The 56,263-nt window shown below is 68.5% G+C and carries 56 protein-coding genes (1 of these 56 only partly in view); 37 read left to right on the forward strand and 19 right to left on the reverse strand.

Annotated features, from left to right (window positions below):
- Positions 1-12 precede the first annotated feature (12 nt).
- From AW274_RS22910 to AW274_RS22920, 4 genes are all read left to right on the forward strand, one after another.
- Positions 13-3,684, forward strand: a complete 3,672-nt coding sequence (locus AW274_RS22910) for a multifunctional oxoglutarate decarboxylase/oxoglutarate dehydrogenase thiamine pyrophosphate-binding subunit/dihydrolipoyllysine-residue succinyltransferase subunit (RefSeq protein ID WP_062436231.1) — start codon at positions 13-15, stop codon at positions 3,682-3,684.
- A 66-nt stretch (positions 3,685-3,750) separates the two neighbouring features.
- The gene (locus tag AW274_RS41430; RefSeq protein WP_170990908.1) at positions 3,751-3,927 is read left to right on the forward strand and encodes a DUF6104 family protein; all 177 of its coding nucleotides are present in this window, start codon (positions 3,751-3,753) and stop codon (positions 3,925-3,927) included.
- A gap of 72 nt (positions 3,928-3,999) precedes the next feature.
- Positions 4,000-4,797: a DUF4097 family beta strand repeat-containing protein gene (locus AW274_RS22915; RefSeq protein WP_062436059.1), complete on the forward strand. Its 798-nt coding sequence runs from the start codon at positions 4,000-4,002 to the stop codon at positions 4,795-4,797.
- Entirely contained in the window at positions 4,794-5,552 is a 759-nt protein-coding gene (locus AW274_RS22920; protein WP_062436061.1) for a PadR family transcriptional regulator, read from the forward strand. The genes AW274_RS22915 and AW274_RS22920 overlap by 4 nt, the downstream gene beginning before the upstream one ends.
- Before the next feature lie 73 nt (positions 5,553-5,625).
- Here AW274_RS22920 and AW274_RS22925 read toward each other — a convergent pair whose 3' ends face one another.
- Positions 5,626-6,588: a zinc-binding dehydrogenase gene (locus AW274_RS22925; protein WP_062436063.1), complete on the reverse strand. Its 963-nt coding sequence runs from the start codon at positions 6,586-6,588 to the stop codon at positions 5,626-5,628.
- Between the two features lie 264 nt (positions 6,589-6,852).
- Between AW274_RS22925 and AW274_RS22930 the strand changes: the two genes are divergently transcribed.
- The 11 genes from AW274_RS22930 (at position 6,853) to AW274_RS22980 (ending at position 22,248) form a co-directional block, all read left to right on the forward strand.
- The gene (locus AW274_RS22930; RefSeq protein ID WP_062436065.1) at positions 6,853-7,962 is read left to right on the forward strand and encodes a trypsin-like serine peptidase; all 1,110 of its coding nucleotides are present in this window, start codon (positions 6,853-6,855) and stop codon (positions 7,960-7,962) included.
- A gap of 224 nt (positions 7,963-8,186) precedes the next feature.
- Positions 8,187-9,302: a trypsin-like serine peptidase gene (locus tag AW274_RS22935; protein ID WP_062436068.1), complete on the forward strand. Its 1,116-nt coding sequence runs from the start codon at positions 8,187-8,189 to the stop codon at positions 9,300-9,302.
- A 90-nt stretch (positions 9,303-9,392) separates the two neighbouring features.
- Positions 9,393-10,586 carry a trypsin-like serine peptidase gene (locus AW274_RS22940; RefSeq protein ID WP_062436070.1) on the forward strand — a complete coding sequence of 398 codons (1,194 nt, stop codon included), beginning with the start codon at positions 9,393-9,395 and terminating at the stop codon, positions 10,584-10,586.
- Between the two features lie 253 nt (positions 10,587-10,839).
- A complete protein-coding gene (locus AW274_RS22945) occupies positions 10,840-12,039 on the forward strand; it encodes a trypsin-like serine peptidase (protein WP_062436072.1) in 1,200 nt (399 codons plus the stop codon).
- 393 nt (positions 12,040-12,432) lie between these two features.
- Positions 12,433-13,686, forward strand: a complete 1,254-nt coding sequence (locus tag AW274_RS41435; RefSeq protein WP_062436074.1) for a trypsin-like serine peptidase — start codon at positions 12,433-12,435, stop codon at positions 13,684-13,686.
- Positions 13,687-14,086: 400 nt separating this feature from the next.
- The gene (locus AW274_RS22955) at positions 14,087-15,265 is read left to right on the forward strand and encodes a trypsin-like serine peptidase (protein WP_062436076.1); all 1,179 of its coding nucleotides are present in this window, start codon (positions 14,087-14,089) and stop codon (positions 15,263-15,265) included.
- Between the two features lie 171 nt (positions 15,266-15,436).
- The gene (locus AW274_RS22960; RefSeq protein ID WP_062436078.1) at positions 15,437-16,669 is read left to right on the forward strand and encodes a trypsin-like serine peptidase; all 1,233 of its coding nucleotides are present in this window, start codon (positions 15,437-15,439) and stop codon (positions 16,667-16,669) included.
- A gap of 342 nt (positions 16,670-17,011) precedes the next feature.
- Positions 17,012-18,217, forward strand: a complete 1,206-nt coding sequence (locus AW274_RS22965; RefSeq protein WP_062436080.1) for a trypsin-like serine peptidase — start codon at positions 17,012-17,014, stop codon at positions 18,215-18,217.
- Between the two features lie 326 nt (positions 18,218-18,543).
- A complete protein-coding gene (locus tag AW274_RS22970; RefSeq protein WP_062436082.1) occupies positions 18,544-19,755 on the forward strand; it encodes a trypsin-like serine peptidase in 1,212 nt (403 codons plus the stop codon).
- A gap of 162 nt (positions 19,756-19,917) precedes the next feature.
- Positions 19,918-21,003 (forward strand): trypsin-like serine peptidase, encoded by a 1,086-nt coding sequence (locus tag AW274_RS22975; RefSeq protein ID WP_062436084.1) that lies wholly within the window; start codon positions 19,918-19,920, stop codon positions 21,001-21,003.
- A 105-nt stretch (positions 21,004-21,108) separates the two neighbouring features.
- Positions 21,109-22,248, forward strand: coding sequence for a trypsin-like serine peptidase (locus tag AW274_RS22980; protein ID WP_062436087.1), 1,140 nt, complete (start codon positions 21,109-21,111; stop codon positions 22,246-22,248).
- Positions 22,249-22,297: 49 nt separating this feature from the next.
- On the opposite strand, the gene AW274_RS22985 is transcribed toward AW274_RS22980, so the two are convergent.
- On the reverse strand, positions 22,298-23,473 hold the full coding sequence (locus tag AW274_RS22985; RefSeq protein ID WP_062436090.1) for an NAD(P)-dependent malic enzyme: 1,176 nt from the start codon (positions 23,471-23,473) through the stop codon (positions 22,298-22,300).
- 268 nt (positions 23,474-23,741) lie between these two features.
- Between AW274_RS22985 and AW274_RS22990 the strand changes: the two genes are divergently transcribed.
- Positions 23,742-24,287: a CGNR zinc finger domain-containing protein gene (locus AW274_RS22990; RefSeq protein ID WP_062436091.1), complete on the forward strand. Its 546-nt coding sequence runs from the start codon at positions 23,742-23,744 to the stop codon at positions 24,285-24,287.
- Here the strand turns inward: AW274_RS22990 and AW274_RS22995 are convergent.
- Positions 24,242-24,556, reverse strand: coding sequence for a S24 family peptidase (locus AW274_RS22995; protein ID WP_062436092.1), 315 nt, complete (start codon positions 24,554-24,556; stop codon positions 24,242-24,244). The genes AW274_RS22990 and AW274_RS22995 overlap by 46 nt on opposite strands.
- A 57-nt stretch (positions 24,557-24,613) precedes the next feature.
- Here AW274_RS22995 and sodN point away from each other — a divergent pair, with 57 nt between their 5' ends.
- The 3 genes from sodN to AW274_RS23010 all read left to right on the forward strand — a co-directional run bounded on the left by sodN (position 24,614) and on the right by AW274_RS23010 (position 26,375).
- Positions 24,614-25,000, forward strand: coding sequence for a superoxide dismutase, Ni (sodN, locus tag AW274_RS23000; RefSeq protein WP_030456454.1), 387 nt, complete (start codon positions 24,614-24,616; stop codon positions 24,998-25,000).
- A 158-nt stretch (positions 25,001-25,158) separates the two neighbouring features.
- Positions 25,159-25,578, forward strand: a complete 420-nt coding sequence (locus AW274_RS23005; RefSeq protein ID WP_030456453.1) for an ATP-binding protein — start codon at positions 25,159-25,161, stop codon at positions 25,576-25,578.
- Between the two features lie 17 nt (positions 25,579-25,595).
- Positions 25,596-26,375, forward strand: a complete 780-nt coding sequence (locus AW274_RS23010; protein WP_083974670.1) for an RNA polymerase sigma factor SigF — start codon at positions 25,596-25,598, stop codon at positions 26,373-26,375.
- A 52-nt stretch (positions 26,376-26,427) separates the two neighbouring features.
- Here the strand turns inward: AW274_RS23010 and AW274_RS23015 are convergent, their stop codons facing one another.
- On the reverse strand, positions 26,428-26,808 hold the full coding sequence (locus AW274_RS23015; protein ID WP_232320256.1) for a hypothetical protein: 381 nt from the start codon (positions 26,806-26,808) through the stop codon (positions 26,428-26,430).
- A gap of 35 nt (positions 26,809-26,843) precedes the next feature.
- Here AW274_RS23015 and AW274_RS23020 point away from each other — a divergent pair, with 35 nt between their 5' ends.
- The gene (locus AW274_RS23020; RefSeq protein WP_062436097.1) at positions 26,844-27,797 is read left to right on the forward strand and encodes a diacylglycerol/lipid kinase family protein; all 954 of its coding nucleotides are present in this window, start codon (positions 26,844-26,846) and stop codon (positions 27,795-27,797) included.
- Between the two features lie 274 nt (positions 27,798-28,071).
- Complete coding sequence (locus AW274_RS23025) at positions 28,072-28,326, forward strand: WhiB family transcriptional regulator (protein ID WP_030456449.1); 255 nt, start codon at positions 28,072-28,074, stop codon at positions 28,324-28,326.
- A gap of 53 nt (positions 28,327-28,379) precedes the next feature.
- Here AW274_RS23025 and AW274_RS23030 read toward each other — a convergent pair whose 3' ends face one another.
- Positions 28,380-29,858, reverse strand: a complete 1,479-nt coding sequence (locus AW274_RS23030; protein ID WP_062436099.1) for a PAS domain-containing sensor histidine kinase — start codon at positions 29,856-29,858, stop codon at positions 28,380-28,382.
- A gap of 67 nt (positions 29,859-29,925) precedes the next feature.
- Here AW274_RS23030 and AW274_RS23035 point away from each other — a divergent pair, with 67 nt between their 5' ends.
- The 5 genes from AW274_RS23035 to AW274_RS23055 all read left to right on the forward strand — a co-directional run bounded on the left by AW274_RS23035 (position 29,926) and on the right by AW274_RS23055 (position 35,231).
- A complete protein-coding gene (locus AW274_RS23035; RefSeq protein WP_062436101.1) occupies positions 29,926-31,077 on the forward strand; it encodes an 8-amino-7-oxononanoate synthase in 1,152 nt (383 codons plus the stop codon).
- The gene (locus tag AW274_RS23040; RefSeq protein ID WP_030456446.1) at positions 31,074-31,799 is read left to right on the forward strand and encodes a GntR family transcriptional regulator; all 726 of its coding nucleotides are present in this window, start codon (positions 31,074-31,076) and stop codon (positions 31,797-31,799) included. The genes AW274_RS23035 and AW274_RS23040 overlap by 4 nt, the downstream gene beginning before the upstream one ends.
- 10 nt (positions 31,800-31,809) lie before the next feature.
- Positions 31,810-32,532, forward strand: coding sequence for a dethiobiotin synthase (bioD, locus tag AW274_RS23045; RefSeq protein WP_062436103.1), 723 nt, complete (start codon positions 31,810-31,812; stop codon positions 32,530-32,532).
- Positions 32,529-33,521 (forward strand): biotin synthase BioB, encoded by a 993-nt coding sequence (gene bioB, locus AW274_RS23050; RefSeq protein WP_062436107.1) that lies wholly within the window; start codon positions 32,529-32,531, stop codon positions 33,519-33,521. The genes bioD and bioB overlap by 4 nt, the downstream gene beginning before the upstream one ends.
- Positions 33,522-33,596: 75 nt before the next feature.
- Positions 33,597-35,231, forward strand: coding sequence for an acetolactate synthase (locus AW274_RS23055; RefSeq protein ID WP_062436109.1), 1,635 nt, complete (start codon positions 33,597-33,599; stop codon positions 35,229-35,231).
- A gap of 38 nt (positions 35,232-35,269) precedes the next feature.
- Here the strand turns inward: AW274_RS23055 and AW274_RS23060 are convergent, their stop codons facing one another.
- Positions 35,270-36,904: a serine/threonine protein kinase gene (locus AW274_RS23060; protein WP_062436113.1), complete on the reverse strand. Its 1,635-nt coding sequence runs from the start codon at positions 36,902-36,904 to the stop codon at positions 35,270-35,272.
- Positions 36,905-37,043: 139 nt separating this feature from the next.
- The gene (bsaP, locus tag AW274_RS43160) at positions 37,044-37,226 is read right to left on the reverse strand and encodes a biotin synthase auxiliary protein BsaP (protein WP_083974672.1); all 183 of its coding nucleotides are present in this window, start codon (positions 37,224-37,226) and stop codon (positions 37,044-37,046) included.
- A 47-nt stretch (positions 37,227-37,273) separates the two neighbouring features.
- Here bsaP and AW274_RS23065 point away from each other — a divergent pair, with 47 nt between their 5' ends.
- A complete protein-coding gene (locus AW274_RS23065; protein ID WP_062436114.1) occupies positions 37,274-37,657 on the forward strand; it encodes a thioesterase family protein in 384 nt (127 codons plus the stop codon).
- Here the strand turns inward: AW274_RS23065 and AW274_RS42115 are convergent.
- The 7 genes from AW274_RS42115 to AW274_RS23100 form a co-directional block, all read right to left on the reverse strand.
- Positions 37,647-37,856 carry a biotin/lipoyl-binding carrier protein gene (locus AW274_RS42115; protein ID WP_232320257.1) on the reverse strand — a complete coding sequence of 70 codons (210 nt, stop codon included), beginning with the start codon at positions 37,854-37,856 and terminating at the stop codon, positions 37,647-37,649. The two genes, AW274_RS23065 and AW274_RS42115, sit on opposite strands and share 11 nt — an antisense overlap.
- A gap of 33 nt (positions 37,857-37,889) precedes the next feature.
- Positions 37,890-39,221 carry an acetyl-CoA carboxylase biotin carboxylase subunit gene (locus tag AW274_RS23075; RefSeq protein WP_062436118.1) on the reverse strand — a complete coding sequence of 444 codons (1,332 nt, stop codon included), beginning with the start codon at positions 39,219-39,221 and terminating at the stop codon, positions 37,890-37,892.
- Between the two features lie 88 nt (positions 39,222-39,309).
- The gene (locus tag AW274_RS23080; protein ID WP_062436120.1) at positions 39,310-40,575 is read right to left on the reverse strand and encodes an HD-GYP domain-containing protein; all 1,266 of its coding nucleotides are present in this window, start codon (positions 40,573-40,575) and stop codon (positions 39,310-39,312) included.
- Positions 40,572-41,915 (reverse strand): HD-GYP domain-containing protein, encoded by a 1,344-nt coding sequence (locus AW274_RS23085; RefSeq protein WP_439648783.1) that lies wholly within the window; start codon positions 41,913-41,915, stop codon positions 40,572-40,574. The genes AW274_RS23080 and AW274_RS23085 overlap by 4 nt, the downstream gene beginning before the upstream one ends.
- Positions 41,916-42,037: 122 nt before the next feature.
- Positions 42,038-42,946 carry an NAD-dependent epimerase/dehydratase family protein gene (locus AW274_RS23090; RefSeq protein ID WP_062436124.1) on the reverse strand — a complete coding sequence of 303 codons (909 nt, stop codon included), beginning with the start codon at positions 42,944-42,946 and terminating at the stop codon, positions 42,038-42,040.
- A gap of 10 nt (positions 42,947-42,956) precedes the next feature.
- Entirely contained in the window at positions 42,957-43,223 is a 267-nt protein-coding gene (gene rsrA / locus AW274_RS23095) for a mycothiol system anti-sigma-R factor (protein WP_062436126.1), read from the reverse strand.
- Positions 43,220-43,756, reverse strand: a complete 537-nt coding sequence (locus AW274_RS23100; protein WP_232320281.1) for a sigma-70 family RNA polymerase sigma factor — start codon at positions 43,754-43,756, stop codon at positions 43,220-43,222. Before AW274_RS23100 ends, rsrA begins: the two co-directional genes overlap by 4 nt.
- 296 nt (positions 43,757-44,052) lie before the next feature.
- On the opposite strand from AW274_RS23100, the gene AW274_RS23105 reads away from it, so the two are divergent.
- Positions 44,053-44,796 (forward strand): methyltransferase domain-containing protein, encoded by a 744-nt coding sequence (locus AW274_RS23105; RefSeq protein WP_062436128.1) that lies wholly within the window; start codon positions 44,053-44,055, stop codon positions 44,794-44,796.
- On the opposite strand, the gene AW274_RS23110 is transcribed toward AW274_RS23105, so the two are convergent.
- Entirely contained in the window at positions 44,793-45,098 is a 306-nt protein-coding gene (locus AW274_RS23110; RefSeq protein WP_062436130.1) for a TraR/DksA family transcriptional regulator, read from the reverse strand. The genes AW274_RS23105 and AW274_RS23110 overlap by 4 nt on opposite strands.
- A gap of 136 nt (positions 45,099-45,234) precedes the next feature.
- A complete protein-coding gene (locus AW274_RS23115) occupies positions 45,235-45,951 on the reverse strand; it encodes an SOS response-associated peptidase (protein ID WP_062436132.1) in 717 nt (238 codons plus the stop codon).
- Positions 45,952-45,983: 32 nt separating this feature from the next.
- Between AW274_RS23115 and aroA the strand changes: the two genes are divergently transcribed.
- Positions 45,984-47,261 (forward strand): 3-phosphoshikimate 1-carboxyvinyltransferase, encoded by a 1,278-nt coding sequence (gene aroA / locus AW274_RS23120; RefSeq protein ID WP_062436134.1) that lies wholly within the window; start codon positions 45,984-45,986, stop codon positions 47,259-47,261.
- Complete coding sequence (gene rsgA, locus AW274_RS23125; RefSeq protein WP_062436232.1) at positions 47,258-48,265, forward strand: ribosome small subunit-dependent GTPase A; 1,008 nt, start codon at positions 47,258-47,260, stop codon at positions 48,263-48,265. Before aroA ends, rsgA begins: the two co-directional genes overlap by 4 nt.
- On the opposite strand, the gene AW274_RS23130 is transcribed toward rsgA, so the two are convergent.
- Complete coding sequence (locus AW274_RS23130; protein WP_232320259.1) at positions 48,262-48,708, reverse strand: DUF4442 domain-containing protein; 447 nt, start codon at positions 48,706-48,708, stop codon at positions 48,262-48,264. The genes rsgA and AW274_RS23130 overlap by 4 nt on opposite strands.
- Positions 48,709-48,790: 82 nt before the next feature.
- Here AW274_RS23130 and hisN point away from each other — a divergent pair, with 82 nt between their 5' ends.
- Positions 48,791-49,570: a histidinol-phosphatase gene (gene hisN, locus AW274_RS23135; protein WP_083974678.1), complete on the forward strand. Its 780-nt coding sequence runs from the start codon at positions 48,791-48,793 to the stop codon at positions 49,568-49,570.
- On the opposite strand, the gene AW274_RS23140 is transcribed toward hisN, so the two are convergent.
- On the reverse strand, positions 49,567-49,842 hold the full coding sequence (locus AW274_RS23140; RefSeq protein ID WP_062436138.1) for a hypothetical protein: 276 nt from the start codon (positions 49,840-49,842) through the stop codon (positions 49,567-49,569). The two genes, hisN and AW274_RS23140, sit on opposite strands and share 4 nt — an antisense overlap.
- A 154-nt stretch (positions 49,843-49,996) precedes the next feature.
- Between AW274_RS23140 and AW274_RS23145 the strand changes: the two genes are divergently transcribed.
- From AW274_RS23145 to AW274_RS23170, 6 genes are all read left to right on the forward strand, one after another.
- On the forward strand, positions 49,997-51,253 hold the full coding sequence (locus tag AW274_RS23145; protein WP_062436140.1) for a helix-turn-helix domain-containing protein: 1,257 nt from the start codon (positions 49,997-49,999) through the stop codon (positions 51,251-51,253).
- 201 nt (positions 51,254-51,454) lie between these two features.
- Complete coding sequence (pstS, locus tag AW274_RS23150) at positions 51,455-52,570, forward strand: phosphate ABC transporter substrate-binding protein PstS (RefSeq protein WP_062436142.1); 1,116 nt, start codon at positions 51,455-51,457, stop codon at positions 52,568-52,570.
- Between the two features lie 21 nt (positions 52,571-52,591).
- On the forward strand, positions 52,592-53,557 hold the full coding sequence (pstC, locus tag AW274_RS23155; protein ID WP_232320261.1) for a phosphate ABC transporter permease subunit PstC: 966 nt from the start codon (positions 52,592-52,594) through the stop codon (positions 53,555-53,557).
- Positions 53,554-54,441 (forward strand): phosphate ABC transporter permease PstA, encoded by an 888-nt coding sequence (gene pstA / locus AW274_RS23160; RefSeq protein WP_232320264.1) that lies wholly within the window; start codon positions 53,554-53,556, stop codon positions 54,439-54,441. The genes pstC and pstA overlap by 4 nt, the downstream gene beginning before the upstream one ends.
- 5 nt (positions 54,442-54,446) lie before the next feature.
- Positions 54,447-55,223 carry a phosphate ABC transporter ATP-binding protein PstB gene (pstB, locus tag AW274_RS23165; RefSeq protein ID WP_062436147.1) on the forward strand — a complete coding sequence of 259 codons (777 nt, stop codon included), beginning with the start codon at positions 54,447-54,449 and terminating at the stop codon, positions 55,221-55,223.
- Between the two features lie 23 nt (positions 55,224-55,246).
- Positions 55,247-55,933 (forward strand): response regulator transcription factor, encoded by a 687-nt coding sequence (locus AW274_RS23170; RefSeq protein WP_030456421.1) that lies wholly within the window; start codon positions 55,247-55,249, stop codon positions 55,931-55,933.
- On the opposite strand, the gene AW274_RS23175 is transcribed toward AW274_RS23170, so the two are convergent.
- Positions 55,923-56,263, reverse strand: the final stretch of a protein-coding gene (locus AW274_RS23175) for a serine hydrolase (RefSeq protein WP_062436149.1). 430 nt of this gene lie beyond the right edge of the window; 341 of the gene's 771 nt are visible here — the last part of the coding sequence; its start codon lies beyond the right edge, outside the window — the gene reads right to left on this strand; its stop codon occupies positions 55,923-55,925. The genes AW274_RS23170 and AW274_RS23175 overlap by 11 nt on opposite strands.

Consider the following 56,263-nt stretch of genomic DNA (forward strand, 5'->3'; position numbering starts at 1 on the left):
GCGATTTCCGCCGTGTCGTCTGAGTCGTCGCGGACAAACCCGCTGGCAAGCTTCGGACAGAACGAATGGCTTGTCGACGAGCTGTACCAAAAGTACCTTCAGGATCCCGAGTCGGTAGACAAGGCCTGGTGGCACTTCTTCGCTGATTACAACGGGCAGGGCAAGGTCGCCCCGCCGGGCGACGCGACGCAGGCCGCCGCTCCCGCACCCGCAGCACCGGCCGCGCCTCCGCAGCCGCCGAAGGCCCCCGCGCCTGAGAAGAAGGCCCCCGCAGCCGCAGCCAAGCCCGCCGCGAAGGCCGAGGCGCCCAAGGCGCCCGCCGGAGCGGTCGAGGAGAAGCTGCGCGGCGCGGCCGCCCGCACCGCCCTCAACATGGAGGCGTCGCTGGCGATCCCGACCGCGACGAGCGTGCGGGCCGTTCCGGCCAAGCTGCTCATCGACAACCGGATCGTGATCAACAACCACCTGTCGCGCGGGCGCGGTGGCAAGATCTCCTTCACCCATCTCATCGGCTACGCCATCGTGCGCGCCCTTGAGGCCATGCCGGAGATGAACCACGCCTACGGCGAGATCGACGGCAAGCCGGCGATCATCAAGCCGGAGCACGTCGGGCTGGGCCTGGCGATCGACGTCCAGAAGAGCGACGGAACGCGCCAATTGCTGGTGCCGTCGATCAAGGCCGCCGAGACGCTCGACTTCCAGCACTTCTGGATGGCCTACGAAGACATCGTCCGCAAGGCCCGCTCGGGCAAGCTCGGCGTCGACGACTTCCAGGGCACCTCGATCTCGCTGACCAACCCCGGCACCATCGGCACGGTCCACTCGGTGCCGCGCCTGATGCCCGGCCAGGGCACCATCATCGGCGTCGGCGCGATGGAATACCCGGCCGAATACCAGGGCGCCTCCGGCGAGACGCTGTCGCGGCTGGCCATCAGCAAGGTGATGACGCTCACCAGCACCTACGACCACCGCATCATCCAGGGTGCGCAGTCGGGTGACTTCCTGCGGCGCATCCACCAGCTGCTGCTGGGCGCAGACAACTTCTACGACGACATCTTCGAGTCGCTGCGGATCCCCTACGAGCCGGTCCGCTGGACCGCCGACGTGTCGGCCTCCCACGACGACGACGTCGCCAAGTCGGCCCGCGTCATCGAGCTGATCCACGCCTACCGCGTGCGCGGCCACCTGATGGCCGACACCGACCCGCTCGAATACCGCCAGCGCAAGCACCCCGACCTCGACATCACCAAGCACGGCCTCACCCTGTGGGACCTGGAGCGCGAGTTCCCGACCGGTGGTTTCGGCGGCCGGGCGCTGATGACGCTGCGCGAGGTCCTCGGCGTGCTGCGCGACTCCTACTGCCGCACCGTCGGCATCGAGTACATGCACATCCAGAACCCCGAGGAGCGGGCCTGGATCCAGGCGCGGGTCGAGAAGCCCCACGCCAAGCCCGACCGCGACGAGCAGCTCCACGTGCTGGCGCGGCTCAACACCGCCGAGGCGTTCGAGACCTTCCTGCAGACCAAGTTCGTCGGCCAGAAGCGGTTCTCGCTCGAAGGCGGCGAGTCGCTGATCCCGCTGCTCGACTCGGTGATCGCCGCGGCGGCCGACGAGACCCTCGACGAGGTCGTCATCGGCATGGCCCACCGCGGCCGTCTCAACGTGCTGGCCAACATCGTCGGCAAGTCCTACGCCCAGGTGTTCGGCGAGTTCGAGGGCAACCTCGACCCGCGCAGCGCCCACGGCTCGGGCGACGTGAAGTACCACCTGGGCGCCAACGGCGACTTCGTGGCCCCGTCGGGCAAGCGCATCAAGGCGTCGGTCGTCGCCAACCCGTCCCACCTCGAGGCGGTCGACCCCGTCCTCGAAGGCGTCGTCCGCGCCAAGCAGGACCTGCTGGAGATGGGCCCCGAGGGCTTCACCGTCCTGCCGGTGCTGATCCACGGCGACGCGGCCTTCGCGGGCCAGGGCGTGGTGGCCGAGACGCTGCACCTGTCGCAGCTGCGCGGCTACCGCACCGGCGGCACCGTCCACATCGTGGTCAACAACCAGGTCGGCTTCACCACCAGCCCGGAGGCCTCGCGTTCGTCGGTGTACGCCACCGACGTCGCGCGCATGATCCAGGCGCCGATCTTCCACGTGAACGGCGACGACCCCGAGGCGGTCGTGCGCGTGGGCCGGCTGGCCTACGAATACCGCCAGGCGTTCCGCAAGGACGTCGTTATCGACATGATCTGCTACCGGCGCCGCGGCCACAACGAGGCCGACAACCCGAGCTTCACCCAGCCGCTCATGTACGACCTCATCGACGCCAAGCGGTCCACCCGCAAGCTCTACACCGAGGCCCTGATCGGCCGCGGCGACATCACGGTCGAAGAGGCCGAGCAGGCGCTGCGCGACTACCAGGAGCAGCTCGAGCGGGCCTTCACCGAGACCCGCGAAGCCGCCAAGAAGCCGCTCGAAGAGGGCGCGGTCGTCAAGCCGCCCACCGACGAGCTCATCGTGTGGAGCCACGACGACACCAAGACGGCCATCTCGGAAGAGACCGTCAAGCGGGTCATCGACACGCAGCTCACGATGCCCGAGGGCTTCACCGTCCACCCGAGGCTCAACCCGGTGCTCCAGCGGCGCGGCGCGATGGTCGAGGAGGACGCGATCGACTGGGCGACCGGCGAGGCGCTGGCGTTCGGTTCGCTGCTGCTCGACGGCCACCCGGTCCGCCTCGCGGGCCAGGACTCGCGGCGCGGCACCTTCGGCCAGCGTCACGCGGTGCTGGTCGACCGGGTCACCGGCGAAGACCACACCCCGCTGAAGACCTTCAACGAGGGCGTCACGAAGTTCTACGTCTACGACTCGCTGCTGAGCGAGTTCGCGGCCCTGGGCTTCGAGTACGGCTACAGCGTGGTCCGGCCCGAGGCGCTGGTCATGTGGGAGGCGCAGTTCGGCGACTTCGTCAACGGCGCCCAGTCGATCATCGACGAGTTCATCTCGTCCGGTGAGCAGAAGTGGGGTCAGCGCTCGTCGGTCGTGCTGCTGCTGCCGCACGGCTACGAGGGTCAGGGTCCCGACCACTCCTCGGCCCGCATCGAGCGGTTCCTGCAGATCTGCGCGCTCGACAACATGACCGTGGCCCAGCCGACCACCCCGGCCAACTACTTCCACCTGCTGCGGTGGCAGTCGCTGTCCGACCGGCGCAAGCCGCTGGTGGTCTTCACGCCCAAGTCGCTGCTGCGCCACAAGGCGGCGGCGTCGGCGACGGCCGACTTCACCTCCGGCACCTTCCAGCCGATCATCGGTGACAGCACCGTCGACCCGGCGGGCGTCCGGAAGGTCGTCCTGTGCTCCGGCAAGATCTACTACGATCTGGCCGCCGCACGCGACAAGGGTGGTCACACCGACACGGCGGTCGTCCGGATGGAGCGGCTCTTCCCGTTCCCCGAGCAGCCGCTGAAGGCCGAACTGGCCCGCTACGCCGACGACGTCGAGCTCGTGTGGGCGCAGGACGAACCCGTCAACATGGGTCCGTGGCCCTACCTGGCGCTCAAGATGACCGAGCGGCCCGAGGTCCTCAACGGCCGGCGGTTGCGGCGGGTCTCGCGGGCGGCGAACTCCTCGCCGGCCGCCGGTTCCCACAGCGCCCACGACAACGAACTGCACGCCATCGTCACCGAGATCTTCGGCTAGACACGTCACACCAGCGGGAGGCCCTCCACTGCGGGGGGCCTCTCGCCGTTTCCGGGAGCGGACATCATGTACTTCACCGACAGGGGCATCGAGGAACTGGTCGAACGGCGGGGCGAGGAGGAGGTGCAGATGGTCTGGCTGGCCGAGCGGCTGCGCGAGTTCGTCGACCTCAACCCCGAGTTCGAGACCCCGGTCGAGCGGCTGGCGACGTGGCTCGCGCGGCTCGACGACGACGAGGACTAACGCGATACATCTTGACTTTCCGCGAACGCGACATATCGTGTTTTGTAAGCAGTTCGCGGAAGGGGCGGCGTCATGCCGAGATGGATCATCGACAAACCCGACCAGCTCACGTTCGACCCGGTCGACCGGCTGAGCGTGCGCATCGTGGCGGGCCACCTCGCGGTGCTCGCCAGTGACGGCCCGCCCAGCCTGGAGGTCAGCGAGATCGGCAGCGACCCGCTGCACGTCGACCTCGAAGACGGGCAGTTGACGGTCAGCTACGGCGACCTGAGCTGGGAGGGCGTGCTCAGCTGGTTGCGGCCCGGCGGCGGGCGCCGCTGCGTGGCCACGCTCACCGTGCCGAAGACCTGCCGGGTCGAGGCCGGGGTGATCTCCGCGGGGGCGGTCGTGGCCGGCTTCGAGGGCCGCACCAAGGTGCGCAGCGTGTCGGGCGGCATCGTGCTCGACGGCGTGAGCGGCGACGTCAACGCCGAGACCGTCTCCGGGTCGGTCGAGAGCCGCGCGCTGGCCGGCGACCTGTCGTTCACCAGCGTCTCGGGCGAGCTGACCGTCGCCGACGGCGTCCCGCGCCGCCTGCGCGGCAACACCGTGAACGGCGACATCACCGCCGATCTGGTGCTCGGCCCGACCGGCCACGTGACCCTCAACACGGTCTCGGGCTCGATCTGGGTGCGGCTCCCCCGGGCCACCGACAGCGACGTGACCTTCCGTTCGATGTCGGGCAATCTGGAGTCCGCCTTCCCCGGCCTCACCTACAACGGCCACCCCGGCACCAAGACCCTCACCGGTCGCCTCGGCGGTGGCATGGCCACGCTCAGCGCGACCACGGTCTCGGGCGGCGTGACCCTGCTCAGTAAGGAAACAGAATGAGTCCCGTCTTCGGCCACGGCAGGCTCCGGCTCTACCTGCTCAAGCTGCTGGAGGAGAGCCCCCGCCACGGCTACGAGGTCATCCGCCTGCTGCAGGACCGCTTCCTCGGCGTCTACTCCCCCTCCCCCGGCACGATCTACCCGCGCCTGGCCCGGCTGGAGGAGGAGGGCCTGGTCACCCACGAGGTCGTCGACGGCAAGAAGGTCTTCACCCTCACCGACAAGGGCCGCGCCGAGCTGAACGACCGCCTCGACGAGCTCGCCGACCTCGAACGCGAGATCACCGCCTCGGTCCAGGACATCGCCCGCGAGGTCAAGGAGGACGTCCGGCAGACCGTGCGCTCCCTGCGCCACGAGCTGACCACGATGGCCCGCACCATCAACCAGGAGACGACCGGCACGGCCCGCGACACGCGCGAGGAGTGGAAACGCCAGCGCGAGCGGCAGAAGGCCGAGTGGTCCCGCCAGAAGCTGCAGTGGAAGGCCGACTCGGAGCGCTTCAAGGTCGAGTGGCAGCGCATCTGGTCCGACGCGTGGGCCATGACGGGCCTGCCGACGCCCGCGAACGGCACGTCAGACGACGAGCGGGCCACGGCCAACGACGCCGAGCTCGGGCAGTATCTGGCCGACTTCGTCGCCGACGTCAGGTCGGAGGCGGCCGACACCCGGCTGAGCGACGACGACCTGGCCGCCTGCAAGGCGGTCCTCGACGAGACCGCGGTCCGCCTGCGGGCGATCCTCGATCCGAACGGCTGAGCCCGATGGGTGACGCCCACCTGTGCGTGGTGTGCGGCCTGTCGCGCCGCTCGTGGTCGCTGCTCTGTTTCCGTCAGAGCGTGAAGACGATCTTCCCGAAGACGTCGCCCCCGGCCATCGCGGCGACGCCCTCGCGGGCCTCGGTCAGCGGGAGCACCCGGTCGACCAGCGGGCGTACCCCCGTCTGAGCCAGGAAGGTGGCCAGGCGGCCGAGCTGGTCGCGGGTGCCCATGGTCGAGCCGATGATCTGCTTCTGCAGGAAGAAGACCTGGGCGAGCTTGGTGGGGGCCACCATGCCGCTGGTCGCGCCGCAGATCACGACCCGGCCGCCGGGGCGCAGCGAGGCGATCGAGTGGTCCCACGTCGCCTCGCCCACGCTCTCCATGACCGCGTCGACCCGCTCGGGCAACCGGGCGCCCGTCTCGAAGACCTGGTCGGCGCCGAGTTCGAGGGCCTTCTCGCGCTTGCCGCCGGAGCGGCTCGTCACCCACACGCGGTAGCCGGCCGCCCGGCCCAGCGCGATCAGGGCCGTCGAGACGCCGCCGCCCGCGCCCTGCACCAGCACGGTCGAGCCGGGCTCCAGGCCCGCCTTCTCGAAGAGCATCCGGTAGGCGGTCAGCCACGCCGTCGGCAGGCAGGCCGCGTGCTCGAAGCTCAGTTCCGCCGGTTTGGGCACCAGGTTGCGCCGGGGCACCACGACCTTCTCGGCGAAGGTGCCCTGGTGCAGCTCCGACAGCAGCGTGCGTTTCGGGTCGAGGGTCTCGTCGCCGTTCACCGGCTCGCCGATGACGGCGTGCACGATGACCTCGTTGCCCGCCTCGTCGACGCCGGCCGCGTCGCAGCCGAGCGTCATCGGCAGCCGGTCGGGGCTGATGCCGATCCCGCGGAGGGTGAACAGGTCGTGGTGGTTGAGCGCGGTGGCGCGGACGGTCACCGTCGTCCAGCCGTCGGGGACGGCGGGCTCGGGCCGCTCGCCCACGGTCAGACCCTTGAGCGGGTCGTTCGGATCGGTCTGCGAAGCCGTGACTGCGATCATGTCCAGAACATTACTCTATCCGTGTTACCAAAGTGACGAAAGGGACCGAGACCGGCCGCGAATAATACGTAAACCGAATCGGCAAACCAGGGATCACCTGCGGAGATGCAATTCATAACAGCGGCGCATGAATAACGGTAAGGCCAATTGACCCCGCCCTCTCGTTATATCTGCGGCGGCATCCGTGATCGCGTCATTAACGTTCGGAGCTGTTTCCACGTATTTGGGACGCACCCTCAATTCGTCCCAAGGGAAAGGACTTCGATGATCTCCCGAGCACGTCGTCTCTCCATCCCCCTCGCCGGCGCGATGGTCGCGTTCGGCGCGGTGGGCACCGCCTCGTCCGCCACGGCCACGGCCCCCAGTGACGTGACCCAGAAGGCGGCCCCCACCACGGCCGCCGCCGCGGCGCAGTTCTGGACCCCCGACCGGCTCCGCGCCGCGAAGGACCGCACCGAGGAACTGGGCAACGCGGTCAAGGGCTCGGGCCGTCCGAGCACCCCCCAGCCCGACGGCAAGGCCGGTGTGGTCCCGCCGATCGGCGGCGAGAAGGCGGGCACCCCCGCCAGCAAGCAGGTCAACCTGCCCAACACGGTCGGCCGGGTGTTCTTCACCCTGCCGGGCAAGAACCCGCTCGACCCGCGGAGCTGGAAGTACTGCTCCGGCACCTCGATCCAGGGCAAGTTCCGCAACGTCGTGGCCACCGCCGGGCACTGTGTGTACGACCCGGCCAGCAACCGCTTCTACGACAACTGGGTGTTCATCCCGTCGTACTGGGACGGCACGCAGGCGTGGAACGGCAAGGCGCCCTACGGCATCTACCCGGCCACCTGGTACCAGGCGCACGACGACTTCGTGGTCAAGGAGGACTACGACTACGACTACGCGTTCGTCAACGTCGCCTCCGGTTACAAGGCCAGCTGGGAGAAGGTCGACGGCAAGTACAAGCTCGTGAAGACCGCCGTCGGCCGTCTCGGCGACAACGTCGGCGGCCAGGGCTTCACCTGGAACCGCAGCACCAAGACCAACGTCTTCTCCTTCGGCTACCCGGCCGGCCCGCACCCCGACGGCGACCGTCCGTTCAGCGGCAAGACGATGAAGTGGTGCTACGGCCAGACCTCGGCCATGCCGGCCGCGCCGAAGTACAACGTCCAGGAGCACGTCGGCATCAAGTGCGGCATGACCGCCGGCGCCAGCGGCGGCCCGCTGCTGTGGAACTACAAGAGCAAGACCCGCTCGGGCTACCTCTACGGCGTCAACAGCATCGCCTGGGACACCGACGGCAACGACCGGTACGACCGGCTCTCGTCGCCCTACTTCAACGGCGAGACCTACGACGTCTACAAGGTCGCGGCCAACCGCTGGACCGCCTGAAACTCCCTGAAACACCGGTGCCCGGGGGACGTTCTTCGTCTTCCGGGCACTTCCTTTTACACGGGCCGTAGCGTGAACCCGATCTACTGGGACGGACCAGAGGCGCGTTCGGTTCCCTCGAATTCATAACGAGACAGCCAAGAACCTGTGCCTGATCACTGGTGATCTGGAAAAATCACCCCTTACGATCGATACCTCCGTCACGAGACCCCCGAGAGGCCCCCATGACCAGGCGGATCACCCTTGCCGCGGGCGGCGTCGCCGCCGCGCTGGGTGCCGCCGCGCTCCTCTCGGTCTGGACGCCGACGTCCACCCCCGCCATCGCGGCCCCGCCCACGGCGCCCCTGATGGAGGTCTCGGCGAAGATGGCGGCCCCGCCGGCCGAGAAGCACCTCGGCAAGGGCGTGATGGCCTACCCCCTCGCGGCGACCGGCGCCGACATGCAGAAGGTCGCCGCCTACTGGACGCCGGCCCGCCTGAAGGAGGCCAGCACCTACGTCCCGGCCTCCAAGCCGGCCGCCGGGGCCAGGCAGGCCCCCTCGATGGCCGAACTCTCCGGCGAGACCACGCTGACCTCGACCGCGACCGCCGCCGCGGCGCCCTCGCAGCAGCCGATGGTCGGCAAGGTCTTCTTCAAGCTGGGCGACAAGGAGTACTGGTGCTCCGGTTCGGTCGTCCACTCCAAGAACCGCAACCTGGTCGCCACGGCCGGCCACTGCGGCTGGTCGCTCGGCCAGAACAAGCCCGTGGAGAACTGGGTCTTCATCCCCTCCTACGCGGGCGGCTCGACCGACGCGGGCATCTACGTCGGCCACACGCTCTACCTCCACGAAGACTTCTCCGGCGCGGGCGACTACGACCGCGACTACGCCTTCGTGACCGTCTACCGGGGCTTCACCTGGAAGGGCGACCAGCGGGTGCAGGGCGGCCGGCTCGAAGACAAGGTCGGCGCGTTCCAGTTCGCCTCGACGAAGGGCCGCTCGCGCGCGGTGTCGGTGTTCGGCTACCCGGCCGGCGCCCATCCTGACGGCAGCCGCCCCTACGACGGCCAGACGGTCCGCCCCTGCGCCGGCGTCACCAAGGCCACCCCGGCGAGCGCCCCCACCTATCTGCTGGAGAACGGCGTCCTGCTGAACCCCTGCCCGTTCACGGCGGGCGCGAGCGGCGGCCCGTGGGTGCTCGGGTGGGACCCGGTGAAGAAGACTGGCTTCCTCAACGGCGTGACCAGCCTGACGTGGAACATCGACGCCGACGGCAAGCTCGACGCCGCGTCGTCGCCCTATTTCAACGCGGTGACCGCGCGGGTCTACCAGCAGGCCGCCAAGCAGGCGACGAACTAGAAAGCGCCTTGCAAGCGCGCATAAAGCGGGGATAAAGCGCAGGAACCTACCTTCATCACAGCACACCCTCTGTAATGAAGGAGCACCACCATGCGATCCCGAGCGAAGCACCTCGCGCTCCTCGGCGCCACCGCCGGCCTTCTCGGCGCGGCCCTGGCCGTCCCGTCCGCGGCCAGCGCCGCTCCCGACGAGGCGTCCGACCCGCTGGCCGGCAGCGGCATCGCCGCCTGGAACGTCGTCGCCTTCTGGTACGGCCAGGCCAAGGCCAACCTGAACGCCGCCACCCCCTACGACGTCGAGACCAAGGTCGTCGCCAAGCACCTGTCGAAGGGCGGCCCGTCTGCCGACGGCAAGCCCGGCCTGGTCCCGCCGATCGGCGGCGCGGGCTCCACCTCGTCCAAGAACGTCAACCTGCCCCGCACGACCGGCAAGGTCTTCTTCCTGGACGCCGACAAGAAGCCCCGCTGGTGCACCGCCACCTCGCTCCAGGCGAAGTACAAGAACCTGGTCGCCACCGCCGGGCACTGCGTCTACGACACCGAGTCGAACGCCGCCACGCTGAAGTACTGGGTGTTCGTCCCGGCCTACTACCAGGGCAAGACCCCCTACGGCGTGTACGTCGGCAAGCAGGCCTTCACCCACTACGACTTCGACGTCTACGAGGACTTCGACCGCGACTACGCCTTCGTCACCGTCTACAACGGCCTGAAGGCCCCGCACGACGGCGGCCCGCTCGACGGCGACTGGAAGAAGGTCTCCAAGAGCGAGTGGGACAAGTACCGCTCCTACGGCACCTACCCGTGGATCGTCGACAAGTACACGAAGAAGATCGGCTCGAAGTACTACATCTGGAAGTTCGTCGACGCCGGCCGGCTGGGTGACAACGTGGGCGGCCAGGGCTTCGCGTACAACCAGAAGAAGAACGTGAAGGACTACGTCTTCGGCTACCCGAGCGGGTCACACCCCGACGGCAACCACGCCTACACGGGCCAGACCCAGAAGTGGTGCTACGGGACCACGTTCCCCGCCTCGGCGCCGGCCATCAAGGCGGAGGAGCTGCTCGGCGTCAAGTGCAGCTTCACCGGCGAGGGCTCGTCGGGCTCGGCCTGGATGTACAAGTACAGCAACACCAGCCGCAAGGGCTACCTGAACGGCGTCACCGCCGCGGTCTCCGACACCGACGGCAACGACCGCATCGACGTCAGCCTCTCGCCCTACTTCGACGGCGAGACCTACGGCATCTACAAGCACGCGGCGAACCTGTGGTCGGGTTCGATCGCCTAACCGGGAAAGGCCCGGCCGTCCTCGGCCGGGCCTTTTTCATGCCAAGAAGAATTAGACGTACATAGTCGGATTTCGGTGCCATGGAAAAATGTGATTCGAGTCACATTCGAACCAAGATCCGACTGCCGCCAGTCAAGTCCCACCTGCGGCAATGCGTGCACAACGGCCCCAAAGGCGCGGTGAAGTCGCTTTGGACACGCGGAACATCCCGCATATCGTCCTGACGGTCCCTTTACCAACGCATGGAGCAGCCTTGAAGCGCACCCTCGCCCTCTCCGGTGTGGCAGCCGGCCTGCTGGCCTCCGCCCTCGTCGCCCAGCCCGCCTCGGCGGCCGGCGACGTGGCGAGCGACCCGCTGGCGAAGACCTCCCTCGCGGCCAAGAACGTGGTCGCCTACTGGTTCGCCAACAAGTACGCCAACCTGGTCGGCTCGACCCCCTACAACGCCGAGACGACCATCAGCGTCAACAAGCACGTCTCCACCGGCGGCCCCGCGGCCGACGGGAAGGCTGGAACGGTCCCCGCGATCGGCGACGAGGCCAAGTCGGGCGGTTCCTCCAAGAACGTCAACCTCCCCCGCACCACCGGCAAGGTGTTCTTCCGCGGCGGCGACGGCAAGCCCCACTGGTGCACCGCCACCTCCCTGCAGTCGAAGTACAAGAACCTGGTCGCCACCGCCGGCAGCTGCGTCTACGACACGGTGACCAACAAGGCCACCCTCGACTACTGGGTCTTCGTCCCGGGCTACTACCAGGGCAAGACCCCGTGGGGCATCTACGTCGGCAAGACGGCCTACACCCACTACGACTTCGACGTCTACGAGGACGGCGACCGCAACTACGCGTTCGTCACCGTCTACAACGGCCTCAAGGCGCCGTCGTCGGGCCTGCCCGCCAAGGGCAGCGAGTTCGCCCGGTGGATGCGCACCGAGAACACCAAGGAAGTCTCCAAGGGCGAGTGGGAGACCTACAGCAAGGCGATCCGCTCGCCCGGCCCGATCAAGGGCAAGTACTACGTCATCCGCTTCACCGACGCCGGCCGCCTCGGCGACAACGTCGGCGGCCAGGGCCTGGCCTACAACCAGAAGGTCGGCCAGAACGTCTACGTGTTCGGCTACCCGAGCGGCTCCCACCCGGACGGCAACCACGCCTACACCGGCCACACGCTCAAGTGGAGCTACGGCAAGACGTTCAAGGCCAAGGCGTCGGCCGTGAAGGCCGAAGAGCTGATCGGCGTGAAGTCGTCGTTCACCGGCCAGGGCTCGCTGGGCTCGGCGTGGTTGTCGCAGTACAAGAGCGCCCGTCGCCTCGGCTACCTGAACGGCCTGACGAGCGGCGTCTCCGACACCGACGGCAACAAGCGCATCGACACGAGCGTCTCGGCCTACTTCGACGGCGAGACCTACGGCGTCTACAAGGCCGCCGCGAACCTGTGGAGCGGCTCGATCGCCTAAGCAAGATCGAACTGTCAAGATCGATCAGTCAAGATCGACCCCTGTGAAGGCCCGGCCGCTACGGCCGGGCCTTTGCCGTTCGCGGCAGGTTCCATTGATCGCATGTGATTTATGTCACATTCCCAGGCTGTTCTCAGGAACGTGTGGTTTTCTACGCCGCTCGCCTGTCACATACCCAGGGCACCAGAGCTGCGCTTCCGTCTCTTGCGTGTCATTGACACGTCTGTCAACACGCAGTGACTCAGATAACGGACACGCATCCGTCACTCCGAGTCACACACGAACCTCAGATAGCGCTTCAACCACAGAAGATCGCCGCTGTAGGGTCCAGCCATCCCTTTCCTGACGCATGGGACGCAAGCGCGGCCCACGTACAGACCAAGGAGTTCCCCCATGAAGCGCACTCTCGCCCTCGGTGGCGTGGCGGCGGGCCTGCTGGCCTCCGCCCTCGTCACCCAGCCGGCATCCGCCGCCGGTGACGTCGCCAGCACCCCGCTGGCCTCCACCGGCATCGCGGCGCAGAACATCGTCGCCTACTGGGCCGCCAACAAGGCTGCCAACCTCGTGGGCGCAACCCCCTACGACGTGGAGACCCAGGTCGTCGGGAAGCACGTCTCGACCGGTGGCCCGACCGCCGACACCAAGCCCGGGATCGTTCCCGCGATCGGTGACGAGAAGAAGGTCACCAGCACCTCGAAGAACGTCAACCTGCCCAAGACCACGGGCAAGGTGTTCTTCACCGGCTCCGACGGCGCGCCGCACTGGTGCACCGCCACCTCCGTTCAGGCCGCGTACAAGAACCTTGTCGCGACCGCCGGCCACTGCGTCTACGACGTCGTGTCCAACGCCGCCACGCTGAAGAACTGGGTGTTCGTCCCCGGTTACTACCAGGCGAAGACCCCGTGGGGCATCTACGTGGGTAAGCAGGCCTTCACCCACTACGACTTCGACGTGTACGAGGACGGCGACCGCAACTACGCGTTCGTCACCGTGTACAACGGCCTGAAGGCCCCGCACGACGGCCCCGCCTTCGGCGGTCCCGCCCCGAAGACGCCGAAGTGGTACGACAAGAGCGGCGGCGACGGGTGGAACGACCTCGGCGGCTGGGTCGAGGTCAGCTACGAGGTGTACAAGCAGTACTTCGGCTTCGACACCTTCATCGGTGACACCGCGGTCGTCAACGGCCGCAACGGCAAGAAGCACTACTTCATCTGGAAGTTCGTGGACGCTGGCCGTCTCGGCGACAACGTCGGTGGCCAGGGCCTCGCGTACAACCAGAAGATCGGCCAGTCGGTCTACGTCTTCGGCTACCCGAGCGGCAAGCACCCGGACGGCAACCACGCCTACTCCGGCCACACGCTCAAGTGGAGCTACGGCAAGACCTTCGCGGCGAAGGCTTCGGACATCAAGGCCGAGGAGATCATCGGCATCAAGTCCTCCTTCACCGGTGAGGGCTCGCTGGGCTCCGCGTGGCTGTCGCAGTACAAGAGCGCTCGTCGCCTTGGCTACCTGAACGGTGTGACGATCGGCGTCTCCGACACCGACAAGAACAACCGTATCGACACCTCGGTGTCGCCGTACTTCGACGGTGAGACCTTCGGCGTCTACAAGGCTGCTGCGAACCTGTGGAGCGGCTCGATCGCCTAAGCGGTCGCCTGTTCGACGAAAGACCCGATCGTTACGATCGGGTCTTTTGTCGTTTTTGCGCGTTCCAGCAAAGGTTGGGTTAACTCTCCATTCGGTTCCATTGATCACAAGTGATTTACATCACATTCCCAGAATCTTCACAGATTCTTGTGGTTTCTTACCGCGCCCACAGAAACCTGTCAGACGCCTCGCAAGCTGCGCTTCCATCCCAAAGGCACTCCTGACAGCTCTGTCAACATGCCGTCAGGTATGTCACGAAGAGATCGCGACGCCTCAAGCGCCCTCAGAGACCTCAGGTATCGCTGCGGACCCACCCAAGATCGGCTGTAAGGTCCACTCATCCCTTTCCTGACGCATGGGACGCAGGACGCGGCCCACGTACAGACCAAGGAGTTCCCCCATGAAGCGCACTCTCGCCCTCGGTGGCATTGCGGCCGGCCTGCTGGCCTCCGCTCTCGTCACCCAGCCGGCTTCCGCCGCCGGTGACGTCGTCAGCACCCCGCTGGCCAACACCGGCATCGCGGCCAAGAACATCGCGGGCTTCTGGTGGGCCGAGAACATGGCCCAGCTGAAGGGCGCGACCCCCTACGACGTGGAGACCCAGGTCGTCGGGAAGCACGTCTCGACCGGCGGCCCCACCGCCGACACCAAGCCGGGCATCGTCCCCGCGATCGGTGACGAGAAGAAGACCACCAGCACCTCGAAGAACGTCAACCTGCCCAAGACCACGGGCAAGGTGTTCTTCCGCGGCGCTGACGGCAAGTCGCACTGGTGCACCGCCACCTCGGTCCAGGCCGCGTACAAGAACCTCGTCGCGACCGCCGGTCACTGCGTCTACGACACGGTGAACAACAAGGCGACCCTGGACAAGTGGGTCTTCATCCCCGGTTACTACCAGGGCAAGACCCCGTGGGGCATCTACGTCGGCAAGCAGGCCTTCACCCACTACGACTTCGACGTGTACGAGGACGGCGACCGCAACTACGCGTTCGTCACCGTGTACAACGGCCTGAAGCTGCCCCACGGCGGCCTCAAGGACGTCAAGACGCTGAAGGACCTCGGCGGTCTGGTCGAGGTGTCGTACGAGCTCGCGAAGCAGTACGACATCAAGTTCTACGACTCCGAGGCCAAGAAGTGGTACATCTGGAAGTGGAACGACGCCGGTCGCCTCGGTGACAACGTCGGGGGCCAGGGCCTCGCCTACAACCAGAAGGTCGGCCAGAACGTCTACGTGTTCGGCTACCCGAGCGGCTCGCACCCGGACGGGAACCACGCTTACTCCGGTCACACCCTCAAGTGGACCTACGGCAAGACGTTCGCCGCCAAGGCGTCGGACATCAAGGCCGAGGAGATCATCGGCGTGAAGTCCTCCTTCACCGGTGAGGGCTCGCTGGGCTCCGCCTGGATCTCGCAGTACAAGAGCGCTCGTCGCCTCGGCTACCTGAACGGTGTGACCATCGGCGTCTCCGACACCGACAAGAACAACCGTTACGACACCTCGGTTTCCCCGTACTTCGACGGTGAGACCTTCGGCGTCTACAAGGCTGCTGCGAACCTGTGGAGCGGCTCGATCGCGTAAGTGGTCACCAGCTGACGGAAGGCCCGGTCGTTTACGACCGGGCCTTTTGTCGTTCTCCGAACGGTTTCTTGATCGCCGCAGTCACAAAAGATCCCGTCAGTAACCTCCGGAACATCCCTTTCCTGACGTATGGACGCAGGCGCGTCCGCGTACAGACCAAGGAGTTCCCTCATGAAGCGCACCCTCGCCCTCGGCGGTGTGGCGGCCGGCCTGCTGGCCTCCGCCCTCGTCACCACCCAGCCGGCTTCCGCGGCCGGCGACGTCGCCAGCGACCCGCTGGCCTCGACGGGCATCCAGGCCAAGAACGTCGCGGCCTTCTGGCTGGCGGAGAACGCCGCCAACCTGATCGCCGCCACCCCGTACGACGTGGAGACCACGGTCCCCTCCAAGCACGTCTCGACCGGCGGTCCGACGGCCGACACCAAGCCGGGTGTCGTCCCCGCGATCGGCGACGAGAAGGCGACCACCAGCACGTCGAAGAACGTGAACCTGCCCAAGACCACCGGCAAGGTCTTCTTCGCCGACGGTTTCGAGAACAAGGGCACGTTCTGGAACCCGAAGTGGGTCGCGAAGAACCCGCACTGGTGCACCGCCACCTCGGTGCAGTCGAACTACCGCAACCTGGTCGCCACCGCGGGTAGCTGTGTCTACAACACGGAGACCAACTCGGCGACCATGAACTACTGGGTGTTCGTCCCGGGCTACTACCAGGGCAAGACCCCGTGGGGCGTGTACGTCGGCAAGCAGGCCTTCACCCACTACGACTACGACGTCTACGAGGACGGCGACCGCAACTACGCGTTCGTGACCGTCTACAACGGCCTCACCCTGAACGGCCCCGACCAGTCGGCTCCCGTGAGCAAGGTCGAGGTCACCGAGGCCGAGTACCGGACCTACTGGGAGAACAGCGGCCGCCTGCTGCTGGCCGGCGCCGAGAAGGACGCCGCCCACAAGTGGCACTTCTACATCTGGAAGTTCAAGGACGCCGGTCGCCTCGGCGACAACGTCGGCGGCCAGGGCATCGCCTACAACCAGAAGGTCGGCCAGTCGGTCTACGTCTTCGGCTACCCCAGCGGCTCGCACCCGGACGGCAACGCCGCCTTCTCCGGCAAGACCCTGAAGTGGACCTACGGCAAGACCTTCGCCGCCAGCGCGTCGGCCATCAAGGCCGAGGAGCTGGTCGGGGTCAAGTCGTCGTTCACCGGTGAGGGTTCACTGGGCTCGGCGTGGATCTCGCAGTACAAGAACACCCGCCGTCTGGGCTACCTGAACGGCGTGACCATCGGCGTCTCCGACACCGACAAGAACAAGCGCTACGACACCTCGGTGTCGCCGTACTTCGACGGCGAGACCTACGGCGTCTACAAGGCCGCCGCGAACCTGTGGACCGGTTCGATCGCCTAAGCGCACGACGTGAAGGCCCGGCCGTCAGCGGCCGGGCCTTTTCGGTTCCATTGATCGGATGTGATTTACGTCACATTAAACGATCTATGTCCGACTTCTTCACCTTCGGTTAACCATCAGCGTCAAGCGCGGCACCCCTGCGGGCGTGGAGCTTTCCGCCCCGGCGGAGCCCTGACCGACGGGTCGACTGTGAGTCACTCGGATAACACGAGCATCACGGGCCTCTGAGGTGCGCAAACACCACTTCAGACCCTGAAGATCGCGGGAGTAACCTCCGGAACATCCCTTTCCTGACGTATGGGACGCAGGACGCGGCCCACGTACAGACCAAGGAGTTCCCTCATGAAGCGCACCCTCGCCCTCGGTGGCGTGGCGGCCGGCCTGCTGGCCTCCGCCCTCGTCACCCAGCCGGCCAACGCCGCCGGCGACGTCGCCAGCACCCCGCTGGCCTCGACCGGCATCGCGGCCAAGAACATCGCGGCCCTGTGGCTGGCGGAGAACGCCGCCAACCTGGTCAACGCGACCCCGTACGACGTGGAGACCCAGGTCGTCTCCAAGCACGTCTCCACCGGCGGCCCGGCGGCCGACACCAAGCCGGGCGTCGTCCCCGCCATCGGTGACGAGAAGCCGACCACCAGCACCTCGAAGAACGTCAACCTGCCCAAGACCACGGGCAAGGTGTTCTTCTCCGACGGCTTCAACTGGGACCGCAAGTCGCACCGCTGGGTCGCCGTGAACCCGCACTGGTGCTCGGCCACCTCGGTGCAGTCGAACTACCGCAACCTGGTCGCCACCGCCGGCAGCTGTGTCTACAACACCGAGACCAACAAGGCCACCCTCGAGAACTGGGTGTTCGTCCCGGGTTACTACCAGGGCAAGACCCCGTGGGGCATCTACGTCGGCAAGCAGGCGTTCACGCACTACGACTACGACGTGTACGAGGACGGCGACCGCAACTACGCGTTCGTCACCGTGTACAACGGCCTGAAGCTGCCCTCGGGCGGCTTCGCCGCGATCGAGTCCGACGCCGACCTGGGCGCCTGGACCGAGGTGACCGAGACGGTCGCCAAGACCTACAAGTTCCACTTCCGGTACAAGGGCAAGTACTACGTCTGGAAGTTCATCGACGCCGGTCGCCTCGGCGACAACGTCGGCGGTCAGGGCTTCGCCTACAACCAGAAGGTCGGCCAGAACGTCTACGTGTTCGGCTACCCGAGCGGCCAGCACCCCGACGGGAACCAGGCCTTCACCGGCAAGACCCTGAAGTGGAGCTACGGCAAGACCTTCGCGGCCAAGGCCTCGGCCATCAAGGCCGAGGAGCTCCTGGGCGTCAAGTCCTCCTTCACCGGTGAGGGCGCCCTGGGCTCGTCGTGGATCGCGCAGTACAAGAGCGCCCGCCGTCTGGGCTACCTGAACGGCGTCACGATCGGCGTCTCGGACACCGACGGCAACAAGCGCTACGACACCTCGGTGTCGCCGTACTTCGACGGCGAGGCCTACGGCGTCTACAAGGCCGCGGCGAACCTGTGGAGCGGTTCGATCGCGTAGTGGTCGTCCAGCGGAAGGCCCGGCTCCGGCCGGGCCTTTTCGTTTGCCCGTTCCAACGAAGTTCCCTTTGACGCACGGGCCCCCGAATCGGTGCCATCGGCTTTATGTGATTTACATCACATCATCACCTGTTGATAACGACCCGACTCCACCTCTGACCTCGGGTCTGACAGGTCACGGAAATGTCACGGGAACCTGAGCGGTTTCGGACGCCCTAGATCCGCTACCGCGTGTGACAAACAGGCATGTAAGTTCCGGGTTGCCCCTTTACTGACGCATGGGACGCAAGAGGCGGCCCACGTACAGACCAAGAGGAGTTCCCCCTTATGAAGCGCACTCTCGCCCTCGGTGGTGTGGCGGCCGGTCTGCTGGCTTCCGCTCTCGTCACCCAGCCGGCCAACGCCGCCGGCGACGTCGCCTCCGACCCCCTGGCGACGACGGGCATCGCGGCCAAGAACATCGCCGCCCTCTGGCTGACGGAAGGCGCCGCGAACCTGATCAACGCGCAGCCGTACAACGTCGAGACCACGGTTCCGTCGAAGCACGTCTCGACCGGCGGTCCGTCGGCCGACACCAAGCCGGGCATCGTCCCCGCCATCGGTGACGAGAAGAAGACGACCAGCACGTCCAAGAACATCAACCTGCCCAAGACCACGGGCAAGGTGTTCTTCGCCGACGGCGTCAAGAAGGACCCGGCGACCGGTCGTGTCGTGGCCGTCAACCCGCGCTGGTGCACCGCCACCTCGGTCCAGTCGGCCTACCGCAACCTGGTCGCCACGGCGGGCAGCTGCGTGTACGACACCGAGACCAACTCGGCGACCATGAACTACTGGGTCTTCGTCCCGGGTTACTACCAGGGCAAGACCCCGTGGGGCGTGTACGTCGGCAAGCAGGCCTTCACCCACTACGACTTCGACGTGTACGAGGACGGCGACCGCAACTACGCGTTCGTCAACGTCTACAACGGCATCTCGCTCGGCCAGGGTGCGCCCGCCGAGATCACGAAGGCCGAGTACGACGCGTACCAGAAGAACGGTGGCGGCTTCCTCACCCGGACGAAGACCGAGAAGGTCGACGGCAAGGACGTCACGAAGTACTTCGTGTGGAAGTTCAAGGACGCCGGTCGCCTCGGTGACAACGTCGGCGGCCAGGGCTTCGCGTACAACCAGAAGGTCGGCTCGTCGGTCTACGTCTTCGGCTACCCGAGCGGCTCGCACCCGGACGGCAACCAGGCCTACTCCGGCAAGACCCTCAAGTGGAGCTACGGCAAGACCTTCGCCGCCAAGGCTTCCGCCATCAAGGGCGAGGAGCTGCTGGGCGTCAAGTCGTCCTTCACCGGCCAGGGCTCGCTCGGCTCGGCGTGGCTCGCGCAGTACAAGAACACCCGCCGTCTCGGCTACCTGAACGGCGTGACCATCGGCGTCTCCGACTCCGACGGCAACAAGCGCATCGACACCTCGCTCTCGTCGTACTTCGACGGTGAGACCTACGGTGTCTACAAGGCCGCCGCGAACCTGTGGACCGGCTCGATCGCCTAGTCGATCCGCTTGACCTGTGAAAGCCCGGCAACCAGCCGGGCTTTTTCCTTTTTTATGTGTTCTTTAGCAGAGTTGCCAGAGTCATGTAAGTTTCTGGCTATCCCTTTCTGGCGCATGGGACGCAAGAGGCGTCTCACGCCAATCGCAAGGAGCGAACCCCCTGTGAAGCGCATCCTCCTTCCCGTCGGCGTGGCCGGCCTCGTGGCCGCCTCCTTAGCGGTCCCGGCGCACGCGGGCCCCAAGGTGGGCCAGTCCGCCAAGATGGCGGCGCCCGCCGCGGCCGCCGACACCCTGGAGTTCTGGACCGCCGACGGCGGCAAGAACCTCAAGGCCGCCGCCCCCTACGGCCTGGAGCACGCCCGCGTCCCCAAGCACGTCTCGACCGGCGGCCCGGCCGCCGACGGCAAGCCGGGCGTGGTGCCCGCCATCGGCGACGAGGCCAAGCCCACGACGACGTCCAAGAACGTCAACCTGCCCAAGAGCGCCGGCCGCGTGTTCTTCACGCTCGGCGACTCGCTCTTCTCGTGTTCGGCGTCGTCGATCCAGTCGGCGTACAAGAACCTCGTGGCGACCGCCGGGCACTGCGCCTACGACCTGGAGAGCAACGCCTCCGTCGTCGGCCGCTGGGTGTTCATCCCGGGCTACTACCAGGGCAAGGCTCCCTGGGGCGTGTACGTCGGCAAGACGGCCTACACCCACTACGACTTCAGCGTCTACGAGGACATCGACCGCGACTTCGCCTTCGTGACCGTCTACAACGGCATCACGCGGTCGGAGGACAAGTGGAAGGACGTCGGCCGCCTCGGCGACAACGTCGGCGGGCTCGGCTTCGCGTACAACCAGAAGGTCGGCCAGAACGTCTTCGTGTTCGGCTACCCGACCGCCTCGCACCCCGACGGCGACTACACCTACACCGGCTCGACCATGAAGTGGTGCTACGGCAAGCCGGTCTACCCCGTGGTCGAGAAGAGCGTGAAGGCCGAGGAGCACATGGCCCTGCGCTGCTCGATGACCGGCGGCGCCTCGGGCGGCCCGTGGATCATCAAGTACAGCAGCACGGCCCGCAAGGGCTACCTGAACGGCGTCAGCAGCCTCGGCGGCGACACCGACGGCAACAACCGCAGCGACCTGATCACCTCGCCTTACTTCGACGGCGAGACCTACGCCGTCTACAAGACCGCGGCCCCGCTGTGGTCGGGCTCGATCGTCAAGAAGGACGGCACCCTCGGGCTCACTGAAGTTAAGTAGTTCCTGTGTGACTTAGGTCACATTCCTTTTCCTCCCGTTTGTTTTCGGCCTCTCGGTTAGTCATCTGCGAGATCAATCCGCAACGGGAGGAAAAGGAGGGTTCACGTGGACAAGCGCGCACGTCTGGGTCTCGTGACCGCCGGCATCGCCGGATCCGCCGTTCTGGTGGCGTTACCGGCGAACGCCTCGCCCGCCGACGGACCCACGGTCTCCGTGGCAGACGCCGACAACATCGCGGGCTTCTGGTTCCGCAGCAACAGCAAGGCGCTCAAGGCCGCCACCCAGTGGGGCCCCGACGCCGAGACGGTCGCCAAGGTGGCCAAGCTGTCCTCCAAGGGCGGTCCCTCGGCCGACGGCAAGGCCGGCACCGTCTCCCCGACCGGGCCCGGCGGCCAGGCGGGCAAGTCCAAGAACATCAACATCCCCAAGACGCTGGGCAAGGTCTTCTTCCGCAAGAACGGCAAGACCTACTGGTGCTCGGCGAGCTCGATCCAGGCCAAGTACAAGAACCTGGTCGCCACCGCGGGCCACTGCGTCTTCGACACCGACGACAACGACCACATGCTCGACCAGTGGATCTTCGTCCCGGGCTATTACCAGGGCAAGGCCCCCTGGGGTGTCTACGTCGCCAAGCAGGGCTTCACGCACTACGACTTCGACGTCTACGAGGACTACGACCGCGACTACGCGTTCGTCACGGTCTACAACGGCGTCAGGTTCGAGGCCAACCGGGCCGTGTCCGAGAAGCAGTACAAGGGCCACGGCGGCGTCAAGTGGCGCGACAAGGGCAAGTGGTGGATCCTCACCGTCAAGGACGCCGGCCGCCTCGGCGACAACGTCGGCGGCCAGGGCCTGGCCTACAACCAGAAGGTCGGCGCCGGCGCGGTCTACGCCTTCGGCTACCCGGCGGCCCGGCACCCCGACGGCAACAAGGCGTTCACCGGGGTCACCCCGAAGTGGTGCTACGGCAAGCCGAACCGTGAGGTCACCGACGCCGGGCTCAAGATCGAGGAGCAGATCGCGATCACCTGCTCGATGACGCCGGGCGCCGACGGCGGCCCGTGGCTGCTGAAGTACAGCAACGCCCGCCGCCTCGGCTACGTCAACGGCGTGACGAGCGCCTTCGCCGACTCCAACGGCAACGACCGCATCGACAAGATCACCTCGCCCTACTTCGACGGCGAGACGTACGACGTCTACAAGGCCGCGGCCAGCAATTGGTCGGGCAGCATCGTCAAGAAGTAACGCCGAACGGAAAGGCCCGGCCTCGGGGGAGGCCGGGCCTTTCGGCGTCCTACCGGCGGGCCACGCCGTCCTTGCGGGCCTGGTCGGCCACCGCGCGGGTGACGGCCGGGGCGACCCGGTCGTCGAACGGCGAGGGGATGATGTTGTCGGGCCGCACGTCGTCGCCCACGACCCCGGCGAGCGCCTCGGCGGCGGCGATCTTCATGTTCTCGGTGATCGTGGTCGCCCGCACGTCGAGCGCGCCCCGGAACACCCCGGGGAAGGCCAGCACGTTGTTGATCTGGTTGGGGAAGTCGGACCGCCCGGTCGCCACCACGGCGGCGTGCCTGGCGGCCACCTGGGGGTGCACCTCGGGCGTCGGGTTCGACAGGGCGAACACGATGGCGTCCTGCGACATCGAGGCGATGGCCTGCTCCGACACCGTCGAGCCGGACAACCCGATGAACACGTCGGCCCCGGCGAGCGCCGACTCGGTCGAGCCGGTCAGCCCGGCCTTGTTCGTGTCGCGGGCGAGCGCGGTCTTGTACGGGTTCATGCCGGCCCGGCCCTCGAAGATGAGGCCCTTGCTGTCGGACACCGCGATGTCGCCGATGCCCGCGTTGAGCAGCATGCGGGTCACCGCGACTCCCGACGCGCCGGCGCCCGCGACCACGACCCGCAGCTCGCCGAGGCGGCGGCCGGTGACCCGGGCGGCGTTGGTGAGCGCGGCGGTCGCGACGATCGCGGTGCCGTGCTGGTCGTCGTGGAAGACCGGGATCGACAGCAGCTCCCGCAGCCGGTCTTCGATCTCGAAGCACCGGGGGGCGCTGATGTCCTCCAGGTTGATGCCGCCGAAGGAGGGAGCGAGCCGCACGACGGTCTCGACGATCTCGTCGACGCCGGTGCAGTCGAGGCAGATCGGCACCGAGTCGACCCCGCCGAACTCCTTGAACAGCAGCGACTTGCCCTCCATGACGGGCATCGCGCCGGCCGGGCCGATGTCGCCGAGCCCCAGCACGGCGGTGCCGTCGGTGACCACGGCGACCACGTTGGAGACCCACGTGTATTCGTTGACGAGCTCGGGCGAATCGGCGATGGCCGAGCAGACGCGGGCCACGCCGGGCGTGTAGGCGAGCGACAGATCGTCGGCGTTTCGGACCGGGATGGTGGCTCTGACCTCTAGCTTTCCGCCGCGGTGCAGCGCGAAGGCCGGATCGAGGTCGAGGGCTTCGAGGGAAGCAGTCATTACGCTGACCCCTGATGTCTGGTGACGGACACAACACAGACCGTTACGAGACGAGGGCCCGCGGCATGGATAGACACCGGAACCGTCGTCGTTGACGGCCGTCTCGGGCACGGGGGTCACCCGTTGCCCTAGTGTGCCACATGCTGAGACGGCCCTCGCGGTCAGATACTCCGCAGCCGATTCGCCTTTGATGCCCTGACAATCTCTTTGGAACTTTCCGTCCCTGTGTAATACTCAATGTCCAGAGTCACCTATTACAGGGTTCCCCGTGGACTTGACCTCCTATGCCGAACTGGCCGTCCTCCTCGTCAACCGCCGGGACGATCTGAAGACCCTCGACGGGCTGCGCGGCCTGCTGGCCGAGACCGGCCGGACCGAGGCCGCCGGGCGGGCGACCCGGCGCGACCTCGACCACGTCATCGAGCTGCGCGACGAGCTGACCGAGGTGTTCGAGTCGGCCGCCGAAGGCAACGAGGAAGACGTGGTCCAGCGCCTCAACGGGCTGCTGGTGCGCCATCCCGTCCACCCCCAGATCGCCGGCCACGACGGCCAGCCCTGGCACATGCACCTGACCGAGGGCGGCCGGGTCGGCGACACCGTCGCGGTCGGGTCGGTGATGGGCCTGGCGAGCGTGGTCACCGGCCTCGGGGTCAACCGGCTGGGCCTCTGCCAGGCCACCCCGTGCCGCAACGCCTATCTCGACACCTCGTCGAACAGGTCGCGCCGCTACTGCTCGGAACGCTGCGCCAGCCGGGCCAACGTGGCCGCCTACCGGGCCAGGAAACGCGGCCCCAAGGCGAGTGACGGCCAGTAACGGCCGACCACCTTCCCGACGATCCGGTCCTGGGGAATCGCGCCGAAGTCCCACGAGTCCCGGCGGCCGGGCGCGCTCTGGTTGTCGCTCTCCAGCCACCAGCCCTCGTCGGTCCACCGGAACACCCTTTTGACGATGAGGTTCCCGGGTAGCCGAGCGATCACGACGTCTCCCGGACGGATCTTCGCGTTGCGGCGGACCACCAGGCAATCGCCCGGCCGCAGGGCCGGAAGCATGGAATCCCCGGTCACCCGGACGCTGGTGAACATGATCCACCTCGGAGCAGTAATGTCGGAACCGCAGCCACTCAGACGAAAGGAACCCCGATGCTTGCCAAGCACGTGGCATCGGCCCATTGTGACCTGCCGTGCGGTGTCTACGACCCCGCCCAGGCGCGTATCGAGGCCGAATCGGTCAAGGCCATCATGCAGAAGTACGCCGACAACGACGACCCGGTGTTCCGCTCGCGCGCCCTCACGATCAAGGAGGAGCGGGCCGAGCTGGTCAAGCACCACCTGTGGGTGCTCTGGACCGACTACTTCAAGCCCCCGCACCTGGAGGCGCACCCGCAGCTCCACCAGCTCTTCTGGGACGCCACCAAGCTCGCCGGCGCCGCCGGCGCCAAGGGCACCGTCGACGTCGCCAAGGCCGACGACCTCCTGGGCAAGATCGACGAGATCGCGAAGATCTTCTGGGAGACGAAGGCCGCGTAGCCTTTCCGCCCCGGACCCCGCGCGATCTCTTGGAGCTTTCCGTGCGGGGTCCGCGCATTTCCGGCATCGGCGCGTCCAAGCCGAGCAATCGCGGTCGAGTGGCGGTAGGTTGCAAACATGCGGCCCCGCGAGATGTGGCCGGCAGGGCAAGGAGGATCGTGACCGACGCAACTGATGTCACAGGGGATCTGGCCGGGATCCGCGACGCCGTGAGCGTACGGCTTCCGGCGGCCAGCGCCTATCTGTCCGTGTTGCGGACCGCGACAGCAGGTCTGGCGGCACGGCTCGACTTCACCATCGACGAGATGGAAGATCTGCGGATCGCCGTCGACGAGGCGTGCGCGATGTTGCTGCGCCACGCCGTCCCCGGCACCGACCTGATCGCGGAGTTCGAGCTGACCGGGCAGGAGATGTCGATCCGGGTCGAGGTCACCACCGTCGGGATCGCCGAGCCCAAACGCGATGACTTCGCCTGGATGGTGCTCACCGCGCTCGCCGACGACGTCGATGCCGTGTCCTCCCCCGATCACATGGCGATCGTGCTGCGCAAGCGGCGAGGCGCGGCGAGGCCGGCGTGACGGAAAGGACCCGTGCCATGGCCACCAGCGACTCCGGAGTCCCGGATCGGGTGCGCGCGCGCAGCCTCTTCGGGGAGCTCGCTGAGCTGCCGGCCGACGACCCGCGCCGCCAGCGCATCCGCGACGAGCTCGTGGAGCTGCACCTTCCGCTGGTGGAATACCTCGCCCGCCGGTTCCGCAACCGCGGCGAGTGGCTCGACGACCTGACCCAGGTGGCCACGATCGGCCTGATCAAGTCGATCGACCGGTTCGACCTGGCCCGGGGGGTCGAGTTCTCGACCTACGCCACCCCGACCATCGTCGGCGAGATCAAGCGCCACTTCCGCGACAAGGGCTGGGCGGTCCGCGTGCCGCGCCGCCTGCAGGAGCTGAAGCTGTCGCTCACCAAGGCGATCAGCGAGCTCTCGCAGCGCGAGGGCCGGGCGCCCACGGTGGCCGAGCTGGCCGCCCATCTCCAGATGACCGAGGAAGAGGTGCTGGAGGGCCTCGAGTCGGCCAACGCCTACTCGACGGTCTCGCTCGACGCGCCCGACTCGGGCGACGACGACGCGCCGGCGGTCTCCGACTCACTCGGCATCGTCGACGAGTCGCTGGAGGGCGTCGAATACCGCGAGTCGCTGAAGCCGCTGCTGGAGCGCCTGCCGCCGCGGGAGAAGCGCATCCTGCTGCTGCGGTTCTTCGGCAACATGACCCAGTCGCAGATCGCCACCGAGCTGGGCATCTCGCAGATGCACGTGTCGCGTCTGCTGGCCCGCACCCTCGCGCAGCTGCGCGAGGGCCTCACGGCGGAAGACTGACGATCCACTTCGGCCGGCGTCGCGAGACGCCGGCCGACCCCTTTTCCGGCCGCTAGACGTCGCCCATGAGGGCGTGGGTCGAGGGCGGCGCGAGAAGAGTGACGAGAATCACGACGGCCGCCACGATGAGTGGCACCCCCCAGGCGAGCTGCCCCGCCTGGATCAGCGTGATCGCCAGCAGCCCGGCGAAGATCTGGGTGACCACAGCGGGCCCCCGGCTCCACCGCATCAGCTGGAGGATCCCCCACGCGACCCAGACCAGGCCGGCGCCCACGGCCAGCGCGAACGCCGCCAGCACGAGCGAGCTCATGACGTCGCCGGCCCCGCCGAGCAGGGTCTCGTAAGCGACCCAGCTGCCGATCGCGACGGCGGCCAGTCCTTCGATCGCGACGGCGCCCGCCGCGACGAGGAGGGTGAACGGACGGTTCTGCACAGTTGGTGAGACTACCCGTCGCATAACCTTCAGGCATGCGGGCACTTCTGCTGGTCAACCCCAAGGCGACCTCGACCAACCGGCGCACGCTCGACGTCCTGCTGCGGGCGCTCGGGGCGGCGGTCGACCTGGAGGTCGCCGAGACCGGATACCGGGGTCACGCGTCGGTGCTGGCCGCCCATGCCAAGGAGAAGGGCTTCGACGCGGTGGCCGTCCTCGGGGGCGACGGGACGGTCAACGAGGTCGCCAACGGGCTGATGGCGGTCGACGACCGGGCCAAGATGATCATCATTCCGGGCGGCAGCGCCAACGTGCTGGCGCGCGCGCTGGGCCTGCCGAACAATCCGGTCGAGGCGACCGGCGCGGTCCTCGAGGCGCTGCGTGAGGGCCGCTCGCGGACGATCAGCCTCGGGCTGGCCGAATGGGATGTTAGCGATTCCGGCACCGGGGCAGGGGTCGAGTCTCGCTACTTCACATTCTGTGCCGACCTCGGCTGGGACGCCGAGGTCATCAGGGCCGTCGAAGGCCTGCGCAGCGCCGGTTACCGGGCTTCGCCGACGCTGTACATGCAGACGGCCCTGCGGCACTACCTCATGACCGACCGGCGGCATCCGGCGATGACCCTGACCCGGCCGGGGCAGCGCGACGTACCGGGGATCTTCCTGGCGATCGTGTCGAACACCGCGCCCTGGACGTTCGTCGGGAGCCGGCCGGTCAACCCGACTCCGTGGGCCGGATTCGACACCGGCCTCGATCTGCTGGCGATGACGAAACTGCGGCTGCCGGCCGTGGTGAACCTGCTCCGGCAGATCGTCGGCGACCCTCAGGGATTGCCGACGGGTAAACACCTCGTTCAAGCACATGACGAGAGTGTTTTCACGATCGAGGCGGCGCGGCCCATCGCACTTCAGCTTGACGGCGACTACCTGGGAGAACGGGAAAGGGTGACATTTCGCTCTATCCCGGACGCGTTACAAGTTCTGGTCTAGACAGTTACAAGCGGTCATAGTGTGACGCATCCGACAGCTAGGACCCGCAAAACCTTCCCCCAAACCTCTTGTGTGCTGTAGGAGTGGCTGAAAAGCTGAACGCGACGTCGGAACGTAGGACCTTTCGAGAGCCACAGCTCACGCCAAGGTTCCCGGCGATCGTCATCGCGAATCTCGTCCCTCAACTTTTCGGGCGGCCGTTCGCGTCAGTTAGTGAATCTGTTCACAAAGGTGCAGGAGCCGCCCAGGCTCCACTTACGAAGGAGTGGAACGCATGGACTGGCGCCACCGCGCTGCCTGCCGTGACGTGGACCCCGAGCTGTTCTTCCCGATCGGCAACACCGGGCCCGCGTTGATGCAGATTGAAGAGGCCAAGCAGGTCTGCCGTCAGTGCACGGTCAGCGAACTGTGCCTGAAGTGGGCTCTGGAGTCGGCGCAGGACGCCGGCGTCTGGGGCGGCCTCAGTGAGGACGAGCGTCGCGCTCTCAAGCGCCGCACCGCCCGGGCCCGCGCCCGTGCCAACGTCTGACCACATACAACCGAATTAGAGCGCGCCCGTATTGCGCGAATATTGCGCACGGGTCAAATCCGGTGAATGTCATTGGTGGGAACGTTCACCGGAATGCTGAGGACGACTTTCGTGCCGCCGCCTTCTCGCGTGGCCATGTTCAGATGCCCGGAGAGTTCTCCCACCACGAGGGTCCGCACGATCTGCAGGCCCAGATTGCTGTTCGTCTCGATGTCGAATCCCGGCGGCAGCCCCTGACCCTCGTCGGCGATCACCATCTGGAGTGTGTCCGGATGGCGCTCCACCCGCACCTCGACGTTGCCCGGCCGCCCGTCGAGCCCGTGCTCCACGGCGTTCTGCAGCAGCTCGGTGAGCACCATCGCGATCGGCGTGGCCACCGCCGCCGGCAGGATGCCGAACGTGCCCGCCCGCCGCAGCGCGACCTGGGCCACCGACACCTCGGCCGTCATCTGGATCACCCGGTCGGCGATCTCGTCGAAGGCGACCAGTTCCTCGGGCATCTGCGCCAGGGTCTCGTGCACGATCGCGATTGATCCGACCCTTCTGACCGCCTCGTCGAGCGCGGCCCGCCCCTCGGGCACCCGCAGGCGGCGCGACTGGAGCCGCAGCAGCGCGGCCACGGTCTGCAGGTTGTTCTTCACCCGGTGGTGGATCTCCCGGATCGTGGCGTCCTTGGTCAGCAGCTCGCGCTCCCGGCGGCGCAGCTCGGTCACGTCGCGCACCAGCACCAGGGCGCCGATGCGCCCCCCGGAGATGATCAGCGGGATGGCCCGCAGCTGGACGACCGTGCCGCCGCGCTCGACCTCGGTCTCCCTCGGCACCTTGCCGCTGGCGACCAGCATCAGGTCTTCGTTGATCGGCTCGTCGCGGTAGCAGAGGTCGGCCGTGGTCTTGCCGAGCTCCGAGCCGACCAGGTCGGCGTGCAGCCCGAGACGGCGGTAGGCGCTCAGCGCGTTGGGCGAGGCGTAGGTGACCCGCCCGGCCCGGTCGAGCCGCAGCAGCCCGTCGCCCACCCTCGGCGACCGCACCAGCATGGGCTCGTCGCCGTGGAAGGGGAAACGGCCCTCGGCGACCATCTGGGCCAGGTCGGAGGCGCTCTGGAGATAGGTCAGCTCCAGCCGCGACGGCGTGCGCGCCGACGACAGGTTGGTCGAGCGCTGGATGACCCCGATGAGCGGCCCGTCGAGGGCGCGGCGGACCGGGATCGTCTCCTCGCGGACCGGCACCCCGGTCGACCAGTCGGGGTCGCCCTCGCGGCAGATCCGCCGCTCCTGCCAGGCCGTCTCGATCAGCGGCCGCTCGCTGCGCCCGATGAAGGAGCCGACGACGTCGTCGTGGTAGACCGTCGGGCCGGTCGTCGGGCGCATCTGGGCGACCGCGATCCAGCCCTCTTCGGCGGGGATCCACAGGATGAGGTCGGCGAAGGACAGGTCGGCGAGCAACTGCCAGTCGGAGACCAGCGAATGCACCCATTCGAGGTCTGCGGCGGACAGATCGGTGTGCTTTGCCACCAGGTCGCTGAGAGTCGGCACCTAGGCATGATGCGTCGTGACACAGGCCGAACGCCAATCGGGACACGGCACCTGGCATCATCTCTCCATGCATGGGCCGATCGATCGACTTCGCCAGGCCGCCGAGCGCCGCGCCGCCGCCGGGCTGACCCGGGTGTTGCGTCCGCGTTCGCCCGACTTCGACGGGCTGCTCGACCTGGCCTCCAACGACTACCTGGGGCTCTGCCGCGATCCCCGGTTGACCGAGGCGGCCGTGGCGGCGACCCGCGAGTGGGGCACCGGCGCGACCGGCTCCCGGCTGGTCACCGGGAGCACCCGCCTCCACCACGAACTGGAGGAGGCCCTGGCGGCCTTCACCCGCTCCCCCAGGTCGCTCGTGTTCTCCTCGGGCTACCTCGCCAACCTCGCGGCCGTGGCGACGCTCGGCCGGGGCGGGCTGGTGGTCTCCGACGCGGGCAACCACGCCTCGATCGTCGACGCGTGCCGGCTGGCCCGCGCGCGTGTGGTGGTGACCCCCCACGGCGACGTCGGCGCCGTCGAGAAGGCGCTGGCCGGCCGCGAGGAGGAGAACGCGGTGGTGGTCACCGACGCGGTCTTCTCCGTCGACGGCGACCTCGCGCCGCTGGGGGCGCTCTCCGAGGCGGCCGTACGGAATGGAGCGCTCCTCGTCGTCGACGAGGCCCACGCGCTCGGCGTCGTCGGGGAATACGGCCGCGGGGCGGTTCACAATGCCGGACTTGCGGGGAATGCTCACATTGTGAGAACCGTCACGTTGTCGAAGTCGCTCGGCTCCCAGGGCGGCGCCGTGCTGGGCGCGCCGGAGGTGATCGACACCCTCGTCGACACCGGCCGGTCGTTCATCTTCGACACCGGCCTCGCCCCCGCGAGCGCCGGAGCGGCCCTCGCCGCGCTGCGCATCCTCGAAGAGGAGCCTGACCTGCCGAAACGAGCCCGGGAAATCGCCCTCGCCCTGGCCTCGACCGCCCGCGAACTGGGGTTCGAGACCACCGAGCCGGCCGCCGCCGTGGTGCCGGTGGTGCTGGGCGACCCCCACCGGGCCCTGGCCGCGGCCGCGACCTGCGCGGACCACGGTGTGAAGGTCGGCTGCTTCCGACCGCCTTCGGTCCCCGACGGACGGTCTTGCCTAAGGTTGACCGCTCGGGCCAATCTGGGGTCCGATGATCTCGCGGTGACCGGGCGCGCGCTCGCCGCCGTGGCCGGAACGAAGGTGACCGCGTGACCGAAGACACTCCCCGGGTGCCGAAGTACTACGACGTCAAACGTAGCCTGCTCGAGCTCACCAAGAGCCTGCCCGCCGGGAGTGCCCTGCCCCCCGAGCGCACCCTCGCGGTGCGCTTCGAGACCTCGCGCACGACGGTACGCCAGGCGCTGACCGAACTCGTCGTCGAGGGCCGCCTGATCCGCATCCAGGGCAAGGGCACCTTCGTCGCCCAGCCCAAGGTCGCCCAGGTCCTCCAGCTCACCTCGTACGTCCAGGACCTGCGGACCGTCGGCCTCGAACCCGACACCAAGATCCTCGACATCTCCTACATCACCGCCGACGAGGCCCTCGGCCGGCGGCTGGCCATCAACCCCGGCGGCCGGGTGCTGCGCATCCACCGCCTCCGCCTGGCCAACGGCGAACCGATGTCGATCGACACCACCCACCTCTCGGCGCGGCGATTCCCACGGCTGCGGCGCGAGCTGGAGGGCCACCCCTCGCTGTACGAGACGCTGCACAACGCCTACAGCGTGCGGCTCTCCGACGCCGAGGAGATCATCGAGACGGTCCTGGCCACGCCCTACGACTCGCAGGTCCTCGGCGTCGACATCGGCCTGCCGATGCTGATGCTGACCCGGCACGCCTTCGACGCCGACGGCAACCCGGTCGAGTGGGCGCAGTCCCTCTATCGGGGCGACCGCTACAAGTTCGTCACACGGCTGCGGCGTCCGACTCCGTAATCTTGGCCGGATGAGCGTTCTTGTGGTGACCGGCACCGACACCGGTGTCGGGAAGACCGTGGTCACGGCCGCCGTCACGGCCCTGGCGATCGAGCGGGGCGGCCCCGTGGCGGTGGTCAAACCGGCCCAGACCGGTGTCGGGAAGACGGAGCCGGGCGACCTCGACGAGGTGATCCGGCTCTCGGGCGCGACGAACACCTTCGAGTTCGCCCGCTACCCCGACCCGCTGAGCCCGGCCGCCGCCGCGCGGACGTCGGGCCTGCCCGCCCTCGACCTGGCCGAGACGGCCAAGCGCATCACCGAACTCGCCGAGTCGCACCGGCTCGTCGTGGTCGAGGGCGCGGGCGGCCTGCTGGTCAGGTTCGACGAAGAAGGCGCCACCCTGGCCGACCTGGCCCACACGCTGAAGGCGCAGGTGCTGGTCGTGGCACGGGCGGGGCTGGGCACCCTCAACCACACGGCGCTGACGCTGGAGGCGATGGCCAACCACGGGCTCGACCTCGCCGGCGTGGTCATCGGGTCGTGGCCGGCGGAGCCCGGCCTGGCCGAACGGTGCAACGTGGCCGACCTCGAGATGCTGGCGGCCAGGCCGCTGGCGGGAGCCGTACCGGAGAACTGCTCGGGCCTGTCGCGGCCCGCTTTCACGAAGCTCGCACGCGCCTCGCTGGGGGCGCCGCTGGGCGGCGCGTTCGACCCGTCGGCCTTCCGGACCGCCCTTAGGATTTCCCAATGACCATCCTGGAGATCGCCAGAACGCAGGTGCTCGACGAGGGCAGGGGCTTGACGCGGGAGCAGGCGCTCGAATGCCTGAACCTGCCCGACGAGAGCCTGCCCGACCTCCTCGCCCTCGCCCACGAGGTGCGGATGAAGTGGTGCGGCCCGGAGGTCGAGGTCGAGGGGATCATCTCCCTGAAGACCGGCGGCTGCCCGGAGGACTGCCACTTCTGCTCCCAGTCGGGGCAGTTCACCTCCCCCGTGCGTTCCGTGTGGCTGGACATCGACGAGCTGGTGAAGGCCGCCGTCGAGACCGCCCAGACCGGGGCCACCGAGTTCTGCATCGTCGCGGCCGTGCGCGGGCCCGACAAGCGCCTGATGGACCAGGTCCGCGAGGGCGTCAAGGCCATCAAGGAGGCCGTCGACATCAACGTGGCGTGCTCGCTGGGCATGCTGACGCAGGCCCAGGTCGACGAGCTGGCCGAGATGGGCGTGCACCGCTACAACCACAACCTCGAGACCTGTAGGTCCCACTTCGGCAACGTGGTCACCACCCACACGTGGGAGGAGCGCTGGGACACCTGCCTGATGGTGCGCGAGGCCGGCATGGAGTTGTGCTGCGGCGGCCTCATCGGCATGGGCGAGACGATCGAGCAGCGGGCCGAGTTCGCCGCCCAGCTCGGCGAGCTCCAGCCCGACGAGGTGCCGCTCAACTTCCTCAACCCCCGTCCCGGCACCCCGTTCGCCGACTACCCGGTCGTCGAGGGCGCCGAGGCCCTGAAGACAATCGCGACCTTCCGCCTCGCACTACCGCGAACCATCCTCCGGTACGCCGGCGGACGTGAACTGACCCTTGGCGACCTGGGCACTCGTGCGGGCATGATGGGTGGCATCAACGCGATCATCGTGGGCAACTACCTGACCACCCTCGGCCGCCCCCCAGCCGAAGATCTGGCTCTGCTGACCGACCTGAAGATGCCGATCAAGGCCCTGTCCCAGACGCTCTAGACCAGGAGGGTTCGTTCGCCCGCGGCCAGGGCAGCTCGTAGGTCCCACTAGTTAACCGACTGGTAGGTTTCACGAATGAGCAAGCACGCGGGCGACGTCGCTGTCGGCGTCTCCAAGGCATACGGCGTCGACACGATGTTCACCCTGTCCGGTGGCCACGTCTTCCCCCTCTACGACGGCGCCGTCCACGAAGATCTGCGCATCCTCGACGTACGTCATGAGCAGAGCGCCGTTTTCGCCGCCGAGGCGACGGCGCGGCTCACTCGCAAACCGGGCCTGGCGGTGCTCACGGCCGGGCCCGGCATCACCAACGGCGTCTCCGGCGTGGCGACGGCCCACTTCAACGGCAGCCCGGTCGTGATCCTCGGCGGCCGGGCCCCGCAGTCGCGCTGGGGTTCGGGCGCGCTCCAGGAGATGGACCACCCGCCCCTGTTCGACTCCATCACCAAGCTGGCCTTCACCGGTTCCGGCGCCGACTCGATCGGCCAGGACGTCGAGATGGCCTTCCGTACCGCGCTCGCCCCCCATCGCGGCCCGGTGTTCCTCGACTTCTACATGGACCACCTGTTCGCGCCCTCCCCCTCGGTCGAGACCGAGACGCTCGCGCCCTCGCCGCTCGAACCCGACACCGACCATCTGGCCGCCATCGCCGCGTTGATCGCCGAGGCCGAGCGGCCGATGCTGGTCGTCGGCTCCGACGTGTGGATGGACCGCGCCGAAGAGGCCGTGCGCGACTTCGCCGAGGAGTTCCGCCTCCCGGTGGTGCCCAACGGCCAGGGGCGCGGCATCCTGCCCTCGGGCCACGAGCTGCTGGTCACCCGCGCCCGCGGGCTGGCGTTCTCGCAGGCCGACCTGGTCATCGTGGCGGGCACCCCGCTCGACTTCCGGCTCAACTACGGCTGGTTCGGCGGCAAGCAGGGGGCGCCGCTCGCGCGGGTCGTCCACCTGGCCGACGCGCCCTCCCAGCTGGCCACCCACACCGGCCTCGCCGGTTCGGCCGCGGGCGACCTGTCGCTGGTGTTCTGGGGGCTGGCGGCGGCGTGCCGCACCGCGAGCGTGAAACCCCGCGACGAATGGACGACCAAGCTCGCCGAGGCGGCCAAGGCGGCCATCGCCGAAGACGCCGAACTGCTCGCCTCCGACAGCGACCCGATCCACCCGATGCGCATCTACGGCGAGCTCAACCGCCAGCTGGCCGACGACGCGGTCGTCATCGGCGACGGCGGCGACTTCGTCTCCTACGCCGGCAAGTACGTCGAGCCCAAGCGCCCCGGCCACTGGCTCGACCCCGGCCCCTACGGCTGCCTGGGCACCGGCCTCGGCTACTCCATCGCCGCCCGCCTGGCCCGCCCGTCGTCGCAGGTCGTGCTCCTGCTCGGCGACGGCGCCGCCGGCTTCTCGCTGATGGACGTCGACACGCTGGTCCGCCACAAGCTGCCGGTCGTCATGATCTGCGGCAACAACGGCATGTGGGGCCTGGAGAAACACCCCATGCAGATGTTGTACGGCTACGACGTCGCCGCCGACCTCCAGCCCCAGTGCCGTTACGACCAGGTCGTGACCGCGCTCGGCGGGGGCGGCGAACTCGTCACCAAGCCCTCCGAGATCGGGCCGGCCCTGCAGCGCGCGTTCGACTCGGGCGTGCCCTACATGGTGAACATCGCGACCGACCCCGAGATCGCCTACCCGCGCAACACGACGGGCGTCTGACGACGTGGCGGTGACGGCGAGCCGTCACCGCCACCCTGCTACGGAGTGGTGCCGGTGCCCGTCGAGGCCGCCGAGGGAGACGGCGACGGCGAGGGCGCCGGGCAGGCGATCCGCCGCACGTAGACGGTGATCGTCGAGCCTTCGGCCGCCTGCGTCGAGCCCTTCGGGTTCTGCGAGTAGACCTCGGTGCAGCCCAGACCGGTGTCGCCCTTGGTCTGGAACGAGCCCTGGAAACCGTTCTTGAGCAGCGCCGACTCGGCGGCGTCTGCCGACATCTTCCAGAGCAGCGGGACGGTCCGCATCTCCTTGGTCGGAGTCGGCGACGGCTTCGGCGGCGTCTTCGACGGCTTGGGCGAGGGGCTCGGCGAAGGAGTGGGCGAGGGCTCTTCGGAGGGCTCCTCCGACGGCTCCTCGGTCAGCGACGGCTTGGCGGTGACCGACGGCTTCGGCGGCTTGCTGGTGCGTATTCTCGACGGGCTCGCAGAAGGGGTCGGCTCCTCCGCGGCGAGGTTCGTCTTGCCGGGCGAAACAGCAGAACCCGGATCGGTGCCGGGGCCGTTGATGATGTTCACGCCCGCCCAGCCGATGCCGACCGACGCGAACACCCCCGCGACGATGGCGACGATCGTCAGGCCGCGCTTGCCCTTGTTGCTCTGCTTGCGCCGGCCGCCCGGCCCCGCCGGGGTCGTCTCGGGCGTGACGGCGGTCGTGCGGAAGCTGCCGGTCGCCGGGTAGTTGCCCGTCGCGGCGTAGGCGCCGGTCGCCGGAGGCTCGTACCAGTCGCCCGTCTTCGGGAACACGCCCGACGTCGCCTGGGCCGGGTTGGGCTGGGTCAGCGACGCGCCGGGGTTGGCGGCCTGCCGGGCCGCCTGGCTCATCGCCATGGCCGTCGGCCAGCGTTCGGCCGGCGACTTCAGCAGAGCGCGTTCCACGAAGTGGCGGATGTGCGGCGGGATGTCGGCCGGCAGCGGCGGCGGCTGCTCGCGGATGTGCTTGAGCGCGATCGTGACCGGGGTGTCGCCGTCGAAGGGGCGCCGCCCGGCCAGGCACTCGTAGGCGACCACGCCGAGCGCGTAGATGTCGACGGCCGGGGTCACCGGCTCGCCCTCGGCCTGCTCGGGCGCGCAGTAGGCGGCGGTGCCGAGCACCATGCCGGCGTCGGTCAGCCGGCTCGCGGCGTCGGAACGGGCGATGCCGAAGTCGGTGAGGACGAGGGTGCCGTCGGCCTGCACGAGCAAATTGCCCGGCTTCACGTCGCGGTGCACGATGCCCCGGTCGTGGACGGCCTGGATCGCCGCCGCGGCCTGCCCGATGAGCTCCATGACCGCTTCGGGACGGATGCGCCCTATCCGCAGCAGCAGCCGGTCGAGCGGCTCGCCGTCGACGAACTTCATCACCAGGTAGGCGGTCGGCCCGTCACCCGGGACGTCGGTCACCCCGTAGTCGTAGACGTCGACCACGCCGGGGTGGTTGATGAGCGCCATGGCGCGCGCCTCACCCTGGAAGCGCGCCCCGAAGCCGGGGTCGTCGAGACGACCCGGGAGCAGCACCTTGACGGCGACCGTGCGCGCGAGGACGGTGTCTTCCCCGCGCCAGACCTCGCCCATTCCGCCAGCGCCGATGCGCTGGTCCAATCGGTAGCGCCCGGCCAGCGTCGTCCCTTGGGCAACCATGCCCCCGGATACCCCCTATGTCACTGACCACTGTCGTGCGGGAAGTCTAGCGGGCACCGGCAAAATCGGCCGGTAAGCCCAGATCTCCCAGGAATCCCTCACCATAACGGTCAGAACACAGGTTTGGTTCAGGCTCCGTTCAGGCTGCGGTGAGCCCGTGTTGCGAACAGCGCGCCGACCAGCCCGTCGGCGTCACCTGAACGGTCATCCGGCGGCGGCACTTGGCGCAGTAGCGCGGCGGTTCCATCTCACGGGCGCCCTGGCAGCCCCCGTGGTCGCCGTCGTCCGAAAGGCCCCCGCAGTGGTCGCAGTAAAGGTCCACGTCACACCTTTCGATCGGTTGGAGGGTCGAGCTACTAGCATCCCACCATGGCGCTGACGCCCGGACTGCGGGCCAACCGATTGATCATGGTGGAGAAGAGCGACACCGCGGAGAGGCTCGGCAGCGGCGACGTGCCCGTGCTGGGCACGCCGAGGCTGCTGGCGCTCGCCGAGGGCCTGACCTGCGAGGCGATCGGCGGGCAGCTGACGCCCGAGCAGACCTCGGTCGGCGTGCGGGTCGAGCTCCAGCACCTCGCGGCGAGCGGGCTGGGCGCCCACGTCGAGATCTCGGCCGAGCTGGTCGAGGTCGAGGGGCGCCGCCTGGTCTTCGCCTTCACCGCGGCCCACCTCGACGGCTCGGTCGTCGCCACCGGCGTGATCGAGCGGGTCGTGGTCGACCGCGAGAAGTTCCTCTCGCGCGCTACTCGATGACGGCGATCAGGTCGCCTTCCTGGACGACGTCGCCTTCGGAGACCTTGATGGCGACCACGCCGTCGTCTTCGGCGATGACCGGGATCTCCATCTTCATGGACTCCAGGATCACCAGGGTGTCTCCGTCGGACACCGTCTCACCTTCGGTGACGACGACCTTCCAGACGTTCGCCACCATCTCCGCGCGTACCTCAGCCACCACTGTCTCCCATCGAACCTCTGTCGTTCCGGATCACGATCTCATGCGGGACACCAGGCCGGTGTCATAGTCGCCGCTGACGAACTCGGGGTGGTCGAGGAGTTCGGCGCAGAACGGCAGGTTGTGCTTGGGCCCGGAGATCGTGAAGCCCGCGACGGCGGCCTTGGCGCGCTCGATCGCCTCGGCGCGGGTGGCGCCGTAGACGCAGAGCTTGGCCATCAGCGGGTCGTAGAAGGGGGTGACGGTGTTGCCGGCCTCGTAGCCGGAGTCGACGCGCACACCTTCGCCCGAGGGTTCGGTCCACGCGGTGACGTGGCCGGGGCCGGGCAGGAAGCGCTTGGGGTCTTCGGCGTACACGCGGAACTCGATGGCGTGGCCGCGCGGGGTGACGTCGAGATCGACGTCCTCGCCGGCGGCGATGCGCAGCTGGGCGGCGACGAGGTCGACGCCGGTGACGAGCTCGGTGACCGGGTGCTCGACCTGCAGGCGGGTGTTCATCTCGAGGAACACGAAGTCCTGCGCGTCGGCGTCGACGAGGCACTCGACGGTGCCGGCGCCCCGGTAGGCGACCGCCGCGCCCGCGCGGGCCGCCGCCGCGAGCATGCGCTCACGCAGCTCGGGGGTGATGCCCGGCGACGGCGACTCCTCGACGACCTTCTGGTGGCGGCGCTGCACCGAGCAGTCGCGCTCGCCCAGGGCCAGCACCCGGCCGTCGTTGAGGCCGAGGATCTGCACCTCGACGTGGCGGGCCCGCTCGATGTAGCGCTCGAGCAGGATCGCGGGGGTGCCGCCGAAGCGGGCCGCCGCACGGGACGCCTGCTCGAAGGCCTTGGCGAGGCTGTCTTCGTCGTGGGCGACGCCCATGCCGATGCCGCCGCCGCCCCCGGCGGTCTTCACCATGACCGGGTAGCCGATCTTCGCGGCGGCCTTGGTGGCCTCCTCGATCGTGGTGACCGGTTCGCGGGTGCCCGCGGCGACCGGCACGCCGGCGGCCTCCATGAGGTTCCGCGCGTTGATCTTGTCGCCCATCTGGACGATGGCCTCGGGCGAGGGGCCGATCCACGTGAGCCCGGCGGCCATGACGGCGCGGGCGAACTCGGCGTTCTCGGAGAAGAAGCCGTAGCCGGGGTGGATCGCCTGCGCGCCGGTGGCGCGGGCGGCGGCCAGGACCTGGGCCTGGTCGAGGTAACTCTGCGCCGGATTGGCCGGGCCGATGTTCACCGACTCGACGGCCTCACGAACGAAGGGCAGGTCGGCGTCGGCCTCGGAGTGGACGGCGATCGACCTGATCCCCATCTCGTTGAGGGTCCGGATGATCCTGCGAGCGATTTCGCCGCGATTGGCGACCAAGACTGACTCGAACACGCAGCCAACCTTACGGCCCGGAAGATCCCGCGCCGTGCACTCTTGAGCACTGATCGTTACGCCTCAAACTGTAGGAAGCCCACAATTGTCACAGTCTGTTGACCGGGACGAGCCGGTCGATGACGGTGGCCATCGCCTCGACGACGCCGGGGTCGTACTGGGTTCCGCCGTCGAGCCGCATGCGTTCGAGCGCGGCGGCCGCGCGGTCGCGGTTGGTGGATCCGCTCACCAGGTCGTCGTAGGCGTTGGCGGCCCTGATGATGCGGCTGGCCAGCGGCGGACGTTCTTCGAGCGGGTCGCACTGGCGGCGCACGATGTCGGCGACCTGGTTGAGCACACCGGTCTTGCGGATGACCTCGGCGCCGAGTTCGGCGATGCGGCGGGCCTGCTCGGGGTCGGTCAGCACGGTCGCGCCGCCGGGGATGGGGTCGGTCAGGCTCAGTTGTCCGATGTCGTGCATGAGGGCGGCGTACTCGAGTTCGAGCAGTTCGGGTTCGGCCATGCCGAGGTCGCGGCCGATGGCCACGGCGAGGCGGCTGACCCGGCGCGAGTGCCCCGGCTCGACGTAGCCGCCGACCTCGGTGACCCGTGCGAGCGCCCTGATGGTCTGCAGGTACGTCGCCCGGATGCCGGCGTACTTGCGGAAGGCGACCTGGGTGACGAGCAGCGGCGCGGCGAAGGCCAGCAGCGCGGTCAGCTCCATGCTGTGCAGGGCGAGCGCGAGCAGGATGCCGCTGGCCGCCACGGCGGCGCCGAGAGGCGCGGCCATGCGCGCCTCGTCGCGTACGGCGACCGAGAACGCAGTGCGGACCTGTTCGGCCCGCAGCAGCCCGGCCACGACGACGTCGACGGCGAGCGCCACCGCGATGAGCAGCACCATCACCAGCAGCGCCACCCACCACGCCCCGCCCGGCTCCGGACGCAGCGCGTCGGCGAACGGCCGGAACGCGAAGGCCAGCAGCGAACCGCAGATGAGCCGCCGGGCCAGCGCGTCGAGCCGGGGCGCGCGCCCGACGGCCAGGTGCGGCAGCCCGCCGGCGATCATGCCGACGGCCATGACGGCGACGACCTGCAGCGCAGAGTGGGCCGCCTGCTCGCCGCCGACGTAGAGCAGCAGCGCGTAGCCGAACGCGGCGGCGGTGCTGATCGGCGCCACCTCGCGGTTGCCCGGCATCGTCAGCCGGGCCAGCTCGCCGCAGGTGATGAGCGCGCCGAACCCGATCGCCACCTGGGAGTCGACCAGCCCGACGGCGGCCGTGTGGGAGATACCGGCGACCGCGAGCATGCCCCCGGCGCAGATCAGCAGCAGTTGCCCCGAGTCGAGGCCCTGGATGCCCCGGGTCTCGCTCGTCATCGGTCGGACACCACCTGGATCGGCGTGGTCGGGTCGTCGTGGTCTTTGGCGGCGGTGACCACCGGCATGCCGCTGGGCGCGGGCACGCTCGCGGGCGGGTTCCAGCCGTCGCGGTCGAGCGCCCGGATGAACGCCCCCACGATGATCGGGTCGAACTGGGTGCCCGACCACTTGCGCAGCTCGGCCACCGCCTCCTCCTGCGGTTTGGCCTTGCGGTAGGACCGGTCGGAGGTCATCGAGTCGAAGGCGTCGGCGACGCAGATGATCCGGGCGAACTCGGGGATCTCCGCCCCGGCCAGGCCCATCGGATAACCCCGGCCGTCGTATCTCTCGTGGTGGTGCATGATCCCGGCGAACGCCTCGTCGAGGAAGCCGATGCCGCGCACGATCTCGAGCCCGCGCATGGGGTGGAGCTGGATGGCGGCGAACTCCTCTTCGGTCAGCACGCCGTCTTTCTGCAGGACCTTGGTCGGCACGCCGAGCTTGCCGACGTCGTGGAGCATGCCGGCGTAGCGGATGGCGTGGAGCCGCTCGGTGCCCATGCCGATCTCCTCGGCGATCATCGACGAGGCGGCCGACACGCGGGTGCAGTGGCCCCGGGTGTACCAGTCTTTGGTCTCCACGGCCTGGCAGAGCGCGGCGATGGTGGCCTCGTAGGAGCGGTGCTGCGCGTGGTACTGCCCGAACGCCCAGCGGGCGACGAACAGCGGCAGCAGGACCAGCACGGCCGAGATCGACTGGACGGTGGCCCACAGGCCCGCGATGAGGAGGCCGAAGGTGGCGTACCCGAGGTAGGAGAGCAGGAACTGCGCCACGTCGGGCACCGGCACCTGGCGTTTGCCGACGCCCTCGGCCAGGGCCAGGATCAGCGCGGTCAGCGCGAAGTTGAGCGCCACGAACACGAAGGTCGCGGCGCCGTAGGGCAGGATGATCTCGGGGAAGTCGGTGCGCTGAGGCAGCCCCGGCTCACCCCCGGCCAGGGTGTAGACCCACCCGGCGGCGTAGCCCGAGATGAGGAACTGGGCCCCGTTGAACAGGCGTTTGTGGGTGGCGAGCCCAGGTCGTACGGAGAAGACCGCCGTGGCGGCGACGAGCGCCGCGCCTTCGGGACCGACCAGCACCACCGCGGCGAGCGCCGCCGAGAAGCTGACCGAGATCGCGGCCTGACGCACGCTCAGCTGGGTCGGCACCGACTCGCAGACGAGGAAGAGCAGCGCGAGGACCAGCGTCGACGACCAGTCGAGCCGGTCATAGGCCTGCGAGCTCCGGAGGAGCAGAATTCCGGCCGCCCCGATGCACAGGACGAAGTAGATCTTCGCCGGCCACGGCATTTCGCGCAAAGCGGCCATCCCTCAAAGAAGGCGCGTCTGCGTTCCTGCGCCGCCTCCACCATGATGTGCAGGGTCAGGCTACCCAGCGGACAGGCACTTCACTGGGTTGTCGCCAAACCGTAATCAACTCATCACTGAGTGTTGCGGACCCAATCCACGGTGAGTTTGAGCGCGGAGGCCAGGTCGTGTTCGGGCCGCCAGCCCAAGCCGTCGTAGGCGGGCGCGGGGTCGACCGCCATCGCGGGCAGGTCGCCCAGCCGGGCGGGCGCGAGCTCGGGCTCGTCGCGCACCCCGGCGGCGGCCGCGATGAGGGAGTGCAGCGCGCGGTCGGAGGTCTGCGCGCCGGTGCCGACGTTGAAGGTGCCGCCGTCGCCCCGTGAGCCGCACGCGCGGGCGAAGGCGTCGACCACGTCGTCGACGTAGACGTAGTCGCGGGTCTGGGAGCCGTCGCCGTAGAGGACGGTCGGCCGGCCGCCGAGGAGGGCGTCGGTGAAGATGGCCACCACGCCCGCTTCGCCGCCGGGCGACTGACGCGGCCCGAAGACGTTCGAGAGCACCAGCGTGGTGTACTCGATGCCGTAGAGCGCCCGGTAGGCCGACAGATAGGCCTCGGCGCTCACCTTCGAGGCGGCGTAGGGGGACATCGGGCGCGCCGGGGTGTTCCCGGGCACCGGAATGCTCTCGGGACGGCCGTAACGCGCCACCGACGACGCGAAGACGACCTTGCGGACCTTCTTCACCCGGGCCGCTTCGAGGACGTTGAGGGTGCCCTCGACGTTGACGCGCGCGTCGGTCAGCGGATCGGCGACGCTGGCGCGGACCGAGATCTGCGCGGCCAGGTGGCAGATCACCTCGGCGCCGTCGGCGGCCTCGGCCAGCGCCGGGTCGCGGACGTCGATCTGGTGGAACTCCGCCCGCGGGGCCCGGTTGGACCCCGATGAGAGGTCGTCGGCCACGACGACCTCGTGGCCGTCGGCGAGCAGCCGATCGACGAGGTTGGAACCGATGAAACCCGCACCGCCCGTGACCAGAATCCGCATGGCCAGCAGGCTATTCCACCAGTTCGCTTCGTACCTGTTCGATCCGCAGCCGGATCTTGGCCCGGAGGTCGTCGGGCACCGGGTCACACCCGCAGTGTTTGGCCACGAGCTGCTTCACGACCTTGTCGAGCCCGTATTCCCGCAGGCACGGGTCGCACTCGTCGAGGTGCTGCCGGATGTCTCCACACTTGTCCTCGTCGAGTTCACCGTCGAGAAAGCTGTAGACCCGGTCGAGCACCTCACTACAGTCGGTGTCGTGGTGGTCACCACAGCTCATGCGCCCTCCTCCGATCGCACAAGCCCGCGCTCGCGCGCGTAGTCCTCAAGCTGCGAGCGCAGTTGCCTGCGGCCGCGGTGGAGGCGCGACATCACGGTTCCGATGGGGGTCCCCATGATGTCGGCGATCTCCTTGTAGGGGAACCCCTCGACGTCGGCCAGGTAGACCGCGATCCGGAATTCCTCGGGGAGCGCCGCGAGAGCGTCCTTGACGTCGCTGTCGGGGAGGTGTTCGAGGGCCTCGAGCTCGGCCGACTTGAGCCCACTCGACGTATGGGACTCGGCGCGGGCGAGCTGCCAGTCTTCGATCTCCTCGGTCCCGGCCTGCTTCGGCTCGCGCTGCTTCTTGCGGTAGCTGTTGATGAAGGTGTTGGTCAGGATGCGGTAGAGCCAGGCCTTCAGGTTGGTGCCCACCTGGAACTGGTGGAACGACGCGAAGGCCTTCGCGAAGGTCTCCTGGAGGAGGTCTTCGGCGTCGGCGGGATTGCGGGTCATCCGGAGCGCGGCGGAGTAGAGCTGATCGATATAGGGCATTACATCCCGCTCGAACCGCTCACTGCGCTGCTCCAGAGTCTCCTCGGCAGTCTTGGAGACCGGACCCACCCCCTCATAGATGCTTATCGCATCAGAGGATACCGGGACGGCATAGGCCGGGGTTTCCGGCCTCACCAGCAACGCGTTCATGCCCATCGTCAACCGCGGCGGCGTAGAGTCTGTTCCCGGACAAGGTACGCAATGCCTTATCCGGGGAAAAAGCTACGTACCGGCTGGTAGGGACACCGTCTCCACCAGACCCTCCTTCTGAGAACGTCAACGTCCAGGAGCCGCTCGTGCTGCCCATTCCGGCCAATGAACTCAACGGCACAGGAAATCTCGGGCCTTACTGGACCTTTTACCATGCTGTCGTCGCCGAGCAGCTGCGCCGCTGGCTGCCGGAGAAACCCTCCTTGCTGCTCGACCTGTCCGGCGGCCGGGGGCGCTGGCCCGCCCAGGCCGCACGGGCCGGGCACCGCGTGGTGGAGGTGCTCGACTTCCGCCGTCCCGCCGCCGAGCCGTGGCTCAGGGAGGCCTCCGACCACATCCACAAGGTGCGCAGCGACGACCTGGCGTTCCTGGCCGACGGCAGCGTCGACGCCGTGGTCGCCGAGGAACGCGCCCTGTCGGTCGAGATCATGGCCGAGTCGGCCCTGGCCGACGTGACGCGGGTGCTCAAGCCGGGCGGCCGGGTGCTGGTCTGCGTCGACTCGCTCGTGCTCGGCATGGCGATCCTCGCCGAGCAGAACTACTGGGCCCACCTCTGCCAGACGGGCGAGGTCATGCTGGTGCCCTGGCCCGACGGCAGCATCACCCGCTGCTTCTCGGCCGCGCAACTGCGCGACCTGCTGACCGGCGCGGGCCTGGAAGTCGAGTGGGTACGCCCGCGCACCGTCCTGTCGCCCTCGACGGTCGACCACGTGCTGGGCAGCGACCAGCGATCGTTGTCGTGGCTGGTCAGAACCGAACTCGAGGCCCACCCCGACGACGACGACACGGTCGGCATCCACCTGGTGGCGAGCGGGCGCAAGCCCCTCTAGCGGCGTCTCTCCCGCCGCGACTGGCACCCGATGCAGCGGGCCGCCTCGGGCCGGGCCTCCAACCGGCCCTCGGGAACCGCGACGCCGCAGTCGACGCAGCGCCCGTAGGTCCCGGCGTCGAGCCGGGACAGCGCCGCCACGACCGCCCGGCGCTGCCGGCCCGCCGCCTCGATCATGGCGTGGTTCCGGTCGGCGTCGCCGAGCGTGATCTCGGCGGACGGGGTGGTCGTCAGGACTCCGATGGACCGGTCCAGGTCGTCGAGCATCATCTCCAGGCGCATACGCGCAGCCGCAGATTCCACGAATCCGCACCTCCGGGAATGGGGGGACGCCTCTCCAACTGGAGGTATTCCGCTCTTGGGAGGTGGGGACACCTGGTCAGCGCCACGTCGTGCGGACGATCACCACCCCGGTGCGGTTGCTCATCGGAATCCTTCCTCAGAAGAGCTGATCGTTGTCATCGCTGTCCGGCAGCGGGGCGATGAGGTGCTCTCCGTTGTTGCGTACGTTGCCCACCGCCGGGTCCACCGGATAGGCCACCAGCCCCGCCGAGGTGGCCGGAACCAGCAGTTCGGAGGCGTCCGAAACCCCCGGGTCGAGCCATTCGGCCCACTTGTCGCGGGCGATCAGCATGGGCATGCGGTCGTGGATGTGGCCCAGGCGGTCTTCGGCGTCCTGGGTGATCACCGTGCAGGTGCAGATCCACTCGCCTTCCGGGTCCTTCCAGAACTCGTACAGGCCGGCCATCGCCAGCACGCCGCCGTCTTCGGGATGGATGAAGAAGGGCTGCTTGCGCTTGTCGTCGGTCGGCATCCACTCGTAGTAGCCGTCGGCGGGCAGCAGGCAGCGGCGGGTGGCGAACGCCTTGCGGAAGGCGGGCTTCTCGGCGACCGTCTCGATCCTGGCGTTGATCATGCGGGAGCCGATCGAGGGGTCCTTGGCCCAGCTCGGGACCAGGCCCCAGCGGACCACCCTGAGCTGCCTGACCGGGCGGGTGGCTCCCTCGACGTGGGGGACGCGGCTCATGACCGCGTACACGTTCTTGGTGGGGGCGACGTTGTAATCAGGTGCGAGTTCCTCTTCCGAGTCGAGCTCGACCTCGAACTCCTCCAGGAGCTCGTGGCGCTTGCGCGCCGACGCGTATCTTCCACACATCCCTCCAGACTGCCACCGATAGGCTTGGACGCATGTCCGCTCCCTTGTGGCCCGCGCCCGTCGCGTCCGGCCCGGTGGTCGCCACCGTGGCGCTGCCCGGCTCCAAGTCCGTGACCAACCGCGCGCTGCCGCTGGCGGCGCTGGCCGACGGTCCCGGGCGGGTGCGGCTGGCGCTGCGCAGCCGCGACGCCGACCTGATGGCCGCCGGGCTGCGCACCCTCGGCGCCGGCATGACCAACGTCGGCACGAGCGCGTCCTCCGCCGACTGGGAGATGACGCCCGGCCCGCTCACCGGCGGCGGCCACATCGACTGCGGCCTGGCCGGGACCGTCATGCGGTTCCTGCCGCCGATCGCGGCGCTGGCCGACGGCGAGGTCTCCTTCGACGGCGACCCCCACGCCCGCAAGCGGCCGATGGGCACCATCCTCGACGCGCTGCGCGGCCTGGGCGCCCACGTCGACGGCGACCGGCTTCCCTTCACGATCCGCGGGCCGCTCACCGGCGGCGAGGTGACCCTCGACGCGTCCGGTTCCTCCCAGTTCGTCTCCGGGCTGATGCTGGCGGGGGCCCGGTTCCCGAAGGGGGTCACGGTCCGCCACGTCGGGCCGCCGGTCCCGTCGATGCCGCACATCGCGATGACCGTCCAAATGCTGCGGGCCCGGGGCGTCGAGGTCGACGACTCCGAGCCGCACGTCTGGCGGGTGCTGCCCGGCCCGATCGCGGCCACCGACTTCACGGTCGAGCCCGACCTGTCGAACGCGGCCCCGTTCTTCGCCGCCGCGATGGTCGCCGGCGGTTCGGTGACGGTCCCCCACTGGCCGGCCGAGACCACCCAGCCGGGCGACCGGCTGCGTGAGCTGCTGACCGGCATGGGCGCCCGGGTCGAGCTGACCGCCGAGGGCCTGACCGTCCACGGCGAGGCCCTCCACGGCGTCGACGTCGACCTGCGCGACGAGGCCGAGCTGACCCCGACGATCGTGGCGCTGGCCGCGCTGGCCGACTCGCCGACCCGCATCCGGGGCGTGGCGCACATCCGGGGCCACGAGACCGACCGCATCACCGCGCTGGCCGCCGAGGTCAACCGCCTGGGCGGCGACGCCCGCGAGACCGACGACGGCCTGGAGATCTTCCCGAAGAAGCTCCACGGGGGCGTCTTCCACTCCTACGACGACCACCGCATGGCGACCGCCGGCGCGGTCATCGGCCTGGTCGTGCCCGGCGTCGAGGTCGAGAACATCGCCACGACCGCCAAGACCCTGCCCGAGTTCGCCGCGATGTGGGCGGCGATGTTGCGGGGAGACGCGTCCTGAGACGGCGTGAATACGACGAAGACGACGTCAGGGTCCGGCCGGGCAAGGGGTCCCGGCCGCGCACCCGGCTCCGGCCTGCCCACGAAGCGGCGGTGCCTGGGTTCGTCGTCGCCGTCGACCGGGGCCGCTACACGGTGCTGACCGGGCGCGGCATCCACGAGACCGGCCCGTCGACCGTGATCACCGCGATGAAGGCTCGGGAGCTCGGCCGCAAGGGCATCGTGGTCGGCGACGAGGTCGCGCTCGTCGGCGACACCTCGGGCAAGCCCGACTCGCTGGCCCGGATCGTGCGCCGCGAGGAGCGCCGCTCGATGTTGCGGCGCAGCGCCGAAGACTACGACGAGGTCGAGCGCCCGGTCGTGGCCAACGCCGACCAGCTCGTCATCGTGACCGCGCTGGCCGACCCGCCGCCCCGCCCGCGCATGATCGACCGCCTGCTGGTGGCCGCCTTCGACGCCGACATCGACCCGCTGCTCTGCCTGACCAAGGCCGACCTGGCCGCCCCTGACGAGCTGATCTCGCTCTACGAGCCGCTCGGCGTCGAGCACATCACGGTCCGGCGCGGCGGCGACCTGACGGAGCTGCGCGACCACCTGACCGGCCGGGTGAGCGTCCTGGTCGGCCATTCAGGCGTGGGCAAGTCGACGCTGGTCAACGCGCTGGTGCCGACGGCGGGCCGGGCGGTGTCCCACGTCAACGCGGTCACCGGCCGGGGCCGCCACACCTCCACCTCCGCCGTCGCGCTGGAGCTGCCCGACGGCGGCTGGATCATCGACACGCCGGGCGTGCGCAGCTTCGGGCTCGGCCACGTCGAGATCGACAACGTGCTGGTCGCCTTCCCCGACTTCAACGAGGCCGCGGTCGACTGCCCGAAGGGCTGCACCCATCTGGGCGACGGCTGCGCCCTCGACCGGTTCGTGGCCGAGGGCCACGGCGACCCCGCCCGCCTGGTGTCACTGCGCCGCCTGCTGTCGAGCCGCGACGGCGCGCCCGACGACGACTAGCGGTTGGGCCGCAGCGTCCACTCCACGGTGACCTCGGCGACGGTCGCGCCTTCTGAATTGCGTACCGTCACCTCGACCGTGAACTCCGGCCGCCGCCCTTCCGAGAGTTCCGCGAGCACCGCGTCGCGCTCGGCCTTCACGACCGCCTCGGCGGTCAGGTCTCCAAGAGCCAGTTTCCGGTACGCCACCCGCCCCACCGTGGCCAGCGGCGTCGCCCGGTCGAGGGTGTCGCCGAACAGCGAGAGCATGGCCGCCCCGGAGGCCGACTCGGCCAGGGAGAACACCACTCCGGCATGGGGTCCGCCGACGTGGTTGTGCAGGTCGGGACGGTCTGCGAGACGAGCGACAGCCGTACCGGAGTCGACGGAGTCGAAAGACACGCCGAGGGTGCGCGCGAAGGGGACGCTCTGCAGGAACAGAGCCCCCGTGTCGAAAGTGGTCATGGACGGCATGTTACTCATTGGTAGGATCTGGAGCGGTCCCGGGTCTGATGGAAATGCGGGCGAAACCGCTAGCGTGTGATCCGTGACGGCTTACAACGATGATCTGCGACTCGCGCACGTGATGGCCGACGCGGCCGACGACATCTCGTTGCGCCGTTTCAAGGCCGTGGACCTGAAGGTCGAGACCAAGCCCGACCTGACCCCGGTCAGCGACGCCGACCGGGCGGTGGAAGAGGCGATCAGGGGCACCCTTCGCCGGGCTCGCCCCCGCGATGCCGTCATTGGCGAGGAGTTCGGCAAAACGGGCTACGGCATGCGTTCCTGGGTCATCGACCCCATCGACGGGACCAAGAACTTCGTGCGTGGCGTGCCCGTGTGGGCGACCCTGATCGCGCTCATGGAAGAGGGCAAGGTCGTGGTCGGATGCGTCTCCGCGCCCGCGCTCAACCGGCGCTGGTGGGCGGCCCGCGACGGCGGCGCGTTCACCGGCCGCAGCCTGACCAAGGCCACCCGGTGCCGGGTGTCGTCGGTCGCCAAACTGGAGGACGCGTCCTTCTCCTACTCCAGCCTCGGCGGCTGGGAGAAGGAGGGCAAGCTCGACAACCTCCTCGATCTGACGCGCAGTGTGTGGCGGACGCGGGCCTACGGCGACTTCTGGTCCCACATGATGGTGGCCGAGGGTGCGGTGGACGTCTCGGCCGAACCGGAACTGTCGCCATGGGACATGGCCGCGCTCACCGTGATCGTCGAAGAGGCCGGCGGTGCGTGTACCGGCGTGGGCGGCAACCCGCCCCTCGACAGCGGGAGCATGGTGTGCTCGAACGGGCTCTTGCACACCGAAGTACTCAAAAAGCTCTCTTAATAGACTTTTCCGGAGAAAAGGTCAGCCCACATCTGTTCGGCGCGTGAGGACACCATGCGCTCGGTCTCCTCGGTGAGTTGCGACTGCAATGTCGTACGCCGAATGAAGTACTGACCCGCCGCGCCGACGAATTCGTAGACCACCCCGCGGCACGAGCACGAATGGGCCCTGACCCGCTCGCGGTCGGTCCACCGCGCCCCGGGACGCCAGGTCAGCCGCTTGGCGTCCGGATCGGGATGGCTCGGCACGTGCGGGCCGTGATAGGTGGTCATGACCTTTCCACGTGAGACTGTCTTGGTGGGGGCATCCATGCGGTGATACTCACGACCTGGGCCGATCCCGGGGAATACGCCATGCGGATCAGAAATCGCGATATTCGTCCGGAGAATTCCTGCGTGACGTCGCGAATGGGCGTAACTTACCGTCATGGGTCATGACGGAAACGGTCTGCCGCCGGACTTCTGGGCCCGGCCGCCGGTCGCCGGCGCGCTCGCCGAGTGCGACATGGCGACGATTCTCGATCAGGTCCGATCCGCTCGCGGATGGACGCAGGGCCAGCTCGCCGACTTCCTCGGCTACTCCCAGAGCTGGGTGTCCAAGGTGCTCAGAGGGCGCCAGTCGCTCACCGTCGACCAGATCCGCGATCTCGCGCGGCAGGTCGGCATCCCCCAATACCTCCTGCGGATCGGCGACGTCGGGGGTGAGGACCCCACGAAACGCCGCGACTTCAGCAAGATAGCCTTCCTGGCCGCGATGCCCGTGGCGCCGACCATCTCCTACCGGTCGGCCGACGAGACGACCGCGTCGTCCCTCGCCGCGATCACCGGCGCGCAGCGCCGGCTGGAGGCCGAGACCCCCGCCCGCGAGCTCGCCCGCGGCGCCGTCGCCCACGTCGAGCTCACCAAGCGGGCCCTGGCCCGGTCGGCCGAGACGCCGTTCGCGGTGGAGGTCTGCCCGACCGTCAGCGAGGCCGCCGGGTTCGCCGCCTGGTTACACGCCGACATGCAGGACATCGGCACCGCCCGCATGTTCTACCGGTTCGCGGTCGACTCGGCCCGCCGGGCCGAACACCCGCTGCTGGAGGCCTACATGCTGGGCAGCCTGGCCGCGTTCGAGATCGACCACGACGACCCGCTGCTCGGGCTGACGATGGTCGCGCAGGCCAGGGCGCAGATGGGCGGCAACCCGCCGGCCACCGCCAGAGCCTGGCTGGCGTGCATCGAGGCGCTCGGCCACGCGGGCAAACGCGACGTGATGGCCGCGCTCAACTGCCTGCGCGAGGCGGAGATCGCCGTCGCCCAGAGCGAACGGGCGTCCTCTCCCCCATGGCCGTGGGTCTTCCCGTTCGACCCCGGCAAACTGGCCGGCTACCGCGCGCTGGTGATGGTCCGCCTGGGCCGCCCCCACGACGCGGTCTCGGCCTTCGCCGAATCCCTCGTCTCCGTACGCCCCGCCGCCAAGCAGCAGGCGCTGCTCATGCTCGAGATCGCCACGGCCCGCCGGATGGCCGGGGAGGTCGACGAGGCCTTCACCCTGGCGGGTGAGGCGCTCAAGGCGGGGGTCGTCTACTCGTCCGAGAGGGTCCTCCACCGGGTGCGGCGTTTCCGCCGCGACTACGAGGGCCCGCCGTCTCTGCTGGTCCGCGACTTCGACGACCGACTGCGTGCGACCAGCACGTTCTGAATCGGTCCACCGGCCCCGCTCCGCATCAGGAGCGGGGCTTTCATTAACGCCGCAATACGGCTGTGACCTGCCCGTTATCTGATGAGACCTACGCGAAGGGGACCAGACCCGTTCATTCTTCGTTCACCTTCGTCCGGCCGACAGGTCACCTTCGGCCCCTAGCCTCCCGGTTGTTGAAGAAACAATCAGGAGGATTCAGCCGTGAAGTATGCAGGCCGGCTCGCCGTAGCCGCCATCGCCGGCGTGCTGTCGCTCGCCGCGTGTGGTACTGACGACAACACCACCCCTTCCACCGCCACCGACGGCGGCACCGCCGCCGCTCCCGCGGCGACCTCGGGTGACAACGCGCTCAGCGGCACCATCAACGCCGCGGGCTCCTCGGCTCAGGCCAACGCGGTCGACGAGTGGAAGAAGGCGTTCCAGAGCGCCAACCCCGGTGTGAGCATCAACTACCAGCCGAGCGGCTCGGGCGCGGGCGTCCAGGCGTTCATCGCCGGCACCGTCGCGTTCGCCGGTTCCGACTCGGCGCTGAAGGAAGACGAGCCGGCTCAGGCCGACGCCCGTTGCGCCACCGGCAAGGCCATCAACCTGCCGATGGTCGTGGGTCCGGTCGCCGTGGTCTACAACCTCCCCGGTGTCGACGGCCTCCAGCTTTCGCCGAAGACCATCGGCGGCATCTTCAACAGCCAGATCACCAAGTGGGACGACCCCGCGATCAAGGCTGACAACCCCGACGCCACGCTGCCCTCGACCGACATCCAGGCGTTCCACCGCTCGGACGAGTCGGGCACCAGCGACAACTTCACCAAGTTCCTGGCCGCCACCGCCGAGTGGCCGTACGAGCCCGCCAAGGCGTGGCCCGCCGAGGCCAAGGGCCAGGGCGCCAAGGGCTCCGACCAGATCGCCGCGTCGGTCAAGTCGACCGAGGGCGCCATCTCCTACGTCGAGCTCTCGTACGCCGAGAACTCCGGCCTGCAGAAGTCGAAGGTCGCCAACGGCGCCGGCGAGTTCGTCGAGCTGACCCCGGAGAGCGCCGGCAAGACCGTCGAGGCCGCGACCGTCGAGGGCACCGGCAACGACCTCAAGATGAAGATCGACTACGGCACCTCGGCCGCGGGCGCCTACCCGATCGTCCTGGTGACCTACGAGATCACCTGCGAGAAGGGCCTCTCGGCCCAGGACCTGCCGCTCGTCAAGGGCTTCCTCGGCTACACCGCCTCCGACGAGGGTCAGCAGGTGCTGACCAACCTCGGCTACGCTCCGCTCCCCGCGTCGCTGCTGACCAAGGTCCGCGCCGCGGTTGAGGCCATCGCCTAGCCAATGGCGACCTCGACGCAAATGCGTGAAGGCGGGTCGGCTCCCCTGAGCCGGTCCGCCTTCCGGCGCAGCCGTGGCGACGGCCCCTTCCGTTACGCATCGACCGGTGCGGGCATCCTGCTGCTCGTGATCATGGCGGCCATCGCCGTGTTCCTGATCGCGCGAGCCATTCCCGCACTCCAGGCGAACACCGCGTCGTTCCTGACCGAACTGACGTGGAACGCCAACGCCTCAGAGCCGAAGTTCGGCATCGGCGCGCTCGCGTTCGGCACGGTCGTCAGCTCCTTCCTGGCGCTGATCATCGCCACGCCGATCGCGATCGGGGTCGCGCTCTTCATCTCCCACTACGCCCCCCGCCGCCTGGCCTCGTTCCTGGGCTACATCATCGACCTGCTGGCGGCGGTCCCCTCGGTCGTGTACGGCCTGTGGGGCATCATCTTCCTGGTCCCGTTCATGCGCGGGCCCTCGCAGTTCCTGAACGACTACTTCGGCTGGATCCCGATCTTCGGCGGCGACCAGGTCGTCGGCAAGTCGATGCTCGTCGGCTCGCTCGTGCTGGCGATCATGATCCTGCCGATCATCGCGGCCATCTCCCGGGAGGTCTTCCTCCAGGCTCCCAAGCTCCAGGAGGAGGCGGCCCTCGCCCTCGGCGCGACCCGCTGGGAGATGATCCGGATGTCGGTGCTGCCGTTCGGCCGCCCCGGCGTGATCAGCGCCGCGATGCTCGGCCTCGGCCGCGCCATGGGCGAGACCATCGCGGTCGCCCTGATCTTCCCGGCCACGTTCACGATCAGCTTCGAAATCCTCAGCGCCAACGGCAACAGCATCGCGGCCAACATCGCCAACGGCTTCGGCGAGGCCAACGACATCGGCCGGGGCGCGCTGATCGCGTCCGGTCTGGTGCTGTTCATCATCACCCTGCTGGTGAACATGGCCGCCCGCTGGGTCATCTCCCGCCGCAAGGAATACGCGAGGGTCGCCGCGTGAGTGCCGTCACCCCTGAAATCCAACGCATCTCCGGCATGCGCCGGTTCAAGGACAAGGGCGTACAGGCCCTTGTCTATCTGGCGTTCGCCATCGCCGTCGTCCCGCTCGTCTCGGTGTTGTGGCTGGTCATCTCCAACGGCCTGGCCCGCTTCGACATGGAGTTCCTGACCCACTCGATGCGCAACATCGGGGCCAGGGACGCCGGCGGCGGCGCGTACCACGCCATCATCGGCACCCTGGAGCAGGTCGCCCTGGCCTCGCTCATCTCGGTGCCGATCGGCCTGCTCACCGCGGTCTACCTGGTCGAGTACGGCACCAACGGCCGCCTCAAGCGCTCGATCAGCTTCTTCGTCGACATCATGACCGGTGTCCCCTCGGTCGTCGCGGGTCTGTTCATCCTCGCCTTCTGGATCCTGATCCTGGGCATGCCGTTCTCCGGCTGGGCCGGCGCCATGGCGCTGTCGATCCTGATGTTGCCGACGGTCGTCCGGTCGGCCGAAGAGATGCTCATGCTGGTCCCCAACGACCTGCGCGAGGCCTCCTACGCCCTGGGCGTCTCCAAGTGGCGCACCATCGTCAAGGTCGTGCTGCCCACCGCCTTCACCGGCATCGTGACCGGCGTCATGCTGGCCATCGCCCGTGTCGCCGGCGAGACCGCGCCGCTGCTGCTGACGGTCTTCTTCACCGACTCCATCAACGAGGACCCGTTCAACGGTCCGCAGATGGGTCTTCCTCTGTACGTCTTCGACCAGGCCGCCCGGCCCAACGACACCGCGATCGACCGCGCCTGGGCCGGCGCGCTCACCCTGATCGTGATCATCATGCTGCTCAACCTGGCCGCGCGCCTGATCACCTACTGGCGCTCGCCCGCGAGGAAGAGGTAATAGCCATGGCCAAACAGATCGAGGTCACCGACGTCGACGCCTACTACGGCAGCCACAAGGCCATCGAAGGCATCAACATGACCATCGACGCCCGCGCGGTGACGGCCTTCATCGGCCCGTCCGGTTGTGGCAAGTCGACCTTCCTCCGCACCCTGAACCGCATGCACGAGGTGATCCCCGGCGCCCGCGTCGAGGGCAAGATCCGCATGGAGGAGCAGGACCTCTACGGCTCCGACGTCGACCCCGTGTCGGTCCGCCGCACGATCGGCATGGTGTTCCAGCGCCCCAACCCGTTCCCCACGATGTCCATCTACGACAACGTGGCCGCGGGCCTGCGTCTCAACCACCGCTACTCGAAGTCGCAGCTAGACACCATCGTCGAGGACTCCCTCAAGGGCGCCAACCTGTGGAACGAGGTCAAGGACCGGCTCAACAAGCCCGGTTCGGGCCTGTCGGGCGGACAGCAGCAGCGCCTGTGCATCGCCCGCGCCATCGCGGTCCAGCCGCAGGTCCTGCTGATGGACGAGCCCTGCTCGGCGCTCGACCCCATCTCGACGCTGGCGATCGAAGACCTGATCTCCAAGCTCAAGCAGGAGTTCACCATCGTCATCGTCACCCACAACATGCAGCAGGCCGCTCGCGTGAGTGACAAGACGGCGTTCTTCAACCTGGCCGCCCAGGGCCAGCCGGGCAAGCTGATCGAGATGGACGAAACCACCAAGATCTTCACGAGCCCGACCCAGAAAGCGACCGAAGACTACATCACCGGGCGTTTCGGCTGATCCGACACATTGGGGAGGACCGGGTGGACGGGGAAACTCGATCCGCGCCGACGCTGTTGGTCGCCGACCCCGACAGCGCCCTGGTCGAGAACCTGACACACGAACTCGAATCCGAGGGAATCGACGTCACCGGCGTGTTCGACGGCGCCCAGGCGCTGCTCCAGGCAGGAGCACTGCGCCCGGACGCCGTCCTCATCAGCGCGTCGTTGCCCATCATCGGACCGGTTGACTTCGTGCGGGCAGTGCGCCTGGCACGGGCCGTACCGGTCCTGCTGGGCGTCGGCGAGGGATTCGCGGAACAGGCCATGGAGGCGCTGGCGGCCGGGGCGACGGCCTGCGTAGCCCGGCCGTACCGCGTGCCCGAGCTGCTTCCGCTCGTCCACGCGGCGTTCCGCCGGCAGGGCATCCAGCGCACCGTCCTGACCATCGGCGACGTCGCCCTGGACGTCACGGCGTACCAGGTGAAGGTGGGCGGCCGCGTCGTCCACCTGCCGCTGCGCGAGTTCGAGCTGCTGCACTACCTCATGCGCAACGCCGACCGCACCGTGACCCGCGAGCAGATAATGCGGCACGTCTGGCACTCCGCGGACGCGATGTCCACCAACACCATCGCCGTCCACGTGAAACGCCTGCGCGCAAGGCTGGGCGACGAAGACGACAAACTCATCCAGACCGTGAGGGGGGTCGGCTACCGCCTGGTCACCCCTTAGGACAACCGCGAAACCCGTCGAGCACCCTCTCGACGAGCCTCTCGACCTTGGCGATCCCGGCCTCACTGGTGGCATTGTCCTCAGTGAGCACGGCCACCGCGTAACGATCGCCGATGAGCCCCATGCTCGTGATCGCCCACAGGTCGTTGGCCACATGCCTCAACCACCCGTTCTTGACCGCCACCCGCTCCCCGGCACAAGCCCCCGCACTCACCCCCCACTTCTGGTCCTGTACGACCCCGCGCATCAGCCGCCTCACGACCTCGCCGTCCCGCAGCCTGGGCAGATACTTCAGCAACCGGACCTGATCGTCAGCGGTGGTCCGGGTGA

The organism is Herbidospora daliensis, assembly GCF_001570585.1.
In the GTDB taxonomy this organism is placed as follows: Bacteria; Actinomycetota; Actinomycetes; order Streptosporangiales; family Streptosporangiaceae; genus Herbidospora; species Herbidospora daliensis.

What these genes read in the sequence shown, in the direction of transcription:
- AW274_RS23010 (WP_083974670.1), top strand. Translation starts at nt 25,596, where the DNA reads ATGGCCACCAGCGACTCCGGAGTCCCGGATCGGGTGCGCGCGCGCAGC.
- AW274_RS22925 (WP_062436063.1), bottom strand. Translation starts at nt 6,588, where the DNA reads ATGATCGCAGTCACGGCTTCGCAGACCGATCCGAACGACCCGCTCAAG.
- bioB (WP_062436107.1), top strand. Translation starts at nt 32,529, where the DNA reads ATGACCATCCTGGAGATCGCCAGAACGCAGGTGCTCGACGAGGGCAGG.
- aroA (WP_062436134.1), top strand. Translation starts at nt 45,984, where the DNA reads ATGTCCGCTCCCTTGTGGCCCGCGCCCGTCGCGTCCGGCCCGGTGGTC.
- AW274_RS23060 (WP_062436113.1), bottom strand. Translation starts at nt 36,904, where the DNA reads ATGGTTGCCCAAGGGACGACGCTGGCCGGGCGCTACCGATTGGACCAG.
- AW274_RS22995 (WP_062436092.1), bottom strand. Translation starts at nt 24,556, where the DNA reads ATGTTCACCAGCGTCCGGGTGACCGGGGATTCCATGCTTCCGGCCCTG.
- AW274_RS23080 (WP_062436120.1), bottom strand. Translation starts at nt 40,575, where the DNA reads ATGACGAGCGAGACCCGGGGCATCCAGGGCCTCGACTCGGGGCAACTG.
- AW274_RS22935 (WP_062436068.1), top strand. Translation starts at nt 8,187, where the DNA reads ATGACCAGGCGGATCACCCTTGCCGCGGGCGGCGTCGCCGCCGCGCTG.
- AW274_RS22955 (WP_062436076.1), top strand. Translation starts at nt 14,087, where the DNA reads ATGAAGCGCACTCTCGCCCTCGGTGGCATTGCGGCCGGCCTGCTGGCC.
- rsrA (WP_062436126.1), bottom strand. Translation starts at nt 43,223, where the DNA reads ATGAGCTGTGGTGACCACCACGACACCGACTGTAGTGAGGTGCTCGAC.
- pstB (WP_062436147.1), top strand. Translation starts at nt 54,447, where the DNA reads ATGGCCAAACAGATCGAGGTCACCGACGTCGACGCCTACTACGGCAGC.
- AW274_RS23065 (WP_062436114.1), top strand. Translation starts at nt 37,274, where the DNA reads ATGGCGCTGACGCCCGGACTGCGGGCCAACCGATTGATCATGGTGGAG.
- AW274_RS22940 (WP_062436070.1), top strand. Translation starts at nt 9,393, where the DNA reads ATGCGATCCCGAGCGAAGCACCTCGCGCTCCTCGGCGCCACCGCCGGC.
- AW274_RS23100 (WP_232320281.1), bottom strand. Translation starts at nt 43,756, where the DNA reads ATGCCCTATATCGATCAGCTCTACTCCGCCGCGCTCCGGATGACCCGC.
- AW274_RS41435 (WP_062436074.1), top strand. Translation starts at nt 12,433, where the DNA reads ATGAAGCGCACTCTCGCCCTCGGTGGCGTGGCGGCGGGCCTGCTGGCC.
- AW274_RS23035 (WP_062436101.1), top strand. Translation starts at nt 29,926, where the DNA reads ATGCATGGGCCGATCGATCGACTTCGCCAGGCCGCCGAGCGCCGCGCC.
- AW274_RS23090 (WP_062436124.1), bottom strand. Translation starts at nt 42,946, where the DNA reads ATGCGGATTCTGGTCACGGGCGGTGCGGGTTTCATCGGTTCCAACCTC.
- sodN (WP_030456454.1), top strand. Translation starts at nt 24,614, where the DNA reads ATGCTTGCCAAGCACGTGGCATCGGCCCATTGTGACCTGCCGTGCGGT.
- AW274_RS23145 (WP_062436140.1), top strand. Translation starts at nt 49,997, where the DNA reads ATGGGTCATGACGGAAACGGTCTGCCGCCGGACTTCTGGGCCCGGCCG.
- AW274_RS23055 (WP_062436109.1), top strand. Translation starts at nt 33,597, where the DNA reads ATGAGCAAGCACGCGGGCGACGTCGCTGTCGGCGTCTCCAAGGCATAC.
- AW274_RS22970 (WP_062436082.1), top strand. Translation starts at nt 18,544, where the DNA reads ATGAAGCGCACTCTCGCCCTCGGTGGTGTGGCGGCCGGTCTGCTGGCT.
- AW274_RS22920 (WP_062436061.1), top strand. Translation starts at nt 4,794, where the DNA reads ATGAGTCCCGTCTTCGGCCACGGCAGGCTCCGGCTCTACCTGCTCAAG.
- bioD (WP_062436103.1), top strand. Translation starts at nt 31,810, where the DNA reads ATGAGCGTTCTTGTGGTGACCGGCACCGACACCGGTGTCGGGAAGACC.
- AW274_RS41430 (WP_170990908.1), top strand. Translation starts at nt 3,751, where the DNA reads ATGTACTTCACCGACAGGGGCATCGAGGAACTGGTCGAACGGCGGGGC.
- AW274_RS23140 (WP_062436138.1), bottom strand. Translation starts at nt 49,842, where the DNA reads ATGACCACCTATCACGGCCCGCACGTGCCGAGCCATCCCGATCCGGAC.
- AW274_RS22960 (WP_062436078.1), top strand. Translation starts at nt 15,437, where the DNA reads ATGAAGCGCACCCTCGCCCTCGGCGGTGTGGCGGCCGGCCTGCTGGCC.
- AW274_RS23025 (WP_030456449.1), top strand. Translation starts at nt 28,072, where the DNA reads ATGGACTGGCGCCACCGCGCTGCCTGCCGTGACGTGGACCCCGAGCTG.
- AW274_RS23020 (WP_062436097.1), top strand. Translation starts at nt 26,844, where the DNA reads ATGCGGGCACTTCTGCTGGTCAACCCCAAGGCGACCTCGACCAACCGG.
- AW274_RS22930 (WP_062436065.1), top strand. Translation starts at nt 6,853, where the DNA reads ATGATCTCCCGAGCACGTCGTCTCTCCATCCCCCTCGCCGGCGCGATG.
- AW274_RS22965 (WP_062436080.1), top strand. Translation starts at nt 17,012, where the DNA reads ATGAAGCGCACCCTCGCCCTCGGTGGCGTGGCGGCCGGCCTGCTGGCC.
- AW274_RS22985 (WP_062436090.1), bottom strand. Translation starts at nt 23,473, where the DNA reads ATGACTGCTTCCCTCGAAGCCCTCGACCTCGATCCGGCCTTCGCGCTG.
- pstC (WP_232320261.1), top strand. Translation starts at nt 52,592, where the DNA reads ATGCGTGAAGGCGGGTCGGCTCCCCTGAGCCGGTCCGCCTTCCGGCGC.
- AW274_RS22915 (WP_062436059.1), top strand. Translation starts at nt 4,000, where the DNA reads ATGCCGAGATGGATCATCGACAAACCCGACCAGCTCACGTTCGACCCG.
- AW274_RS23130 (WP_232320259.1), bottom strand. Translation starts at nt 48,708, where the DNA reads ATGACCACTTTCGACACGGGGGCTCTGTTCCTGCAGAGCGTCCCCTTC.
- AW274_RS23115 (WP_062436132.1), bottom strand. Translation starts at nt 45,951, where the DNA reads ATGTGTGGAAGATACGCGTCGGCGCGCAAGCGCCACGAGCTCCTGGAG.